The sequence below is a fragment of the Hymenobacter sp. genome, from assembly GCF_031398885.1.
GTDB lineage: Bacteria > Bacteroidota > Bacteroidia > Cytophagales > Hymenobacteraceae > Hymenobacter.
The window spans coordinates 1-56526 of record NZ_JANNOD010000051.1; the positions used below are offsets into that span (position 1 = coordinate 1).

The following is a 56526-nucleotide window of genomic DNA, read 5'->3' on the forward strand; positions in this document are numbered from 1 at the left end:
GGCCGAGTCGATCACGGGTTGCTGACCCGAAGGGGTTGGGGGGTTGCCTGCCGGGCGGGGTGGCAACCCCCTAACGCTTTTCATTTTCCCTCCCCCGCCCATGCTGCTCGACGACACGTACCAACTCGGCTACATCATCAAAACCCACGGCCTGCGCGGCCACGTCGTCGCCCACTTCGACGTGGACGATGCCGCCGCCTACACCAAGCTCAAAACCGTGTACCTCGCCCTGGCCGGCGCGCCCACCAAACTAGTGGCGCACCACGTGGAAAAGGTCCAGCCGCAGGCTGGCACCCGCGTGCTGCTCAAGCTGCGCGGCATCGAGCGCATCGAAGAAGCCGAGCCACTGCGCGGCGCTCAGTTGCACCTGCCCCTTACCGAGCTGCCCGCGCTGGACGAGGGCCAGTTTTATTTCCACGACGTCATCGGCTTCACCGTGGTCGATGAAAACCTGGGCGAGTTGGGCCTGGTGGAGAACTTCTACGAATTGCCCCAGCAGGACATGCTGGCCATGCGCTACCAGGGCCAGGAAGTACTGATTCCGGTGGTAGACGAGTTGGTGAGCCATGCCGACATGGTGAAAAAACAGATTTACGTGGCCCTTCCCGAAGGACTGCTCGACATTTACCTCAAGCCTTCTTCCCGCGAGCAGGACGAGGCGGAATGAATAGCTGGTAGCTTTTAGTCCTTTTCAGCCCTTTGCCCGTTTCGGAAATTCCTGAGAAAGCCGACAGCTAACAGCTACTGGCCAATAGCTTAAAAGAATGCGCATCGACATCCTGACCTGCCTGCCCGAACTATTGGTCAGTCCCTTCGCCCATTCCATCGTGAAGCGGGCGCAAGACAAGGGCCTGGCCGAGATTTACGTGCACGACCTGCGCGCCCACGCCATCAACAAGCACGGGCAGATTGACGACTACGTGTTTGGCGGCGGGGCCGGCATGGTGCTGCGGGTGGAACCCATCGCCGCGTGGGTGGACGCCTTGCAGGCCGAGCGACCCTACGATGCGGTTATCTTTCTCACGCCCGACGGCGAAACCCTGCGCCAGCCGCTCGCCAACCGGCTGTCGCTGTTCCAGAACATCATCCTGCTCTGCGGCCACTACAAGGGCATCGACGAGCGGATTCGCCAAACGTACATCACCCACGAAATCAGCGTGGGCGACTATGTGCTGAGCGGCGGCGAACTCGGCGCGGCCATCCTCGTCGATGCCGTGGTGCGGCTGCTGCCCGGGGTGCTGGGCAACGAGGAATCGGCGTTGTCCGACTCTTTCCAGGATGACTTGCTGGCCCCGCCCGTGTACACGCGCCCGGCGGAGTGGCGCGGGCAAGCCGTGCCCGCTGTTCTGCTGTCGGGCAATACGCCCAAAATTGAGGAATGGCGGCACGAGCAGGCCCTGGCCCGCACGCACGCCCGCCGGCCCGATTTGCTGGGGTAAACGGCCGGTACCGCTTTGCTTAGTAAACACTTGCTATCATCAGCCGAAAGCGCTATCTTTGCGCTCCGTTTCGTAAAATACTAATTCCCGACGGCGGCGCCGTCTTTCGCAATTTTCTCAGCCATGAGCGTACTACTTGACTTTATCCAGGCCGAATCGCAGGAGCGCCGCGCCAGCTTTCCCCAGTTCGCCGCCGGCGACACCATCAACGTGCACGTGAAAATCCGCGAGGGCAACAAGGAGCGCATTCAGCAGTTTCAGGGCGTGGTGCTGCAGCGCCGCAATCCGAGCTCGAACGGCGAAACCTTCACCGTGCGCAAGATTTCGAATCAAATCGGCACCGAGCGGATCTTCCCCCTGCTCTCGCCCAACATCGACAAAATTGAAGTGGTGCGCCGCGGCAAGGTGCGTCGCGCCCGCCTGTTCTACCTCCGCGGTCTGTCGGGCAAAGCGTCCCGCATCAAGGAGCGCCGCCTGAACGTGGCCCCCAAGGCCGATAAGGCCACGGCATAAGCTTGCCGGCAACTAACTGGTTGCCGTGATTACTAAAAAAGGCCGGCCCCGCGTGTGGGGCCGGCCTTTTTTTCAGGGAAGTCGGGAAGGGTTCCTTCGGTTGCTGGCAGCGCGCCTAGCTGTGCGAGGAGAAATCCTGGGGCAGGTTGCCGTCCACTTCCACCGACCCGCCTTGCAGCTGCTGCGCTACGGCCGTCAGTACCTCGCCCAGCTTGGCGACGCGGGTAGCGGTATTCACGTTTTCGGGAAAGTTGGCGGCCAGGGTGGTTTGCGCGCCCAGGCGGGCCAGCAGCGGGGCAATCACGCTCACGTCGAGGGTGCCGCCGCCGAAGTGCGCCTTCAGGGCCTGCATGTCCACCACCAGCTGGTGGAAGGCCGGGTTGTTGGCCGCTTTCAGGTCTTCAATCCAGCGCTGCAACTGGTTGTCGAGGCCGGCGCGGTCGGTTACCTGCGAAAGGTCGCCGGCGAGCAGGTGAATGGCGCCGTCTAGATGTACTTGGTGTTGAACTTCGGTCTTTTCCATGGGTAATGAAGCTTGGGGTAAACGGCAGCTACTGGTGCTGCCGTTGTTGCCAACGTAGTTCCGCCCTGCGGGGTTGGCACTGTTCCCCAAACAAGAAAGCCCCGCCGGTACCGGCGGGGCTTTATCATTAGTTGGGCAGCACCTAGCGAAGCCTACTCAATCTTGTTCATGCGGTCTTTCACGGCTTCCAGGGCCACGCGCATGTTCACAATGTCCCCCCGGGCAGCCTCTTGCTCTTTCAGGTTCAGGTCGATAAGGTTGTTGAACTGCTGGAGTTCGGCGGCGTTGGCGGCCAGCAACTGCTGAATTTCCACTTTGCGCAGCTTATTCTTTTCGATGTCCTTTTTGATGGTGTTCGACTTTTCAATCACGGCCATGTGGTTGTTCTGCGAGGATACCAGCGCGCGCTCGGCTTCGGCAATCTGCGACACCAGGTCTTCGCGGTACATCATGCGGGCAAAGTCCTTGAGGTACTTCTCGGCCGACTTCCACTGCACCGGCGTGGCGTCTTTCCCAAGATACGCATTGCCCAGGTCGATGCTCCACCACACGGTGGTGCCGGTGGGCGTGGCGTCGACCTTGCTGATGACCCGAACAGGGTTGGGCGCAATTTCTTCAATTACCACGTTGTCCAGCGACAGCACCCCTTTATTGTTCTTCAACTTGCTGCCAAACTTGTCGCCGAGCTGCTTGAGCCAGGCGGCCTCCACGCGGCGATTGTCGAGCTGCATGCTCACGCGCTGGCCTTTGCGAGGAATGTTGTTAATCGACATATCGGCTTCGTCCACGGGGGATTTCTGGGCATAGCCGCTCAGCGTAGCCAAGCATAGGAAGAGCAGAATGAGTAGGCTTCGTTTCATGAAAATAACGACTTAAGAGAGCAGTAAAATTGGTCAAATAGATGGCTGCTGCCAAGGGCACCGTTGTCTGGCTTTTCAAATTTAGGTCCTTTCTGTGATGCAAATTCTCATGCTGCCCAATTTTTTATGAATAAAGCCTTTTTTATTGATTTAATCAAATTAACACTCGATTAAATTCTACTAAACCCGCGCCTGGGTTAACCTCCTCCAGGGCGAGTGCAACAAAGCCGCCGCGCACGGGTTGTAGGCCCCTATGCAAGTCACCATCTGCCGCAACGAGCACTTCAATGCTGCTCACCGCCTGCACAATCCCGCCTGGAGCGCCGAGCAAAACCAACGCGTGTTCGGCAAATGCAACAACCCCAACTACCACGGCCACAACTATAACCTGACCGTGCGCCTGACCGGGCCCGTAGACCCGGAAACCGGCTATGTATACGACACCAAGCGCTTGAGCGACCTCATCAAGCGCGAAGTGCTGGACCGCTACGATCACCGCAACCTAAACCTGGACACGGAAGAATTCCGTACCTTAAACCCCACGGCCGAAAACATCGCCGTGGCAATCTGGCAGCGCCTGCGCCCGCTTTTGGACGCCAGCCTTGCCCTTTCGGTCACGCTCTACGAGACGGACCGCAACTTTGTAGAATACCATGGATAACCCTTCCGGGCCGCCCCCGGCAACCGACGCGCACTTGCCCGCGGGCCTGCGCACCCCGCTTCGCGCCGACGCTTTTGCACAAGCCGACGAAGCCAAAATCACCGCCATCAGCGGCCACTTTGAGGGCATCATGCGCGAACTTGGCCTTGACCTGACCGACGACAGCCTGGCCGGCACGCCCCGCCGCGTGGCCAAAATGTACGTGCAGGAGTGGTTCAAGGGCCTCGACCCCAGGAATCGGCCAGAGGTGCGCATGTTTGAAAACCGCTACGATTACCACCAACTGCTGGTGGAGCGCGACATCACCCTGTTTTCGTGCTGCGAGCACCACTTCGTTCCCATCATCGGCAAGGCGCACGTGGCCTACCTGCCGGGCAGCCACGTGGTGGGCCTGAGCAAGCTCAACCGCGTGGTACAATACTACGCCCGCCGCCCGCAGGTGCAGGAGCGCCTCACCCGCCAGGTCTTCGAGGAGCTGAAGCTAAGCCTGGGCACCGACGACGTGGCCGTGCTCGTGGAAGCCGACCACCTGTGCGTGATGAGCCGCGGCGTGAACGACACGAGCAGCTCGACGCTGACCAGCGAATACGGCGGCCGCTTTGCCACCGACGAAGCCCTGCGCACGGAGTTTCTGCGGCAAATTGGCAAGTAGCGGCCACGAGTTGTCAGTAATTCGTTGTTAGTTGTCTGGCCGTTTGCTAAGCTGACGACTGACAACGAACAACTGACAACGAACAACGAATCACCATGACCGAAAACTCCCCCCGCAAAGTCCTCATCACCGGTGGCACCGGGCTCATCGGCACCCGCCTCGCCGAAATGCTGATTGACAGCGGCTACGAAGTGGCCCTGCTGAGCCGGGAACCGGCCAAAAGCAGCCACTTCCGCAGCTTTCGGTGGGACCCGCGGGCCGGCACCATCGACGAAGCGGCCGTGCCCTACGCCGACTACATCGTGAACCTAGCCGGGGCCAGCGTAAGCGACGGCAAGTGGACCGATGAGCGCAAGCGCGACATCATGACCAGCCGGCTGGGCGGCCTGGCCCTGCTCAGCCGCGAGCTGGCCAAGCCTGGCCATCACGTGCAGGCCTTCATTTCGGCCTCGGCCATCGGCCTCTACGGCGACGCGGGCGACCGGCTGGTGGACGAGGGCACCCCGCCCGCCGTGCCCACGCACGACTTCCTGGCCGACGTATCGCACCAGTGGGAGTTGGCCGCCGCGCCCATCGCGGCGTTGGGTATCCGCACGGTCATCCCCCGCATCGGCATCGTGCTGAGCACCGAGGGCGGCGCGCTGCCCCAGATTGCGCGGCCCGTGAAGCTGGGCGCGGGTGCCGCGCTGGGCAACGGGCGGCAGTTCATGTCCTGGATTCACCTCGACGACCTCTGCCGCCTGTTCATGGCCATGCTGGACGACCCCACCTGGCGGGGCACTTACAACGCGGTGGCTCCCAACCCCGTCACCAACCAGCAGTTCACCGAGACGCTGGCCCACGTGCTGCACCGGCCGCTGGTGCTACCCAAAGTGCCTGCCTTCGGCCTGAAGCTGGCCATGGGCGAGATGAGCGACATCGTGCTGGCCTCGCAAAACGTGAGCGCCCGCAAGGTGCTGGCCCACGGGTTCACGTTCGAGTACCCGGAACTGGAAGGGGCGCTGGAGGCGCTGTACGGAGGGGAATAAGCGCCTATGGTGATTTGAAATCTGCAACTGCGAACCTGACAAGGTTGCAATTTGTACCTTAGCCTGGAGCCAGGGTGATTTTATCACGAAGCGCGGTTAGCACAATGATAAGCCAAGAGCAAATCTCCGTAATCTTGAAGGACTTACCCCGTGAGTTCTCGATTGACGAGCTGGTTGACAAGCTGATTCTGGTCGAAAAAATCGAGGAGGCCATCGGACAAGGCGAACGCGGCGAAACTTATTCGACGCAAGAAGCAAAAGACTTGCTGCGGCAATGGTCCAAATAAGATGGTCGCGGCGCATTATCTCCGAAATCCACGAAGCGCGGGAATATCTTCAACCGTTTTCGCCAGCTTCTGCCGAACGCCTCACAAGTGCCGTTTTTGCAAAGGGTGCGCTTCTGGAAAGCCAGCCGCTATTAGGACGCATCGTGCCAGAGGCTGAGCGCCCGGACGTGCGCGAGTTGTTCTACAAGAAGTACCGGCTGATTTACCGGATTGTAAGCGAAACCGAAATCCTGATGCTTACGCTGCACCCGGCGTTGCGCCCCCTGGAGCCCAACTCTATTTTTGAGTAAGCTGCCTGTTCACAAGCTGTCCGGTACCCCGGCCGCGCTGTTCATCTGCTCCAGGAGGTTATCGGCCGCGATGGTGTCCACCGCCTCGGCGCGGCGGCGGGGCTCGCTGGGCGTGACGCAGTTGTACCTCTTCACAATTTTGACGGAAGCTTTGGGGAAGTGACCGTAGGTGTAGCCCAGCTCCTTGTCGCGGTACACTTTTTCCATGAACTTGCCGAAGATGGGCAGGGCCGTGCGGCCGCCTTCGCCCTGCTGCGAGCCGGTGAAGTGGATGCTGCGGTCCTCGCCGCCCACCCACACGCCGGTCATCAGGTCCTTGGTCATGCCCATGTACCAGCCGTCGGAGTAGTTGGAGGTGGTGCCGGTTTTGCCGCCGATTTGGTTGTCGTTGTGCCAGAGGTCGAAGTCCCACAGGGCCTGGGACGTGCCGCCGGGCTCGTCCATGCCGCCGCGCAGCATGTAGGTCATTAGCCACGCGGTTTCGGGCGAGATGGCGCGCTTTTGCACCGGGTCGAACTGCTTGATGACGTTGCCGTTGCGGTCCTCGATGCGGGTTACCAAGCGGGGCTCGGAGCGGAAACCGGTGTTCAGGAACGTGCTGTAGGCGTCCACCATTTCGTACACGCTCACGTCGCCGCCTGAGCCCAGGCCGATGCTGGGCACCGCGAGCAGCGGGCTGGTGATGCCCACTTTGTGGGCGTACTTGGCCACGTTCGCCCAGCCTACTTTCTCGGTTAGCTGGGCCGTGACGGAGTTCACGGAGCGGGCCATGGCGTGGCGCAGCGTCATGTTGTTGCCGGTGTACTCGCGGGTCACGTTGTCGGGCCTCCACTCCATGGGCTGGCCGTTTTCAACGTAATTAATGGTCACGCGCTCGTCGCGGATGCGGTCGCAGGGCGAGTAGCCGTTGTCGAGGGCGGTGAGGTAAACGAAGGGCTTGAACGTGGAGCCGGCCTGGCGGCGGCCCTGCTTCACGTGGTCGTACTGAAAGAAGCGGTAATCGAGCCCGCCCACCCAGGCCTTAATCTGGCCGGTGAAGGGGTCCATGGTCATCATGCCGGCCCGCAGAAAGTGCTTGTAGTAAGCCAGCGAGTCGAGCGGCGACAGGACGAGCGTGGTGTCGCCGTCGTCCTTTTTCCAGGTAAATACCTTCATCGGCCGCTTGGCGTGCAGGGCCGAATCGAGGCGCTGGGGCTGGTTGCGGTAGCGGTTGGCCAGGGTTTTGTAGCTCTGGGTGCGCTTCATCTGGGTGGCGATGAAGTCGGGAATTTCGTTGCCCTCGTCGTCCACCCACGGGTCCTGGCCCCGGTTACGCCAGAACCGGTCGAAGCTGCGCTGCAGGGTTTTCATCCGCTCGTGCAGCGCCTCTTCGGCGTGGGCCTGCATCCGCGAGTCGATGGTGGTGTAAATCTTCAGGCCGTCACGGTACATGTCGTGGCCGGTGCTGTCGCACCACTGGCTCACAAACTGACCGATGGCGCCGCGGAAGTAGGTATCGGGCCCGTCGATGTGGCGGTCGACGTGGTAATCGAGCACGACGGGCGTGGCCTTGAGAGCCGCGATTTCGGCCGGGGGCAGCACGCCGGCCTGGCCCATGCGGTCGAGCACCACGTTGCGGCGGCGCCGGGCGGCGGCCGGGTGGAAGCGTGGGTTGTAAGCCGTGGGGTTGTTAAGCACGCCCACCAGCATGGCGGCCTGCTCGGGCCGGAGGCTGTCGGGCGAGGTGTTGAAAAAGGTCTTGGCCGCCACCTTGATGCCGAAAGCGCTGGAGCCGTACTCCACCGTGTTGAGGTACATCCGCAGGATTTCCTCTTTGGTGTAGCGCCGCTCCAGCTCCACGGCGGTGAGCCACTCCTTGGTTTTGGCCACGATGGTGCTCACCACCGGAATGTAGCCCAGGCCCCCGCGGCTCTGCTGGCGGCGGATTTTGTAGAGGTTTTTGGCCAGCTGCTGGGTGATGGTGGAGCCCCCGCGCTTCTCGCCCCGCAGCGAGGCGTAGAAGCCGCCGAGCACGGCCGTGAGGTCGATGCCCGCGTGCTCGTAGTAGCGCACGTCTTCGGTCGCAATCAGGGCTTTGACGAGCACGGGCGCCATTTGGCTGAGCGGCACCGGCGAGCGGTTTTCGCGGAAGTACTTACCAATCAGCACCCCGTCCGACGTGTACAGCGCCGAGGCCTGCTCCACTTTGGGATTCTCTAAATCGGCCAGGCTCGGCGACTTACCGAAGAGAAACATGAAGTTGGTGCTCACCAAAACCGGGTAGACCAAAAACAAAATCAGCACCAAGCCAAACAGCACCCAGGCCCAACTGGCCAGCCGCCGGGGCCAATAAGGGCGCGGCGCTTGCGCTTGTAACCCGGAAAGAGGGGCAGAAAGTGGCGTTTTGGGGTCGGCCATGCGGGGCAACGGGTGGAAGGCAGGGCCGCAGCCCTACCGCGAGGAAGGGCAAATATACCAGCCCCTCGCCCCAAAAGGCCGCGCCCGCCTGCGGGGGTCAAAATTACGCACCGGCCCCGGCGGCGCCATTAGCCGCGCTAGCGGCGCTGCCGGGCCGACAGCATGGCGTGGTGGTGCACATTGCGCCGGGCCCGGACGCGGCGAAGCTGCCAGCGCCAGCCCAGCTCGCCCAAGGCCAGCAGAATAAAGCCCAGGCCCAAGAAGTAGCTCCAGTGCAGCATGCGGATTTGCGCCCGTGTGGGCGAGTCCAGCTCCTCGAATAAGAACAAGCCCCAGAGTTCATCCAGCAGCGTAAACGCCCAGACCACCGCGGCGAATACCCGCCCCACGCGGCCCAGCGCCAGGTTCCAGTGCAGCACGTACAGCACCACGCCGGGCAGCGCCGAGAGCAGCACCAGCGGCGCCTCCTTCACGAGCGGCAACCCCAGGAATAAAACGCTCAGGGTTTCCTTCAGCACCTGGGCCCCGGCCAGGCCCCGGCCAACGCGCGAGAGTTTCGGAACCGTGGGCAGCGGATGCAGGTGGGAAGTGGGCATAGCGCGGGCAATGACGGTGGAGCCAAGGAACCGCCAAGATACTGAGCCGCCGCTAGTAACGGCGCGTCATCATGCGGGTGGCCTGGCAGCGCCAAGTGAGTATTACAATCAGGAACCCTTTTACGGAATCCAGCAGCAAATTATCGGGCTTGCCAAAGACGTAATAAATCCCAACGCCGATTCCTATCCACCACAGCCCCAGCAGGTAGCACCACGTGGCGTAGCTGGGCCGGCGCTGCCACACCTGCCCCACGGCCACCAGCGCAATCAACGACACGAAGAGCAGCAACCACGCCACGATGTACGCCAGAAACTTGGTGTCAGGGCCGTATTTTACGCCAAACTGGGCTAGGGTGAAAGCCGGAGCGAAAAACGAGCCTCCGGATAGCGCCAGCTCCAGGAACAGGGCAATGAAAAGGACAACCAAAAGCAGCGTACGAGCCATGAAGCAGCGGCAAGCGTGAAGTCGTCACGGGCCTTTCTCAGTCTGGGAAGCCCAACGGGCCGCCAAGCTACCGAATAAACTTGGATAAGTCATTATTTCAAGTTTACTCATCTCTGCCTATGCCTGGTTTTATTCATTGACAGCACGTCGATTATAGTTTTTTTTGCTCAGCTTTTCATTGTAATCCTCCTGCTTTATGTCTACTTTTCTATGTGCCACGGGCCCGCCAATAGCACGGTGTTTGCTTGGCACCGGTCCAGCCGCAGCCCACCGCCTGGCTTCGCAAGCCCCACAGCAGTCAGCCTCCTAACAAGCAGGCCAGCAGCGGCGCGGCTGTTCCGAGACTGATTACGAGCACCGCGCCGCGCCGCAACAGCCGCACCCAGCCCGGGCCGAGACAAGCCGCGGCCCGGGCCCACGGCCGCGCGCTTTGCGCGCCGCTCGCCAGCGCCGACAGTACCAGCAATACCCAGCGCCAGGCCGCTGCCCGCGGGTGATTGGGTCACGGTTCTTGCTTGAAAACCCGGCTGCGCACCGGCACGCCGATGCTCGCCCCGGTTGAGTCACAGCCGCGGCGAAACCACCGACCACAAGGGCCACACCGGCACCCATTTGCTCCGCAACGCGGAAGCTTTCGGGGCGGGCTTCACTGGCCCGACCACAGCAGCATGGTTTGCACGGCAACCAGCAGCAGCAGCGCCCCCAGCACTGCGGCCCCCGGCAGCACCACGCGCACCAGCCGGCGCAGGCGCAAGCCCGGCGAAGCGGCCCGGGCGCGCCATTCCAACAACAAGCCCATCGCGGCCACATCGGCGAAGCAAAACAGTAGGCCCAGCAAGGTCAGGGCGAATTGAGGAAGCAAGGTCATAAGTAGTCGTCCAGAAGGAAACGAGTTGTCAGTTGTCAGTTGCTCGTTGTTCGTCAGATGTTTATCAAAGGGCTGACAACTGATAACTAATGCCTGAAAACTTAAAAGGAAAGCTGAAGTAGAAGAATAGGGGCCGTTACGGCAGGGTCCGGTAAGCGTGCCAGTCGGCGTAGGTGCGTCCTTGCCAGTCAGCCTGCGCGGCGTAGCGGCTTTTCCAGGTTGCCACGGCGGCATCGAGCCGGGCCTGCGCTTTGGCAGCGGACACGGTTACGACGGTGCCGTACTCGTCCTCGCCGGTCAGGGGCACGCGGGCCAGCAGGGCGCGCTGGGCAACCAGAGTGGGCAGCACCCGGGCCGGCATGGCCAGCAAGAAGCCGATGTCGATGCGCCGAAAGCGCGGCTGCAGGTTGTAGCGGGCAATCCAGACTTCCCAGTTGCCGGCCGCCAGCAGCAGCAGCACGGCGTACACGGCCAGCGAATTCAGGCGCACCAGGCCGTAGGCTGAGCGGCGCTGCCAGATTTTGAGCAGCACCGTGACCAGCCCAAAAAAAGTAAGCAGCAGGAAGAAACACACCCCGATGCGCTTGTAAGCCAAGCCGCTGTGCAGGATGTAATAGTAATTGCGCAGCCCCACCGAAACCGCCAGCACGGCGTTTTGCAGCACCCACACCGTGGCGCCCCCGCGCAGCCAGGGCAGGCCGGGCGCGTAAAAGTTCAGGTTGCGCCGGAAGAACCACAGCACAATGCCCATGGCCAGCAGGATGCTGAGGATGAGCACGTAAGTTCCCTCGTGCACGAATTGCGCGAGGTCGAACCCCGGCGCCGGCTCGAAGCCAAACCACAGCCAGTGCACGTCAATGGCGTTGACTACCAGCAGCAGCAGGTTCACCAGCCCAAACACCGCGGCGGCGGCGATGAACTCCTTGCGCAGGTCGAGCGCCCGCACGGATTTCCAGCGGAAATCGGGCCGGCGCACGCCAAACGAAGCCACCCGGTCGCGTTGCCGCCGGACGAATTCGCCGAAGCGCGACTCGTGGTCGGCAAACAGGTGGACCGGCACCGCCACCACTACCCCGGCCGTGACTACAAAACCCAGCATAAAAAACAGCAGGTGCCCCAGCGAGACATCGGGCAGCAGCTGCGCCAGCCAGTTGCCCAGCACCGCCAGCGCGCGGCTGCTCAGCGCCTCGTAGCGCGGGTTGGCCACCGCAAACAGCAGGTGAAAGGCCCCCAGCACACCCAGCGGCGCCAAAAACAGCCGGCCATAAAACCAGCCCCGGCGCACGCCAGCGCCGGCGGGGCGCGGGGCGCGCACGCCGCGCAGCACCCGCACGCCGGCGTGCGCCACGCTGTGGGCGGCCGTCAGCCCGGCGTACAGCACCAGCTTCAGATGGGGCTGATTCACGTAGCCCAGCAGCATCAGCACCGACGCCGCGCAGGCCAGCGCGGCCGCCCCGGAGCCGTACACGGCCATCATGGCGCCACCGAACAGGCTGCCGGCCACGGCCAGCCAGAAGTAGCCCGAGCGCCGCACCGCGGCGTGGCGCGGCAGCATACACAATTGGGCCCCCACGACGAAAATGGTAAATACCAACGTGTTCACCCCCGCGTTTTCGCGCCAGAAAAGCCAGTCGAACAGCACCACACCCAGCAGCAGCAGCAGTTTTTGGAGGGCCGTGAGCGGGGCGAGGGCCGGTTGGGCAAACGCCGCGCTAGCCGCCGCACCACCGTTGCCCGCAGGCCAGATTTCTGAAGATTCCGCAAGGGTTGTCATGGTTACTTATTTAAAGTTCTTTGAATTGCAAAGTGTATGTTCAAAAAAAGAGACATGCTTTTTTCCGAATAAAATCAAGGCCGCAGCAGCTTTTCCAGCGTGGCCAGATGCTGCTGAAAGGCGACCTTGCCGGCGGCGGTGGCCGAATAAGTCGTATTCGGCTTTTTACCAACAAATTGCTTGCTCACGAGTACGTATTCGGCTTTTTCGAGGGCGGCCACGTGGCTGGCCAGGTTGCCGTCGGTTAGGTTCAATACTTCTTTCAGGTCGTTGAAACTCACCGATTCGTTGGCCAGCAGCACGGCCATTACGCCCAGCCGCACGCGGTGGTCAAATGCCTTATTAAGCGTGTGAATGAGGTGCTTCACCGGGCCACTGCGGGGTTGGCCGCCACGCCGGCCGCGCCCGGCCGCTCGTAGCGGTTGTACATCACCAAGCCGTAGCCGATGTGCCCCAGGCCAAAGCCCAGCGCGAAGAAAACCAGCCCCCAGCCGGGCAGCAACAGGCACACCAGGCCCAGCCCAATCTGGGTGAGGCCCAGCCAGCGGATTTCGTCCAGGGTGTACTTGCTGGCGTTGAGCAGGGCGAGGCCGTAGAACACCAGCAGGCCCGGCACCACCGTGGCGGCGTCACCGCCCAGGTACAGACGCAGGCAAAACAGGCCGCCCGCCACCAGCGGCACCGCCAGCGCGGCCACCAGGCGCCGGGCGGGGGCGGTCCACAGCGGCTGCCCGTCGTGCCGGGTGCGGCGCTGGGTGAAGTAGTACGCCACCAGCAGCGCCGCGGCAATCATGCCGCCCGCCAGCAGCACCAGAAACGGCAGCGCCGCGCGCCGCTCCACGGCCGAGCTTTGCATGAGGCGCAGGTAGCCGTTGGGGTACTGGCTTTGCAGGTAGAAGTGGCCCACCGCCGCGCCCACCAGCGCCACCACGCCCGCCCCCACCCCGCTCAGGCCGGACAGCGACAAGAAGCGCGAGCTGCGCTCCATGATGGCGCGGATTTCGGTGAGCTGGGCAAGCGGGTCGGGGGCAGCGGCGGGCTTCATAAGTATCGAAGTGCTTTGTGCTGCAAAGTTAGAGTTGTTTTTACTTTGCACAAGAGATTTTTAACACCCGCTCTCAATTATGTCAACCCTTGGCCCCCCATCGCGCCGGCTATCACAACTGCTTTGGCATCACTACCGCTGGCATTTATGGGTAGGTTTGGCCATTGGGGCGGGGGCAGCGCTGCCGTATGCGCTGCTCGATTATCTACGTGAAAGACGCCTTGTGCCCTCCGACTCTTCTGCCTTCGACCCGGCTGCCATAAGCAGCCTGAACGGAAAGTACGCGTCGCTCGCGTTTTATTGCTTGCTCTTCGGCCTAATTTTCGCGGCTGTTGGGGGCCTTGTCAGGCATCCTCTGCTGGTTTTGGTAAGCCGCCGGGCCGCCACGCGCAGTGAATTGGTGTGGAAATCACTGCTTGTGTTCGGGGCGTCCGTGGCCCTGCTGGCGTTCATCCCCTGGCCAATTGCCTACAACCAGTTCAGCATGTCCATGGTAGGACGCCAATTCCTGGCTAGCTCGCTGTTCAGCTTGCCGTGGCTCATTGCTACCGGATTGGCTTCGCGCAAGCTGGCGGCGGAGTTAGGCTTACCCCTAATCCCTACCACTGAATGAGCATTTCCGCTACTTTGCGGCGTGAAGCTTCGCCTCCGCCTGTTTGAGTTTGAAGACCTGCCCTGGTTCCCCGCCGTCATCCGGGCGGGGATGATGGACTACCTGCGGTTCATGATTTCGGCCCTGGGCATCTACCGGCTCATTGTGCCGCTGCTGGCCGAGGGCCTGCGCCGCACCGGCCAAACCGCCCTGCTGGAGCTGGGCGCCGGGGCCGGCGGCGGCACCGAAACCGTGCTGGCCGCCCTGCGCGCCCACGGGCACCCGGCTGCCACCGTCACCCTCACCGACCTCTACCCCCAGCCCGCGGCCTGGGTCGACATTGCCCACCGCACTGGCGGAGCCATCGGCTTCGAGCCGGCGCCCGTGAATGCCCTGGCCGTGCCCGCTCATTTGGCCGGCTTCCGCACCATGTTTTCGGCCTTCCACCACTTCCCGCCCGCCGCGGCCCGGGCCTTGCTGCGCGATGCCGTACGCGCCGGCACGGGCGTGGGCGTGTTCGAGGGCGCGGGCAAGCACTGGGGGGAGTTGCTGCTGGCCTGCACGGTGCTGCCGGTGGCGCAGCTGCTGCTCACGCCGTTTTTTCGGCCCTTTCGCCTCAGCCGGCTGGTGTTCACCTACCTGGTTCCCGTCATTCCGCTCTGCACCATCTGGGACGGGTCGGTGTCGTTGCTGCGCATGTATTCGCCCACCGAGCTGCTGGCCTTGGCCCACGCCGCCGACCCGGCGGGTGAGTTTGCCTGGCAGGCCGGCAAAAAGCGGCTCTGGTGGGGGCCGCAGGTGACGTACCTGGTGGGCTGGCCGGACGCTGCGCTTAATGAGGAATGAGGAATGAAGAATGAGGAATCACCAGAACGACCTTTGTAGCAATTCTTCATTTCTCATTTCTCATTCTTCATTTTTCCTTGATAGTCCAGAATTACCGCCGCGCGCTGCCGCTGCTGCGCATTCCGTTTTCCGTTTACCTCATGCCGGTGTTTTGGTTTGGGCTGAGCGCCTTGCGGGGGCCGTGGAGCGGGTGGCGGGCCGTGGGCGTATTTGTGGTGCTGCACCTGCTGGCCTACCCGGCCTCCAACGGCTACAATTCTTATTACGACCGGGACGAGGGCAGCATTGGCGGGTTGAAAGCGCCCCCCGCAGTCACGCCCGAGCTGCTGCACCTGGTGTGGCTGTTCGATGCGCTGGCCGTGGCGGGCGCGGCGCTGCTTTCGGGGCTGTTTGCCGGGCTGGTGGTGGTGTATTTATTGATTTCAAAAGCCTACAGCTACGAGGGCATCCGGCTAAAAAAGTACCCGCTGCTGAGCACGCTGGTGGTGGTGGTGTTTCAGGGCGCTTTCACCCTGCTGATGGTACAAGTGGGCGTGGGGGCTGCCCCCGCCCAGCTTTTCGAGAAAACCAACCTGCTGCTGGCGCTGGTCAGCACCTTGTTCTTGTGCGGCTCCTACCCGCTCACCCAAGTGTACCAGCACGCGGAAGACGCCCGGCGCGGCGACCGCACCCTGAGCCTGCGGCTGGGCATCCGGGGGACGTTTATTTTTGCGGCCCTGGGCCTGCTGGCCGGCGCCGCCGCGCTGGCGCTGGCCTACTGGCTACGGCAGGAATGGCGCCCGCTGCTGCTATTTTTAGTGGCCACGGGGCCGGTGGTGGCGCTGTTTGGCCACTGGGCCCGGGCCGTGTGGCACGACGAAGCCGCGGCCGACTTCGAGCACACCATGCGCATGAACCAGGTGTCGTCATTGTGCCTGAGCGCGGCCTTCGTGGCCACGTTGCTGTGGCGGTAAAGTAGCCTGGCGGCCGCGCGCGGCAACTTTTGGTGGCGGTGGTTCCGTATGCAGGCTGGCCGGAACCCCGGATTCGCCTCACCGTTTCATCATTCCCTGCGTTATGCGCTTCGTCTGGCTCGCCTGGTTGCCGTTGCTGGCCGCCTGCAACTCCACTCCTTCGGCGGTGCAAGAAGGCACCGTCGCCCGCATTACCGACCGCCCGGCCCGGGACACCGCCGCCCGCCCCGCCCCCGACACGGCCCGCGCCAAGGCGGCCTCCGCCCTCGGCGACACGCTACGCGTGGTGGCGCAACAGCGCAACTTCAGCCGCCCCGCCGGCCCGCCCGACGTATTTCGGCTGGTATTTCGCGGCCCGTCCATCCTGGAAGGCACCGGCGAATTCACCATCACCGACGCCGACGGGCAGGTCATCTTCCGCGAAATGCTGACCGAGCCCGACCTGGAAGCGGCGCTGGTGTACGAGATGAAAAGCCCCACGGCTTCCCGCGCCGAGCGCGAAACGTTTGTGCTGCGTCGCATCGACCGTCTTTTTCTGCCCGCCCAGTTTCACGCACCCGCCGTTGCGCCAAAAGCCGCATTCCCCGCCGGGGTTGACAACCTGGACCGCCCCACCTGGAACGACTTGCGCCAGCGCCCCGATGCCGTGCGATTTGAGTACCTGAAGGGCAAAGAGGACCGGCGGGGCATTGCGTGGTCGCCCCTGAAAAAGCAGACCGTGCGGTTGCAATAAGGGCTGAACCTACGCCACTTCCTCCCGCAACAGCTGCTCCAGGCCCTGGCGTAGTTGCTCGTGGGGCTGGTAGCCGCGGGCCAGCACGTAGCCCTGCTCGCCCAGCCGCAGCACCGCGGTGGGAAAGCCCTGCACCCCGATGCGGGCCACGGCCGCAAACTCCTGCTGGATGGCCCGGGCGGCTTCGGGCGACTCGAAGCGGCGCTGAAACTCGGTTCCGTCCACTTCAAAGGGGACCAGTAGGGCCTCGTAGGTGGCGGGGCGGTTCAGGTCCTGCCCACCGTGAAATAACGCGGCCTGCACGGCGTGCGCAAACGCCACTGTGCGGGCGGGGTCCTGCGTGAGGTGGCGGAAAGCGGCAATGGCCCGGCTCGGCGGCTCGGAGTCGTACACGTAGCTCCCGGCGGCGCCCAAAGCCTTAAATGCCGCGCCAAATTGCACGCCGGTGGCTTTTTCCACGTCGCCCAAGGCGTGCTCAATGTACCCCCAGCGGACGGAAATGGGCTCTACTTCATTCCCCTTCACCATACCGCCGCACAGCACCGACACGTCTACGCGGCCCGCGAAATCCTGCTGAATGCGGTTGATGACCGGGCTCATGCCGTAGCACCAGCCGCACAGCGGGTCGTGGATGTATAGCAGTTCGGGCAGGTTGGCGGGCGTGGGTTCGGGAGCCATCGGCTGAAATTTATCCGCGGCAAAATTAGTCTCTACCAAGCTGCCAGGTGATAACCGGAGCAACATTGGCAATCCCACTGCCTTCGCTGAAGGTACTGATGAGTTTATTTTCCGGCCGGCCGGTTTATAAAGCGCTATACTATCGATTCCAATTCACTAGATTTTTAAAACAAAAAATCCCACTGCAATGCTGCAGCGGGCTTTTTTGTGTGTAATAATTTTAGCGCTAGCCGTTCATGGAAATGAGGAATTCCTCGTTGTCCTTGGTGCCTTTGATGCGGTCCTTGAGGAATTCCATGGCCTCGGTGGCCGTCATGTCGGCCATGAACTTGCGGAGCACCCACACGCGGCTCAGCTCGTCCTTGCTCATGAGCAAGTCCTCGCGGCGCGTGCCGGAAGCCGGGATGTCGATGGCCGGGAACACGCGCTTGTTGGCCAGCTTGCGGTCCAGTTGCAGCTCCATGTTGCCGGTGCCCTTGAATTCCTCGAAAATCACCTCGTCCATCTTCGAGCCCGTCTCAATCAGCGCGGTGGCGATGATGGTGAGCGAGCCGCCGCCCTCCACGTTGCGGGCCGCGCCGAAGAAGCGCTTGGGTTTTTGCAGCGCACCCGCGTCGATGCCACCCGAGAGGATGCGCGAGGAGCTGGGCTGCACCGTGTTGTAAGCCCGCGCCAGACGGGTGATGGAGTCGAGCAAAATCACCACGTCGTGGCCGCACTCCACCAGGCGCCGGGCCTTGTCGAGGGCCATTTCGGCTATTTTCACGTGGCGGTCGGCCGTTTCGTCGAAAGTCGAGCTGAGCACTTCGGCCTTCACGGTGCGGGCCATGTCGGTTACTTCCTCGGGCCGCTCGTCGATGAGCAGAATCATCAAATACACCTCGGGGTGATTTTCCGAAATGGCGTTGGCCACTTCCTGCAGCAGCACCGTTTTACCGGTTTTGGGCTGGGCCACAATCAATCCCCGCTGGCCCTTGCCGATGGGCGCGAACAGGTCCAGCACGCGGGTGCTAATTTGGCTGCTCTTGGTACTCAGCTTCATGCGCTGGTCGGCGAAGAGCGGGGTGAGGTGGCTGAACGGCACCCGGTCGCGGACTTCCTCCACGGTGCGGCCGTTCATGCTGTCCACGCCCACCAAAGCAAAGTATTTCTCGCCCTCGCGCGGCGGCCGGATGGTGGCCACCACCGTGTCGCCGGGCTTCATGGCGTACTGCTTCACCTGCTGCGGCGACACGTACACGTCGTCGGGCGAAGTCAAGTAATTGTAGTAGGGCGAGCGCAGGAAGCCGTAGCCGCCGTCGGGCATCAGCTCAAACGTGCCGCCGCCGGGCACCACCAGGTCCAGGTCCTGGCGGGTGGGGCGCTGGGGCTCGCGTTGCGGCTGAAGCTGCCCTTCGGGGCGGGGCGCGCCTTCGGGATTTTGGTGGCGTTGCGCACGTTCCAGGCCGCGCTGGGCGTAGCGTTCCTCGCGGGTCTGGGTGCGGCCGTCGCGGTTGTCGCGCTCGGGGCGGTCCTGGCCGTTGCGGGGCTGGTCCTGGCGCGGCTCCCGGGCTTCGCGGGGCTGGTCCTGGCGCGGCTCGCGCGGCTGGTCGTTGCGGGGTTCCCGCATTTCCCGGGGCTCCCGGTTTTCGCGCGGCTGGTCTTGACGGGCCGGGCGCTGGTCGCGGGTATCGCGGCCTTCCCGGTTGTCGCGCTCGAACCGGTCGGCGCGGTTTTCGCGGCGGTCGGCAAAGCCGTTGCCGCCGAATTCGCGGCGGTTTTCGCGGCCGCCTTCGCGGGTCTCGGCCCCGTTTTCGGTGGTGCTGGCGGCTTCGGCCGCCGCCGTGGCTTCGGCGGCGGCTTTCTCGGCGGCGATTTCGGCGGCGCGCTGTTCCGTGATGGGGCGGCCGGCGCGGTCCACTCGCTCGCGGCGTTCCCGGCGCTCGGGGCGGGCGGCGCCGTTGTCGGCGTCGGCAACCGGCGCGGAAGCTTCTGCAGCTGCTTCCGACGTTGGTTCGTTGGCGAGCGCGGCGCCGGTGGCCTCGCCGGCCGGCACCAGGGCCAGGCCTTCGAGGGAGTCCAAAATCTCAACCGTAGGCGCGGGCACCTCGGCCAGGGCCACGGCCTCGCGGCGCGGCTCGCGCAGGGGGCGGGCGGCCGGGGCTTTCGCGGCCGGCGGGGCCACGTCCGAAAACGGTTGCTCGGCGGTGCTGGGCGCGGGCCGGCGCGGAGTTTTGGCGGGGCGGGGCGGCGCCACGGCAGCTTCGGCGGCCACGGCCACCGGGGCCAGCGCCGGCGCCGCGGGCACTGGGGCGGCGGGCGGCGCGGCCGCGCCGGGGATGAGGGCCTGCTGGTCGAGGATTTTGTATATCAAATCCTGCTTGCTGAGCCGTTTGAAGTTGCCGACGTTCATCTGCTCGGCAATTTCCTTGAGGTCGGACAGCAGCCGGTCCTTCAACTCGTTAATGGTATGCATAAAGGGAATAAGGGAGAAACATCACTGAAAGCGAGGGGGAGCGGGTGGCCCGCGGAGGTCCGGTGAGGGCTCAGAAAGCCCGCGGGGACCAGGAAGCGGCCGAGCCGCGGATAACAGTTGCAGGGTCCGCAGGCCAGGAAGTGGCACTACGCGGCGCGCAAGGAATAAGCAAGAAAAGTGGTGCAGGATGGGCCGCTGGGTGTTCAGCAAAAGACGGGCCGGAGGCGGGCGCTGCGGCCCGCTGGCCCAGCCGCGGCGGCCGGTTGCTCCCGCAATGTTAGCGCATTACGGGCAAACCGCCAAATCGGGTGCCGCGGCGCTGGGATTTAAACAAGCCGCGGCGGGCAATAAGTTGCGGCCCGCGCCACCGATTTACGCGGCTGGGACCATGGCGCCGGTCGGTTTTCCGTGCGACCTTTGCCCGCATTCCATTTCGCCCCATGCTGCAACTTTCCGTGCTCCGCGACCAAACCGACCTTGTGCTGGCCGGCCTCGCCAAAAAACACTACCCCACCGGCCCCGCCGACGTGGCCGCCATCCTGGACCTGGACCAGCGCCGCCGCGCCCTGCAAACCCGCCACGACGCCGCCCAGGCCGAAGCCAACGAGCTGGCCCGCCAAATCGGGGGCCTGATGAAGTCCGGCGACAAAACCGGCGCCGAGGCCCTGAAAATCCGCACCGCCGAGCTCAAGCAGCACACCCAGGCCGCCGCCGCCGAGCTGGCCCAGGTGGAAGAAGGCCAGAAGCAGTTGCTTTACAAGCTGCCCAACCTGCCCCACGCCAGCGTGCCCCAGGGCCGGCACGCGGCCGACAACGAAGTAGTGCGGGAGCACGGCGCCAAGCCCGAGCTGGGCCCCGCCGCGCAGCCGCACTGGGACCTGATTAAGCAGTACGACATCATCGATTTCGAGCTGGGCAATAAGATTACCGGCGCCGGCTTTCCGGTGTACAAGGGCTTGGGCGCGCGGCTGCAGCGGGGCCTTATCAACTTTTTCCTGGACGAGGCGCGGGCGGCGGGCTACGTCGAAATGCAGCCCCCGATTCTGGTGAATGAGGCCAGCGGCTACGGCACCGGCCAGCTGCCCGACAAGGAGGGCCAGATGTACCACGACGCCAAGGACGACCTCTACCTCATTCCCACGGCCGAGGTGCCGCTGACCAATATTTACCGCGACGAGATTATCCCGGTCGAAAAGCTGCCCGTGCGCCTGGCCGGCCACACGCCCTGCTTCCGCCGCGAGGCCGGCTCCTGGGGCGCCGACGTGCGCGGCCTCAACCGCCTGCACCAGTTCGACAAGGTGGAAATCGTGCAAATCACGGCGCCGGAGCACAGCTACGCGGCGCTCGACACGATGGTGGCCCACATCGAAGGGCTGCTGCAGAAGCTGGAGCTGCCCTACCGCGTGCTGCGCCTCTGCGGCGGCGACATGGGCTTCACCAGCGCCCTCACGTATGATTTGGAGGTGTGGAGCGCCGCCCAGGGCCGTTGGCTGGAAGTCAGCTCGGCCTCCAACTTCGAAACCTACCAGGCCAACCGCCTGAAGTGCCGCTACCGCGCCGAGGGCGGCAAAACCCAGCTGCTGCACACCCTGAACGGCTCGGCCCTGGCCCTGCCGCGCATCGTGGCCGCGCTGCTGGAAAATAACCAGACGGCGGACGGAATTCAGTTGCCGGCGGTGCTGCACAGCTACTGCGGCTTCGAGCGGATTGGGTAAAACTCCCGTTCACATAAAACGGCCCGCTCAGCATCTGTTGAGCGGACCGTTTTAGTTTTGGGGCTTAGGAAGCAAACTCGGTTAGAGGGGTTGTTGACGAAGTAATTTAAGGAGCAATTTATAGAGGTCTTCGTAGCGATGGTTAAAGCGGAATTCGGACTCTTTCAAGTGCAGCAAAAAGGTATGCTTGGGCAGGCCCTTGAACTGCTGGAGGCGGGCTTTGGCAAAGCTCCAGAAAGACTCGATGCCATTGATGTGCGAAGCCCCGCCCACAAATTCGTCCTGGCCGTGGCGGACGCGGAAGTGGCGGTCAAAGCCCACGTCCACCAGCCCGTCGTAGCCGCGCCAGCCGTCGGTGTTGACCATCGCGGCCACGTCGATTTTGCCGCGAACGGCGCCCTGCAAGGTCTTTTTCGAGCAGTCGGGGACGATTTCGGTGTACACCTGCCCGCCACGCTTAAACAAGCCGAAGACGATGGTTTTGCCACTCGCTCCGCGCCCGCGTTTGCCGCGCACCCGCCGCGGCCCGAAGTAGCTTTCGTCGAGTTCGACGGCCCCGCTCAGCTCGGCCGGCACCGGGCACCAGGCCAGCAAGCGCTGCCGCAACCGCAGATACAACGCGTTAACCGACCGCACGCTCAAGTTCGTGAGCCGGGCCGTATCGGAGGCCGTCAAATCCAGGGCAAACAGGCGCAACACGTAACGGAATTTGGCCTCTGAAATTTTTGCGCGATTGTAATAGCGGTTAGCCGGCTGCATAACAGAAAGTTACACCGCCTCTTGACATAGTTTGCTTCCTAAGCCCCTAGTTTTATACGAACAGCTCTGGACGACGCTGCGTCAATGGGAGGGAATCAGTTTCAACGTCCTCTTGCCCCAAACCACAAGCGGCACAGAAGCGCGCTTCTGGTGTTCGGAGCGGCTTCTGGCACCGCGGGCACGGGGGGCCGTACTGGTCCACCTCGTGGTGCCACACCGCGTTGGGGTTGGTCTCATCAAAGCCCGTGAGCAGCCGGTACATTTCCAGCATCGGTTGTTGGCGCCGGGCCACAAGGCTATCCAGCTGCATCGGGACAAATACGCGGCCCCGGCGCCGGGCCTCTGCTTCGACCACGGGCATTCCGCCCGAATAGGCCCGCTGAGCCAATGCCGCTTCCGCGGTTTCCAGCATGGGCATTTCTTGCCGGCAGCGCCAGCACCACAGCATTTTCATGGCTTAATACTCCGCCATTTCCTGGTCGGCAAAGCACCAGAGCCACCGCTCGCCCGGCTCGGCCGATGCCACCACGGGGTGGCTGCTGGCATGAAAATGCTTCGTGGCGTGCTGGTTTGGGGAAGAATCGCAGCAGCCCACGTGGCCGCATTCCTGGCACACGCGCAGGTGCACCCAGTCGTCGCCCAAGGCCACGCATTCGGGGCAGACGTATTCAGGGGCAGTTTTGAGCGTACTGAGGACGGCGAGGTGGGCACAGATTTCGGGCATAGTATAGTAGTGAGCAGGTTGCTGGTTGCAGGCCAATAATACTGGAAAACGAGCAACTAGCCACTAGCAACCGGCAACCTGCTCACCGCCCGTCGCGGGCCGGCGGCAAGCCCAGGTCCAACGCTTGTTCGCGCATGCACTTGAAATGGCCTTGGGGGCATTTGGCGAAGCCGATTTTGGAGCACGGCCGGCAGCTCAGGCCCGGCACTTCCAGCACCCGGAACTCGGTGCGATAGGGGTACATGCCGAAGGCGGGCACGGTGTTGCCCCACACGCTGAAAATTTCCTTACCGAAGGCGGCGGCAATGTGCATCAGGCCCGTGTCGTGGCTCACCACAAACTGCGCCTGCCGCAGCAGCGAGGCCGACTGGTGCAGCGAATAGCGCCCGCAGCCGTTGTGAATCGGGGACTCGGGGACTCGGGAGCTCGGGGGCTTGGTTGGGAAGTAGTACGGGCTATCGGGAATGGCGGCGGCGGGGATTTGCGCCGCCGCTTGCGTCTCAAATGCCTGCTCGATGACGTGGGCCACGCTTTCGTCCTCGGGGCCGCCGAGCAGCACGATGGGCCGCGCCAGCCGGGCGCAGAGCTCGATGAGCTTGTCGACGGGCAGGCGCTTGGTGGCGTGCTGCGCGCCGATGGCCACGGCCACGTAACCGCGCCGGAATGGCGCGGGCAGCGTGGTTAAGTCAACTTCCTGACTCGCGGGGATGAAATAGTCCAGGCCCCGCCCATCATCCTTGACGCCCAACGTGGCGGCGGCGGCCAGGTAGCGCTGCACGATGTGCACGCGCGGCATCTGGTCAATCTTGAAATTGACCAACAACCATTTTTGCCAGTTCAGTTTGTCGAAGCTCGACGACTTGACTCCCAGTTGCAGCTTAATAAGGAGGGTGCGCAGGTTGTGGTGCAAGTCAATGACGTGGTCGAACTGCTCGGCTTTCAACTGCTGCACCAGCGCGCCCAGGCTGCCGGTCAGGCTGTGCACCCTAGCCACGTGCGGGTTGGCTTCCAGCAAGCCGCGGTAGGCCGGCTTGGTGGCAAAATGTACTTCCGCGCCCGGAACTTGCTGCGCCAGCGCGCGCACCACGGGCGTGGTAAGCACGATGTCGCCGATGGAAGAAAAGCGAAGAACCAGAATTTTCACGCTACTCGAACAGCGACTTTTTGAAGGCCAGCGGCGGCTTAATATTCGCCTTGCGGCCGTCGAAATAGGCGGCGGCTTCAGCTGCCGATTTCGTATTGAACGTCATTTCCTTCGTCAGCAGCCCTTTCCGACCCATGAGCACGCCGTAGCGCATGTCGGCGTAGCCGTCGGTGTGGTGGGCGTCGGGGTTGATGCTGAGCTGCACGCCCTGGTCGAGGGCGTAGCGCACCCAGCGCCAGTCCAGGTCGAGGCGCCAGGGGTTGGCGTTGATTTCGATGATGACCTGGTGGCGGGCGCAGGCGTCGATAACGGTTTTGTAGTCGATGGGGTAGCCCGGACGACGCAGCAGCAGGCGGCCGGTGGGGTGGCCCAGCATGGTGCAATACGGGTTTTCGATGGCGCGCAGCAGCCGGTCGGTGGCCTTGCGCTCGTCCATCTTCAGGTTGGAATGAATGCTGGCCACGATGAAGTCGAAGCTGGCCAGCACGTCGGGCGCGTAGTCCAGCGCGCCATCGCTCAGGATGTCGCTTTCAATGCCCTTGAAAATGCGGAACGGGCCCAGCTCGGCGTTCAGCTGGTCGATTTCCTGGTGCTGCTGGCGCACCCGCTCGGCGCTGAGGCCGTTGGCGTAGTGGGCGGCCTGGCTGTGGTCGCAGATGCCGAGGTACTCGTAGCCGTGGTCGCGCAGCCAGGTGGCCATGTCGCGCAGGCTGTGGTTGCCGTCGGAGTAAGTGCTGTGGTTGTGCAGGGAGCCGCGCAGGTCGCCGTCTTCGAGCAGGCGCGGCATCTTTTTTTCGGCAGCCAGGGCAATTTCGCCCAGCCCTTCGCGCAGCTCGGGCACAATGAACTGCAGGCCGGCCTTTTCATACAAGGCTTCTTCCTGCTGAAATTTTTCGCGGCGGGCCCACTGGCGCAGGCTGGTGGGCGGGCCGTGGCTGTCGGCGCCCGGCAGGTCTTCGGTGAGGTGGTTTTCGGCGGCCGAGTTGAGAAATAGCTCGGTCACGAAGTCTTCGGCGGTGGTCAGCAGCACCTCCACTTGCACGCCCGAGGCGGTGGCGGTGCCCCGCCAGGCAAACGGCCCCGAGCGGCGCGGGTCGGCGGCGAGGCCGGCCAGGCCGCTGAGCACGGCGTGGGCGCGGGCCGGCGCGTTGGTGGCGGCCACGAGGCGCACGGTTTCCACGGTTTCGAGGCGACGGCGAACCTCGCCGGCCACGGCGACTTGCTCGGTTTTCAGGCCGGCGCGCAGGTGCTGGGCGAGGTCGTCGGCCAGCTTTTCGGCTTGCGGATACAGCAGCTTGCCTTTGCTTTGGCCGGCAAATTCCAGGGCTTCGAGGATGGCGTCCTGGGTCTTTTTGCCGAAGCCCTTGAGCTTGCTCACCTGGTCACCTTCGGCGGCTTCGCGGAGCTGGTCGGCGCTCTCAATGCCCAGCTCGCGCCACAGGCTGCGGATTTTCTTGGGGCCAATGCCTTTGATGCTGAGCATTTCGACCACGCCGGGCGGGGTGGCTTCCAGCAGGCGCTGGAGCTCCGCGAACGTGCCGGTGTCGAGCAGCTCGGCCACTTTGGCGGCGGCGGTTTTGCTCAGGCCGGTGCGGTCGGGCAGGCCGGAGCGCTCAATCTCCGAAACCGGAAAGCTCAAGGCGTCGAGGGCGTTGGCCGTGCCTTCGATGGCGCGGATTTTGAACGGGTTTTCGTCGTGCAGCTCCATCAGCTGGGCGGCCAGCTGGAAGGCGCGGGTCAGGGCGCGGTTATCCACAGAGAAGGTATTTTTGGGGCAACGAAGGTAGCGTACACCAGTGCTTACGCGGCTTGGGCACAACCGGCCACGCTGCTTGAAAACCCCGTGCCCGACCGATTGGCCCTACCTTGCCGCCCCACTCCCGATTTACCCCGCCCGCACCCATGTTGCACGTACTCACCCGGCTGCTGCCCCTCTCGCTGCTGCTGCTGTCCGCCACCTGCCAGCCGCGCGACCCCGCCGCCACCCCGCCCGCTTCGACCATGCAGCAGCTCGAAGGCACCTGGCTCAACTCGCGCGAGGAAGACCGCGGCGACACGCTGGTGTTTCGGCCCAACACCTACGCCTTTCCGCCCGCCCGGGGCCGGACGGGTTTCGCCATCAAGCCTTCCGGCCGCTTCGAGCAGTTCGACATTGCCCCGACCGACGGCCTGGCCACCCGCCCCGGCACCTGGACCGCCGACGGCAACACCCGCCTCCGCATCCACCTCACCGACGGCCAGGAGCCGGACTACACCCTGGAAATTCTTTCGCTGGACAAGCAGGTACTGAAGATGCGCCGGCTGTAAATCAGGTAATTTTAACCGAGAGCAAGCGGCGCCGAGCGCGCCGGCGACAGTCCCCGGCGGGTAGGTTTATGGCCGAAAGCATCCTCCTAAAGCCGTTTCCAGGTCAGTGTATACGTTCTGCTTTCCATTTCACCTCACCCCCAGCCCCTCTCCCGCGGAGAGGGGAGCCGCTCCCGACCTACGGTTGGCCCCCCTCTCCGCGGGAGAGGGGCTGGGGGTGAGGTGAAAGGTGTACACGAACCTGAAAACTGCGATAAATCCCGACTTTTTGATGAAGCATTGGCTTGTTAAATCCGAACCCGAAGCCTATTCCTGGGCCACGTTCGTGCGCGAGGACGGCACCGTCTGGACCGGCGTGCGCAACTACCAGGCCCGCAACAACCTGAACCTGATGCAGCCCGGCGACCTGGTGCTGTTCTACCACAGCGTGAGCGAAAAAGCCGTGGTGGGCGTGGCCGAAGTGGCCGCCCCGGCCGCGCCCGACGCCACCGCCGAAGCCGGCTCGCCCTGGGTGGCAGTGGCCCTGCGCCCAGTGCAGCCCCTGCCCCAGCCCGTGAGCCTGGCCCGGCTCAAGGCCGACGCCCGGCTGCGCGAGCTAGCCCTGCTGCGCCAGTCGCGCCTGTCGGTGCTGCACGTGCGGCCCGAGGAGTTCGACGCAGTGCTGGCCCTGGGAGCCAAATAAAGCACGTCGGCCCCGCGCAGAAACGCGGGGTTCGGTTGTAACTTTCGGGTAGGTACCGCTCGTTGGAGTAACTATTCCGGTTGCTTATTACGGCGCATGGACATGAAACTCCGCTACTTTCTCCCGTTGCTTTCGCTGTGGCTGCTGGCCGGGCCGCCAGCGCTGCGCGCGCAAAAGCGTGGCCCCGCCCCGCCGCCGCCCAACGCGCCGGTGCAAGCGGCCCGCACCGAGCTGCCCCTCGACCAGTCCGCGAGCGAGGTGCACGTGCAAACCCTGCCCGCCGACAGCACGGTGGTGCTGCTGGTGGGCCGCGAGCGGCCCCTTTCCAGCAAAACCGTCTTTGCTTTTCAGCAATACGACCACGCCCTGCGCCTGCGCCAGGAGTCGGCGCTGGAAGTGCCCGACGAGTTTGATTTCACGCGCATGTGCGCCGAGGGCAGCACGGTGTACGCCATGTTTTCGTCGCGCAGCACCACCGGGCGGCTCTGGGTGGCGGCCTACAACGGCCGGCTGGGGCAGGTGCGCACCCAGCAGTACGAAACCCGCTTGAGCCGGGAAGTGGTGGAACTCAAAGCCCTCGACGGCCGCCTGTTTGCCACGGTGCTGCTCACCGACAAGCTGCACGTGACGGCGCTGCTCCTCGACGTGGCCACCGGCCAGATGCAGTACCTCTCGTCCATCTACGAGCCGCTGCCCACCCAGCTCTCCTTCGTGGCCAATGCCGCCACCCGCCGCGCCGAGTACGTGCTAAGCCAAACCAACGGCCGCAAGAGTCGGCTGCTGCTCAAAAGCCTCACCGACCGCGGCCAGCTCGTGAGCTCCGAGTTTGTGCAGGCCGAGAGCGACCGGAGCCTCATCACGGCCCAGCTCACCCCGCCGCAGGACACCGCCGCCCGGCTGCTCATGGGCACCTATTCGCTGCGCGACCCCAACTACGCCCAGGGCCTCTTTGCCACCGACCTGCGGCCCGCGGCCCGCGGGGCCGGCGCCAAGCCGCCGCTGCGCTTCTACGATTTCCTGCGCCTCAAGCACTTTTTCGACTACCTCAAGCCCTCCCGTCAGGCCCGCCTGCGGCTGCGCACCGAGCGCCGCGTGGCCCGCGCCGTGCCGCCGCTGCGCTGGCACTACCGCCTGCTGCTGCACGAGCTGCTGCCCCAGGCCGACGGCGGCTACGTGCTGGTGGCCGAGGTGTACTACCCGCACTACCGCTACAACAGCTACGGCAGCTACTCGGGCCCGTTCAACAGCATCGGCAACCAATACGGGTCGAGCGCCTACGGCAATTCCCGCGTGTTCGACGGCTACCAGACCACCCACGCCCTGGTCTGCGGCTTCGACCGCGCCGGCACTCTGCTCTGGGACAACACCTTCGTGGTGGAAAACCTGCGCCGCTACGAGCTTGAAGAAGCCGTGCGCCTGCAAACCCTGCCCGACGGCCGCCTGGTGCTGGCTTACCTCGACGAAGAAAAGCTGCGCTACAAGCTCGTGAACCGCGCCGAGTCGTCGCCCAACGACCATCAGGTGCTCATCCAAACCGGCTCGGGCGCCACCGAAAGCGGGGCCGAGCGCATTGCCGACACTTCCCAGGCCGACTTGCTGCCCTGGTTCGGCAGCCGCTTCGTGGCCGTGGGCTACCAGCGCGTGCGCACCGAGCGCGGCAAAGACCGGGAAGTATTTTTTCTCAACTCAATAGTGTTTTAGGCAAAAACCGGGCGGCATTCAACTGGGCAAACTCCTTGCTTCACGGTCCGCAACATAACGGGCAGCGCGGGTCGCCAAAAAAACGCGGCGCGCGTACAAGGCCACCAGCTATTCCCCACCTTTGCCCCATGCTTGCAAGCCTTCGCTACCCCGCGTTCTTTCTGTTTTTGTTGCTGATGAGCTGCCGCGCCGGCGGGCCCGGGACTCCGGCCCGCACGGTGGCTTCCTTTTTCTCGAAGTACGAAGGCCGGGAGGGCTTCAAAACCACCGAGTGGTCGGCCGACTTGCTGCAACGCCTGGCGCTGGTAAAAGCCGCCAAGCTCCTCGGCGGCTCCGAGCTCACCAACGCCATTACCAGCATTCGGCAGGCGCGCTTCATCAGCTTCGCCCCCACCACCGACGCGGCCCGGACCCTGGCCCGCGAGGGCCTGCGCCAGGAAGCGGCCGGCATCCTGCAGGGCAATAAGTATGAGCCCATTTCCGTCGGTTCGGCCCTCGGCAACGACTACCAGGTATCGGTACGCGCCGCGGGCGACCGGGTTTCGGAGTTCGCCGCCACCGGCCAGCTCCCCGACGTCGCCGATTCGTTCGTGCTCGTGGCCGTCGACGGCAACTTCACCCGCTCGCAGGTGCAGGCGCTCGCCAAGTACCTGCCGCAAATCGTGCAGGCCACGAGTAAGTAGCGCGCAGCCTCTGCTGCGTGTCGTCCGTGCCACATGGGATGGCGTTAGCGGCGCGGACGACACGCAGCAAAGGCTGCGCGCTACTTCATCAAGCCCTCAATCTCGTCGGCCTGCAGCGGGATATTGGCCATCAAGTCCTCGTTACCGGTGGCGGTGAGCAGGATGTCATTCTCCAAGCGGATGCCCAGGCCTTCCTCGGGAATGTAAATGCCGGGCTCGCAGGTGTACACCATGCCGGCCTCGAAGGTGCGGTACTTGTAGCCCACGTCGTGCACGTCGAGGCCCAGGTAATGGCTGGTGCCGTGCATGAAGTACTTCTTGTAGAGCGGCGCGGCAGGGTCCTGATTCTTCACGTCGGCGGCGTTAAGCAGGTCGAGCTTGATAAGCTCCTGCTCCATGCGCTGGCCCACGGCCTGGTGGTAGGCTTCGATTTCGCCGCCGGGCACGAGCTGGGTTTTGGCGAAGCTCATCACGGCCAGCACGGCGTCGTACACCTGGCGCTGGCGCGGGCTGAATTGGCCGTTGACCGGAATACTGCGCGAGAGGTCGGCCGCGTAGTTGGCGTACTCGGCGCCGAAGTCCAGCAGCATCACGTCGCCGGCCTGGCACTGGTTGTCGTTGGTGGTGTAGTGCAGCACGCAAGCGTTTTTGCCGCTGGCCACGATGCTGCCGTAGGCCGGCCCGCGGCTGCGGTTGCGCATGAACTCGTGCACGATTTCAGCCTCAATCTCAAACTCCCACACGCCCGGCCGCACAAAGCCTAGTAGCCGCCGAAACGCCTTTTCGGTAATGGCGCACGCCTGGCGCATCACCCGGATTTCCTCGGGGCTTTTGATGGCGCGCAGGGCGTGCAGCAGCGGCGCGGCGCGGCGGTAGGTGTGCAGCGGGTACTGGCTTTGTAGCGCTTTGACGAAGCGGGCGTCGCGCGTTTCCACCTCCACCACGGCCCGGATGTGCTCGTTGGCGTTCAGGTACACGTTTTCGGCCTCGTTCATGAGCGCCGGCACCACGGCCCGGAAGCTGTCGAGCCACATGATGGTCGGGATGCCGGAATTCTGGCGGGCTTCGTCCTTGGTCAGCTTGTAGCCCTCCCAGACGAGGATGTGCTCGGAAGTTTCCTTCAGGAACAGGATTTCGCGGTGGTGGGCCAGCCGCGCGTCCGGGAAAATAACGAGGATGCTTTCCTCCTGGTCGACGCCGCTGAGGTAGAACAAGTCGTTGTTCTGCCGGAAGGCCATGGTGCCGTCGGCGTTGGCCGGCATCACGTCGTTGGACTGGAAAATGGCCAGCGAGGCCGGCGGCAGCAGCTCGCGGAAACGGCGGCGGTTTTCAACAAAAAGCTCGGGGGCCAACGGGGCGTAGCGCATGAACAGGGCGGGAAGTGAGAAGCCAGAATTACGGCTCGCAAGTTAGCGGGGAAGGGCCGCCCGAGGCTCTTAGTAATGCGCAACGCGCAAAAAGAACGTCATGCTGAGCCTGCCGAAGCATCTCGCGTGCAGCAGTAATCAATTTCGCTACACGATGATTACCAACCCAGGCGAGATGTCTCGGCAAGCTCGGCATGACGTTCTTTTTGTTCAGGGAGGAGTCCTTATGCGACCACCGGCGGCTGCACGGCCGGCCAGTCGATGGGCACGTCGGCAATGTGCTGCACGTAGTTATTGAAAGTATTTAGGGCCACGAAACCAATCAGCTCCACCAGGGCCGCCCGGCTGTAGCCGGCCACGAAAAACTGGTCGAGCAACTGCGGCGCGGGCCGGCCCTTGCTCTGCACAATGCCGATGGTGAGAGCCGCCAGGGCGTTGAGACTGGGGTCGGCGCTGCTGGCCGTGCGCACGGCGTGGGTTTCTTCTTCGGTGAGGCCCTGCAACTTGCCCACCGTGGTGTGGGCGGCCACGCAGTAGTCGCAATTATTGGCCTCGGAAGCGGCGAGGTAGATGGTTTCTATTTCGCGGCCGGTGAGCTCGCCCTGCGCCAGCGCCGAGCCGAAGCCAATCGAGCCGTTGAGGGCCGGGGCCGAGTGGGCGAACGTGGCGTAGAGGTTGGGCACGAAGCCGAGCTTGCCGTGCAAGCCGTCGAACGTGGGTTGGGCGGCGGCCGGGGCCTGCTCGCGGGTCAAAACTTCCAGAATGGTGCTCATAAAAAAGTAAGAAGTGGGTGAAAAGTTGAATTCGAAACACAATCCTGATTCCGCCTTCAGCGCACTGCTGGCTCCCCGCTTCTTCCCTCGCTGGTCTGGCGGCGGCAGGCAAACTGCCGGCCCAAGTCCAGTCGTGCCTGGCCACTAGCCGCCGCCAAACCCAAAAACCCAGAAAAGAAAGAGGCAAGGGCCCGCCGCCGAAGCGCCAGGCTGGCGCGGGAATCAGCGCATCCGCCGGGCCGGCGCGGCCTGGTCGAACCTGCGAGCCGACGAGAAATCGGCCCGATTACTGCGGAAAATGCCGGTGGTTAGTGGCCAGCCTCAACAACCCCGACCGGCCATGCAACAACACGGCCGCGGCGAAGCGGAAGTGTAGGAAATGGTTGCGCCGAAAGAGGGGGAAAAGGGGTGCATGGCAACTTGTTTTTATATACTCAGGACTTGGCACCTTGCCCGCGTTTGCGGATGGTTGCCGGCGTTTCGTCGAGCCTGTCTCTCCACGCCTCTGTATAAAAACAATCCTTTAGTCAGAAAGAACTGCTGCGCAAATATAATAATCAGCGTTTTACATTTCCAAGCTCAGTTGGTACGGCGCCCCGTCCGGGCACAAAAAAGCCTTCCCCAGAGCTGGAGAAGGCTTTTCATTTCCACAACTGCATTGCCTACAGCTTAGGTTTAGTGGACTTGGTGGTCGTCTTGTTGGTTTTGTAGCGCATGTCGGCGGTGCCGTCGGCTTTCACGGGGCCGGTGGTCTTGGTGCTTGTCTGGTTGGCCTTGTAGCGCATGTCGGGCGTGCCGTCGGCTTTCATCTTGGTGCTGGCCGATGGCTGGCTCGTCGTGGCCGTGCTTTTGGTGGTCGTGCCCGCGGGCTTGGCGGCGGCGCCCGGCTTGGTGGTGCTCATCGTGGACGAGGACGACGGGCTGGTGCGGACGGCACCCGTGGGCGGGGCCGTGGTGGCGGGGGCCGCCGGCGGAGTGGTCTGGGCGGTGGCCGCGGTGCCGCCCAGCAAAGCCAACGAAACGAGGAAACCGAGGATGCGCTTCATGCTGAAAATTTTAAAAGTGAAAGGATGCGCTTTTAACGGGCTTCGGGCCGCGCAGTTGGCGGAGCCCAGGGCAGCGGGTTTTTTTTCCTGCGTTCGGGCCAGGCAGAATTTCAATTCGCGGCGGTTAAACCCGGGCGGGCGGGCGCCCTCCAACCGGCATCATTTCACTCCTCACATACCCCCTCATCCCATGCAAAAGTCCCTGTTTTCGCTCCTCGCCGCCCTTGGCTGCTTCGCCGCCTCCCACGCAGCTGCGGCCCAAACGGCCACGCCCGGCATCACCACCCGCCAAGGCAATGAGCGCGCCCGCATCCAGCAAGGCGTAGCTTCCGGCGAACTCACCCGCACCGAAGCCGCCCGCCTCAAAGCCCGCCAGGCCGAAACCCGCCAGGATAAGCAGGCCGCCAAAGCCGACGGCGTGGTGACGCGCGACGAGCGCCAGGACATCCGCAAGGACCAGGCGCGAACGAGCAAAGCCATCTACCGCCAGAAGCACGACGCCCAGGACCGTCCCCGCGCGGACCGGTAGCCCGGCGGCGATTTTACCGCACCAAAAAAGCCCCACACCGCAATGGCGTGGGGCTTTTTTGGTGTTCAATAACGCTGTGCTTAAGCCGTTACCTGAGCTTCAAGCTTTTGGGCGAGCACGTGCTTGGGCACGGCGCCTACTTGTTTGTCCACGATTTGACCGTTTTTGAAGACCAGCAGCGTCGGAATGCTGCGGATGCCGAATTTCATCGAGGTCTGGGGGTTGGCGTCCACGTCGACTTTGCCCACGACGACCTTGCCTTCGTACTCGCCGGCCAGCTCCTCGACTACGGGCCCCACCATGCGGCAGGGGCCGCACCATTCGGCCCAGAAATCGACCAGTACGGGCTTATCGCCGCTGATGATTTCGTCAAAGTTGGCGTCGGTTATTTCAATTGCTTTGTGTCCCATTGTGTTTGGGTTGGGGGTTAAAGATTGTTCTGGCGTGTACGGCCAACGGGGTCGCAAGGTAGCAGATTGGTTGGGTAAACATTCGGGGTTGGGGAAAGTTCAGCCGGGTGGTTCAGGCACCGTAAAGGACCATAAATCCCATCCGAACGTCATGCTTCGCTGCGCTCTGCATGACGTTCAGGCTTTTCGGACAGCGCCCTAAATCAGCGTGCACACCTCCATTTCCAGCTCCCGCATTTTCTCAATGAAGACCTTGGGCTCAATCTGGAAGCGGCGCGAAAACATGTCCACGGCCAGGTGCTCGTGGGGCTCCACGAACTGAATTTCGAGGCGCTTGGTACCCGGCGCGTGCTCGATGGCTTCCTCCAGGCGGTCGAGCATGGGGCCGGTCACGGTGCGCAGGTCGAGGCGCACGCGCACGCCTTTGCTCATCTTTTCGGCCACCTCGGCCAGCGGCTGCATCGAGAGGATGCGCAGGTCCCACTGGTCCTGGGTGTGGCGGCGCAGCTCCTGCTTGAGGCGCACGTACATGGGCGGCACCTGCTCGTTGGGGTAGTTGCGCGGGTTGATGAGCGGCGCGAATTTGGTGTAGTCGTCGCGGAACAGCGCCGGGCTGATGCTCGTCTCGTAGTCTTCCAGGGTAAAGGTGCAGAAGGGCTGGCCGGTTTTGGTGGTCTTGAACAGGACGTTGTTGATGAGCCCGGCCACGGCAATTTCCTTGTTTTTGATTTCGTCCACCTTCTCCAGGCCGCAGGTGCAGTAGGCGTCCAGCTCCAGCTTGTAGGAGTCGAGCGGGTGGCCCGAGAGGTAGAAGCCCACCACTTCCTTTTCGCGGCGCAGCTGCTCGGTTTTGCTCCAGGGCTCCATCTCGTGCATCTTGGGCAGGGGCGCGGCCACGGCGCCAAACGCCGAGGCCCCGAACAGGCTGTGCTGGCTGCTTTCCTTAGCGGCGGCGGCCTGCTGGCCCAGCCGCATGGCCTTTTCAATGAGCGGCTGGTCGCCGGCCGGGGCGTCGAGGTACAAGCGGCGGTGCTTGCCGAAGTCGTCGAAGGCGCCGGCCTGGGCCAGGCTTTCGAAGGTTTTCTTGTTCACGGTGCGCAGGTTCACGCGCTTGGCAAAGTCGAAGATGTCGGCGTACGGGCCGCCTTTCTCGCGCTCCTCCACCATGCTTTCCACGGCCAGCTCGCCGGCGCCCTTCACGGCCGCCATGCCGAAGCGGATGGCGCCCTCCTGGTTCACGTTGAACTTCATCAGGCTCTCGTTCACGTCGGGCCCGAGCACGGCCACGCCCTGCTTGCGGGCCTCCTCGATGAAGAACGTCACCTTCTTGATGTCGCCCATGTTGTTGGTGAGCACGGCGGCCATGTACTCGGCCGGGTAGTTGGCCTTGAGGTAGCCGGTCTGATAGGCCACCACGGAGTAAGCGGCCGAGTGGGAGCGGTTGAAGCCGTACTCGGCAAATTTCTCCATCACGTCGAAGACTTCGTTGGCCTTCTTGGCGGGGATGCTGTGGATGGTTTTGGCGCCCTCGATGAACTTCTCGCGCTCCATGGCCATCTTCTTCATGTCCTTCTTGCCCATGGCGCGGCGCAGCAGGTCGGCGCCACCCAGCGAGTAGCCCGCCAGAATCTGGGCCGTCTGCATAATCTGCTCCTGGTACACCATAATCCCTTGAGAGTAAGCGAGTATGGGCTCCAGCAGCTCGTGCGGGTACACCACTTCCTCGCGGCCGTGCTTGCGGTTGATGAAGTTCGGGATGAACTGCATCGGGCCCGGGCGGTACAGCGCGTTCATCGCAATCAGGTCCTCGATGTTGGTGGGCTTGAGGTCCTTGAGGTACTGGCGCATGCCTTCGCTTTCAAACTGAAAGGTGCCGATGGTGTCGCCGCGCTGGTAGAGCTGGTAGGTTTTTTCGTCGTCGAGCGGGATGTCGTCGATGTCGATTTTCAGGCCGTGGTTGCGCTCAATCAGGCGCAGGGCGTCCACGATGATGGTCAGGGTTTTCAGGCCCAGGAAGTCCATCTTCAGCATTCCGGCGCTCTCAATCACCTTGCCGTCGAACTGGGTGATGAGCAGGTCCGACTCTTTGGAGGTGGCGACCGGGATGTACTTCGTGATGTCGTCCGGGGCGATGATGATGCCCGCGGCGTGGATGCCCGTGTTGCGCACCGAGCCTTCGAGCTGGGTGGCCAGGCGCAGAATCTGGCCCTTGAGGTTGTCGGGGCTCTCGTCGCGCCGGATGCTGTCCAGCTCCTGGCTTTCGGCGAAGGCACCGGCCAGGGTGGTCCCGGGCTTGTCGGGCACCATCTTGGTGAGGTCGTTGGTCTGGGGCAGGGCCAGCTCCATGGCCCGCGCCACGTCCTTGATGCTCGACTTGGCGGCCATGGTGCCGAAGGTGATAATGGCCGCCACCTGCGTTTTGCCGTACTTCTGCACCACGTAGTCGATGACTTTCTGGCGGTTCACGTCGTCGAAGTCAATGTCGATGTCGGGCATCGACACCCGCTCCGGGTTCAGAAACCGCTCAAACAGCAGCGAATACTTGATGGGATCGATGTTGGTGATGCCCACGCAGTAGGCCACCGCCGAGCCCGCCGCCGAGCCCCGGCCCGGCCCCACGGCCACGCCCACTGAGCGGCCGTGGTTGATGAAGTCCTGCGTAATCAGGAAGTAGCCCGCGAAGCCCATCGTCTGAATGATGCGCAGCTCGTAGTCGAGCCGCTCCTCGATTTCGGGCGTGCGCACCGAGTAGCGCGGCTTGGCACCCTCAAACGCGCCCCGGTAGGTGAGGTCGCGCAGGTAGTCGTCGGCGTTGGCGAACTGGGCGGGCAGCGGGAAGTTGGGCAGCAGGATGTCGCGCTGGAGCTTGGGCGGCGTGATTTTGTCGACAATCTCGTTGGTGTTGTCCAGGCTTTCGGGCACGTCGGCGAACAGCTCGTTCATCTGGGCCTGGGTCTTGAAGAAGAACTGGTCGTTGGCGAAGCCGAAGCGGGTGTGGGGCTTGGGTTTCTGCAGCTCCTCGTCGATGCGGCGCAGTTGGCGCTGGGCTTTTTCGTCGCGTGAGTGGTCGCGGCGCAGGTTGTCGAGCAGGTCGTACTTCACCTCGCCCCAGCCGGTCATCAGGGTGTAGTAGTTGGTGCGCACGTCGCCCACCGGGATGCTGTGCTCCTCGCCGGTGTTCACGCACAGCAGCAGGTCGTGGGCCGCGTAGTCGGCCTGGTTCACGTAGTGCGAGTCGTTGGTGCAGATGACCTTCACGCCATGCTTCTGGGCGAAGCCGAGCAGTACCTGGTTCACATCCTCCTGGCTTTTGCCGGTGCCGTCGAAGTTCATCAGCCCGTGCCGCTGGATTTCGATGTAGTAGTCGTCGCCGAACATACCCAGCCACCACTTCAGCTTTTCCTCGGCCTCAGCCTCGGAGCGGAACAGGATGGTTTGCGGAATCTCGGCGCCGATGCAGCAGCTGGTGGCAATCAGGCCCTCGTGGTACTGCGCCAGCAGCTCCCGGTCGATGCGCGGAAACTTCGAGTACACGCCCTCGATGAAGCTCATCGAGCAGAGCTTGCTCAGGTTGTGGTAGCCGGCCTGGTCCTTGGCCAGCAGCAACTGGTGGAAGCGGGTGTCTTTCTCCCCTTTCTCGCGGCTAAACGCCTTTTTGTGGCGGTCCTCCACCAGGTAAAACTCGCAGCCCACGATGGGCTTCACGTTGTACTTATTGGCTTCGGCCACGAAGTTGAACGCCCCGAACATGTTGCCGTGGTCCGTCAGCGCCACGGCGGGCATGCCATCAGCCTGCGCCTTCTTCATCAGGGCCGCGATGCTGGCCTGGCCGTCGAGCAGCGAGTATTGAGTGTGGCAGTGGAGGTGCGAGAAAACGGGCATTACGCTGCGCTTAATGGGGAATGAAGAATGAGGAATGAAGAATTACAGCTTGAGAATTCTTCATTCCTCATTAGTAAAGGTACCCCCGGCCGGGGAGCCTTGCCAAAAAACGACCTGAGCACCAAAGCCCGACGCCTGGGACGGCGGGCGCAAAAACGGCCCGGCCCCCGGCCCCGCGGGCCGCGCCAACGCCCACCGCCAACAGGGCTCTCCGACGGCTTGTGCCGGCGGCCGCACCACCCACTACCCGTTGGGGGGCAGCCCGGCCCGCTTGACGAATGCGCTCATTCTCAGCGGCGGGGCGGCCAGTGCCGGCGACTAGGCGCGGGCCGACCGGTCAACCCGGCAACTCGACCCACCATAGGCTAACGGGGCGCCGGCCAGTGCCGGCAAGCCCGCGCTTGTCCTAATTCTTTTTCTCTCACCCGCTTACTTATGATGCGCCTTCTTCATTGTTCGTTCCACCACGTGGCCTGCGGCGCGACTTTGCTGACCTTGTTGCTTGGCGGCTGCGGCGGCTCTTCTTCCCAATCGAAATCGGCCACCGACGCCGCCAGCCAGCCGGCCACTGCCGAGGACCTGAACAAGCACTCGGCCAACATCGGCAAGTCAAAGGACCAGGCTCCGGCCACTGGCGCCACCTCGACCGCCGCCGAGGCTCTGGCCGCCGCTGCCGGGAGCGACCTCGTGGCGGGCTTGTCGGGACCCATCGCCGAGCCAGGGCCCGCGGCGCCCGGTCCGCTGCCCGCCACCTCGGCCGAAGCGAAAGCCAACGTGGCCAAAGCCCTGCGCGTGGCCGGCTTCATGGCCACCTACCCCCTTTCGGCCGCCGACCAGCACAACCTACAGGCCAACCTGCTGCGCGACTACGAAGAGGACAAACCCAACTACGCCCCGGTGCTGGACCTGTACAAGGGCATCATGCGTACTTCCCGCGACCCCATTGCCTCGGCCGAGCTGCGCGTGAGCTACTTCCGCTGGTTCGGGCCGGTTGTGGCGGCCAACCCCCGGCAGTACCGCACCGGGCTCTGGGGCATGGTTCAGAAGTATAACCCCGTGCTGCTGGTGCACAACGGGCGAGTGGTAACCAAACTGGGCGTCCACGACCGCCTGGCGACGGCCAGCCTGTTGGCGCGTACGGCCAACGTGCCGATGCGCGACCAGCGGCCCGAGGCGGCTGTTGTAGCCGATGGCTGCCGGGCGGCCGTGCGCGACTTTGCCTCCTTGCCCGACAGCGAACAAATGGCCCTGGTACGCGGCGAGAGCGAGTATTGCGGCATCAGAAAGATGGTTGAGGCCAAAAGCGTGGGCGGCCGCAGTGCCGTGGCCTGGCTCAAGGTCAACCTGCGCCGCGAAGACGACCTGATGCGCTTGCACCCGCAGGTGCTGGCCCGGGCCGTGGCCTTCGACAAAGGCCAGACCAGCGCCGAAATGGCGTCCTTCAGGGCCGAGATGCGCGGCATGATGAAGGCCAGCAACGACATCACCCGCATGAGCATTCTGGCCAACGAAAACACCCAGCTGCAAAGCCGGCCTTCGGCCACAAAGTAGGGACCGTGGCACCCAGCAGCCGTTACTTGGCGTTCGCTTGCACGCGCAGCACCTCCCCTATCCGCACGTTGCCGTCCAGCTTGCCATTCCAGGCTTGCAGGTCGGCTACCGTTACCTGGTAGCGCTTGGCAATGCTGTACAGGGTTTCGCCCTTGGCCACGATGTGCTGGGCAACTGCCCTGCCCGCCGGCACCGAGCCGGATGCCACGACAGCTTTCGGCGAGTAGAGGACGGAGGAAGTAGTGCGGCCACCCGGACGGACGGGGGCCGCCGGAGTAGCGGCGGAACCCGGTGCTTCGGGCGCTTTCAGCAGCAGTACCTGCCCCACGGCCAAATTGGCCGGGAGCGCCAGCTTATTGATGGCCATGAGCGCGCCCGGGGACATTTGGTAGAGTCGGCTGATGGAGTAAATCGTTTCCTTTGGCTCAACGCGGTGGGTAGCGGCCTCGGCCGTAACGGGGGCCGGGACAGATGCCATTTTGGGTGCGGCGGGCGCGGGGCGCGGGGCGGGCGGCACCACCGGGTAGACCGGGGCCGGCACCACCCGGGGCACGGACGCGGGCGCGGCAACCGGGCGGCTCTCCGCACCCTCCGACCCAGTCTCGGCAGGGGTGGGCTCATCGGCCAACGGCGTGGACTCCGGCAGCGCAACCGGCGCCGGCAACCGGCCTACTTCTCCCGCGGGCGCCACTGGAGGAACTGGGGCCGGGGGCGGCGTTGGCGCCGCGGCCGCAGTGGCGGTCGACAGGGCTTCCCCCCAACCATCTTTCTCGTCGGCGGCCGCGCCTTGGCGCTTTCCGGTGCGGCCCTTAGTGGACTCAATAGCAGCCTCCCGGCTGGATACGATGGTTTCCAGTGCTTCGGCGGCGGGGGCGCTGCTGGTAGCGGCACGCTCCAACGCCACGCCTTCGGGCAGGGTGCGGAACTCGACGGGCACTTCGCGCGGCCGCGTGTGCTGAAGCCACAGCACCCGGCCCGTCGCCAGCGCATCGGTGGGCGCAAGGCGATTTTTGGTCAGAATGGCTTTTTTGCGCAAACCGTATTTCTGGGCCACGTCGAACACGGTTTCGCCGGGCTGCACCACGTGGTACTCCACGGCGCCCGCGTCACGCTTGCTTTCCAGGTAATACGGCCGGCCGGGAGTAGCCACGTCGAAGGCCGTTAGCTCGTTGTGGTGCAGGAACTCGCCGAGGCGCTGGCCGCCGCGCTGGGCCAGGTCGGCGGTGGTTTCGCCGGGCAGGGCGATGAGGGCGCGCAGGTCGTTGAGGCGCACTTCGGCGGCGTTGGCGGCCACGGCGGGCATGGTGATGAGCTGCGGGCTGCTTTGCAGGCGCTGGTTGGCCACGGTGCCCGCGGCCTGGGTTGCGTCGCCGACGGGCACAAGAAGCGTGTAGGTCCGGCCGGCGGGCACGGCGGCGGCCAGCAGCCAACGGTTGTGAGCGGCCAGCGCGGCCGGCTCCACGCGCAGCGTCTGGGCCTGGGCTTCGAGGGTGCGGCCGGTCACGGCGGGGAACTCGCGCAGGCGCAGCGGCGGCCGAGGGTTTTGGCCGCAGGCGGGCTCGAAGGCTAGCTTCTGGGCCAGAAACATCAGCACGTAGGGCGACGTGGCCCCGGTGACGGCCATCTCGGTGGCGCCGGCGTCGGTGGGCAGGGTGTAGGGCCGAACGCCGGTCAGGCCGGTGTTGTAGCTGAGCAGGGCGTTGAGCCAGTTGCGCAGGCCGGCGTTGTTGCGGACCAGGTAGCGGGCGGCGGCGCGGGTGCTGGCCGTGAGGTGCTTGCGCTCGTCCACGGCGTCGTTCACCACCAGGCCCAGGCCGGTGGCGGTTTCGCGCTTGAGCTGCCAGTAGCCCACGGCCTGGTGGGTGCTCTCGGCATCGCCAATCAGGGCGCTTTCCTGCAACACCAGGTAGTGAAAATCCAGCGGCACGCCTTCCTCCTTCAGCACCCGGTCGATGAGCGGAAACGCGGCATCAGCCCGGTCCACCCGGGCCTGGAAAGAGGGCTGGTGGCGGCGCAGGCCATCGGCTTTTTGCTGCACCAGGCGCTGGGCTTCATCATTCAGCACGAGGTGCAGGCCGGCCACGTCGAAGGCGGCGGGCACTTGCAGGCGCGGGAGCGGCGCCGTGGCTTGGGCCGCCACGGGGCCGCCCAGGGCCAGGCTCAGCAGCAGTATCGCAGTAGGATTTCGCATAAGCAGGGCGGGCAGGCGGCGGCCATTGCGGCCGCCACCTGCCCAGAGATTGCAAAGAACCTGAATTTTGGGCAAAACGAGGTGCCTGCCGATGAAACCGCACGAGACCCGGCCTCGCCCCGCGCTTCCTCTCTACGGAGGGCCACCGGCGCCATCCCGCCGGCCGCCGCTGTCGGGACGGCCGGCGCCCCGCTCGCCCCGCGGCGCATCCCGGGATTCGGCAGGCGCTATCACGTTGCCGCTGCGGATGTTGTAGGTGAACATCAGCATGAAGTAGCGCTGCAGGATGGTGGTTTGCACGTCCTCGTAGTAGGCCTCGGTCACGTTGCGCTGGATGGCGCGGTTCTGGCCCAGCAGGTCGAAGGCGTAGACGCGAATTTCGCCCCGCTGCCCGGGGAATATTTTCTTGCCCAGGCTGGCGTTCCACAGGACGTACTGCTGGTTGTAGCCGGCCGCCAGGCCCGCGTAGGCCTGGTGTACGAGGTCGGTTTGGAAGTTGATGCCCGGGCCCACAATCCAGCCCAGGCGCAGGCGCGAGACCTGCGCGAAGTAGTTGGTATTGAGGTTGGCCCGCAGGGTGTTGCGCACGAAATTCTGGCTCGACGTGCTGGACACCGTGAAATCGAAGTTGGGGCTGATGTTGGAGCTGAGCGTGAGGCCGGCCCCCAGCGCTGGCACGCGGGCGTAGTTCAGGCCGTCGTTCACCAGGCCCGGCGTTTGGGTGAAGCTGGCGTTCAGGCTCAGGTTCACGTTGGTTTTGAGCGGCTTGATGGGCCGCCCGTAGCTCACCAGCGAGCGCGCCGCGTACTGCTGGCTCAGGTTGGTGGGCTGGGTGAGCTGGGCGCCGGCGGGCAGGCGCACGTCCGGCGCGCCCGCCAGCGTCACGGTGGTTTCGCGCACGGCCACGACGGTGCGGTTGGCGATGGGGTTTTGGGTGTAAGAGCCCGAGAGCACGGCGAAGAAACTGCTCGACGCTTCGGGGTTCGAGGCCGAGTAACGCAGGTTGGCCGCGTGCTGGAACTCCTGGCGCAGCGTGGGGTTGCCGATGGTGAGCTGCTGCGGGTTGGCGTTGTTCACCACGGCCTGCAGCTGGTTCACACTGGGCGGGTTGGTGGTGGTGCGGTAGTTCAGGCGTAGGTTTTTCTGGCGCGTGAAGCGGTAGTTGAGGTTGGCGTTGGGCAGCAGGTTCACGAAGGTGTAGCGCCCGGTGCCGGGCCGCGGAAACTGCGCGTCGCTGTACAGCTCGGCGTATTGTCCGGCCAGGCCCAGGCTGGCCTGATACTTGGGCGTGATGTGCCGGTAGGTAAGGCCGCCCGACTGCGTGAGGTAGTAGTTCTCGAACACGTTGCTCAGGCCCTCGTTCAGTTGGCGGGTGTCGCCGGCCAGCAGGTCGAAGGTCCGCTTGTCCGAATTGTTGGGCGCGTAGTTGATGGCGTAGGTGCCCTGCAGCACGTCGGTGCGCGTGAGGGCTTCGGTCAGCGACAAGTTGGCGTTGAGGCTGCCGCCGCGCTGCCGGAGCCGGCTGTCCTGGTTCAGGTTGGTGAAGGCCGAGTCCGTGCTTTGCGACTGCAGGGCGGTGGCGGCGGCGCGCCGGCCGTAGCTGCCGCCGACGCTCAGGCTGGCGGTGCGCCCGGGCTTGGGAAAGCGGTGGCGCAATAGCAAGTCGCCGCCGGTGTTCAGGCCGTTGTTGTCGGCGTTGTAGTCGCTGTTGATGCGGCTCTGCTCCCGGTCGCCGCGGCGCGTGAAGCCCGCAATGGTGCTGGCCGCCTCGTTCTGCTGGTAGCTGAAACGCGGCCGAAACAGAACGGAATTGGCCGAGTCCAGCTTGTGCTCCAGGCGCAGGTTGAAGCGCTGGTTGGTGTTGCGGCTGGTGGTGTTGGCGCCCTGCGCGTACTGCGTGCGGGCCGAGTCGGCGAACTGCCGCTGGGTGTTGCTCAGCAGCGTGTTGTCGGCCCGATTGAAGAAGTAGCTGGCCGCGAGGTCGGTTTTCTTGTTCCAGGAATCGGAGTAGTTCAGGCCCACGGCCGTGGTTTTGGTGAGGCCACCGCTCTGGTTCACCAGAAAATCGCCCGCGTTGCCGCCGTTGCCGGCGCCCCCGGGGCTGCCGCCGCCCCGGCCGCCGCGCCCGCCGCCGCCCTGGTTGGCGTTGCCCACCACGCCCAGCAGGTCCTCGGTGCCGAAGTTCTGCTCGTTCACATTGTTGGCCTGCGCCAGCACCGACAGCCGCCGGGCGCCCTTGAAGGTGTTCACATTGCCGCTGGCCCGGTAGCGCTCCGGCCCCGCCCCGGCCACCACCCGCCCGAAGGTGCCGTTGCGAAACTCCACCTTGGTCACGATGTTAATAGTCCTGGTGGTATTGCCGTCGTCGAAGCCCGAAAATCGGCTCTGCTCGCTGCGTTGGTCGAATACTTCCACCTTGTCCACTATTTCAGCGGGCAGGTTTTTGAGCACCGCGTCGGGGTCGTTGCCGAAAAACTCCTTGCCGTCGACCAGCACGCGCTGCACGTTTTCGCCCTGGGCCTGCACCTTGCCGTCGGGGCCCACGCTCACGCCCGGCATCTTCGTAATCAGGTCCTGGGCGTTGGCGTCGGGGTTGGTTTTGAAAGCGCGGGCGTTGAACTGGGTGGTGTCGCCCTTCTGCACCGACTGCACGGCCGCGCCCGTCACCACCACGCCCTTGAGCTGCACGCCGCCGGCCTGCAGCGCGAGTGCGCCCAGCTGCACGGGCTGGCCACTCACCGTCACGACCTGACGCAACTTGGCGTAGCCCACGAAAGAAGCGTCGAGCAGGTAGCGCCCGGCGGCCACATTATCGAATTGAAACCGGCCTTCGGCGTCAGCCGCGGCGCCGGTTTTGACCGAGTCCGGCAGGCGAATGAGCAGCACGTTGGCCCCGATGAGCGGCGCCTGGTCCTTGCCGTCGGTCACGCGCCCGCTCACCGTGGTGGGCGCCTGGGCCCGGGCCGCCCCCGCGGTCATCAGCAAGAAAAATAGGGTAACAAGGCGCCGCATAGAACCGGGGAAAGCAACGGAAAGTCGTCAGACAGCATTCGCCTGCCCGGGGTTTAGCAACCGGCCCGGCCGGCGCAGCAGCTACTTTTTGCGCAGCAGCAGCAGGCCGTCGCGCAGGGGCAGGAAGACCGGCTCTACCCGCGGGTCCCGGGCCGCCTGGTCGTTGAAGGCCCGCACCAGCGGCGTGTCCTTGTCACCGGCTTTCAGCGCGTGCGCGGGCAGCACCTTACCGCTCCACAGCACGTTATCCACGACAAGCAACCCGCCGGGCCGCACCTGTTCAATGACGGCGTCAAAGTAAGCGCCGTTGTTACGCTTGTCGGCGTCAATAAAGACCAGGTCCCACACTTCACCGACCAGGCCCGGCAAAACGTCGAGCGCCGCGCCGATGTGCAGCCGCACCCGCTCGGCCACGCCGGCCGCCGCCACGTAGCGCCGGATCCGCGCCTCCCGCTCGGGGTCGATTTCAATGGTGTGCAGAACTCCGTCAGCGGCCAGCCCCTCGGCCAGGCACAGTGTGGCGTACCCGCAAAACGTGCCAATTTCCAGCACGCGCCGCGGCCGCATCAGGTGGCTGAGCAGGCTCAGGAAGCGCCCTTGCACGTGGCCGCTGCTCATGCGCGGCAGCAGGGTTTGCAGGTGCGTTTCGCGGGTAAGCTGGGCCAGCAGCGGCGGCTCGGGCGCGGTGTGTAGTTCGGCGTAGGTTTCGGTGGGGTCGGTCATTAGTTCTGGCAGCATTTAGCCCGCAGAGGACGCTGAAGTTTTACGCTGATGACGCAGAACGTTCTGCGACTTCTGCGCAATCCTCTGCGCCCTCTGCGGGCTAAAAATCGAATGGCCGCAGCCGGAACACGTAGACCCGAAAGCCCGACTTGCCCGGCCCATAGCTGGAGCCCACTACCCGGTACAGTCCCTCGTACCGGTACACATCCGGCCCACCGTCCTCGGCCGGCACCTTGCGCAACACGCGCACCGGCCGGCCGGTTTCCGCACTTTTTAGCAAGGCCAAGTTAGCGCCGCTGGCCACCTGGTCGGTGATTTGGCGGCCCGTTTTGGGGTCGCGCCCGCCGTTGCCGGCGTAGCGGATTTCCTCCTCCCCAAACTCGTCGTCCTCGTACTGCCCGGCCAGCACGATGCTCTCCGCCCCGAGCTGCTGGGTGCCGCACACGCCCGCCCGCCGCGGCCGGTGCACGCCGCTGGCGGCCAGCGTCAGCCGGTCGCGGAACGTGTCGCCCGGCCGGTAGCTGCCCACGTGGCCGAATGCGGGCTGGCTCATTACTTCCCTTCCGGCACGTATTGCAGCACGCTCAGGTGCTCGTCGGTCAGCACTTCGTTGGCCATGTCGCGCAGCTCGGCTGCCGAAATCCGCTCGATTTTCTCGAAAATCTCGCTCAGCGGCTCCACGCGGCCTAGGTCCAGGGTGCTCTTGCCGAGCAGCTGCATCAGGCCGCTGTTGCTTTCCTCGCTCATCGCCAGCTGGCCCATGAGCTGGTGCTTGGCGGTGTGCAGCTGGTTGGTGGTGAGGGTTTTTTCACGCAGCAGCTTTAGCTCCTTCTGCACCAGGCCCAGGGTGCGCTTCACCTGCTTGCCCTCGGTGCCGAAGTAAATGCCGAACAGGCCCGTGTCGGTGTAGGGCGAATACGTGCTGTCGATGGTGTACACGAGACCGTATTTCTCCCGCACCGCCAGGTTGAGGCGCGAGTTCATGCCGGGGCCGCCGAGGATGTTATTGAGCATGAAGAACGGGATGCGGCGCGGGTCGCTCAGCGGGTAGGCCGGGCCGCCCAGCAGGCAGTGCGCCTGCGAGATGGGGCGGGTTTCAACCTGGCTTTTGCGCGCGTACCCGCCCACGGGCCGGCGCACCCGCGGACCCCGCCGGGCTGGCAGCGGCGCCAGAAACTTGTCGGCCAGTCGCTTCACCTCGGCAAACGACAGGTTGCTCACCGAGCTGAACACCAGCCGGTCGGTGCGCAGCTGCTCTTGCAAAAAAGCGTGAAAGTCGGCCGTTTGGAAGCGGCTCACACTCTCGCGGGTACCCAGAATGTTCACGCCCAGCGGGTGCTCACCGAACACCACGGTGTCAAAATCGTCGATAATGGCATCTTCCGGGGCGTCCTGGTACATGCTCATTTCTTCCAGAATCACGCCCCGCTCCTTCTCCACCTCGCGGCCCGGGAACACGGAGTTGAATGTGAGGTCGGTGAGCAGCTCGAACGCGCGCTCGAAATGGGTGCTGAGCAGCGCGGCATAAAAGCAGATTTTCTCTTTGGTGGTGTAGGCGTTCAGCTCGCCGCCCACGGTTTCAAGGCGGTTGAGGATGTGGAACGACTTGCGCTTCTGGGTGCCCTTGAAGGCCATGTGCTCCCAGAAGTGGGCCAGCCCTTGCTGGTGCGGGGCCTCGTCGCGCGAGCCAATGTCGAGCAAAAAACCGCAGTGTGCGATTTTAGTGTGCGGTACCTGCTTGTGTAGGAGGCGGATGCCGTTGGGATACTCGTGGATATGGTAATCAAGCATAAGTAATACAAAGGTACAGTGGCACGCACGTAGCATGGCGCGTCCGTGGCACGCAGCCTTTGCTGCGTACGCGAGCGAAGCGAGCATCCGACGAATGGCACAACACCACCTGCTCGCTGTGCTCGCGTACGCAGCGAGGGCTGCGTGCTACAAAACCGGCAGCGTCGCCAGTAGTTGCCCCACCGCAATGCCGTGAGCGCAGCGGAAGTGCCCCAGCGGGCAGGCGCCGTGCCCGTGCAGTCCGCAGGGTCGGCACGCCAGCGGCTCCCGGGTTTCCACCACAAACGACACCGGCGCCAGCGGCCCGAACCCAAACGCGGGCACCGTGCTGCAAAACACCGCCGTGACCGGCGCGTCCACGGCCGAGCACAGGTGCAGGGGCGCCGAGTCGTTCACGTAGTTCATCACGGCCCCGCGCATGAGCGCAGCCGAGGCCAGCAACCCGATTTCACCGGCCAGGTTGGCCACGTTTGGGCGGCCGCTGGCGGCCGCCAGCCGGGCGCACGCGGCCACGTCGGGCGGGCCGCCCAGCAAGTACACCCGCAGGCCAGCGGGCAGGGCCGCCAGCAGTTCCCGCCACTTTTCCTCCGGGTACTGCTTCGTAAACCACACCGAAGTGGGCGCCAGGCACACGTAGGGCCCGGCCGCCGCCCAAGGGGCCGCCGCGGCTTCGTCGGCCGCCGAGGGATAAAGCCGGGGCCTGGACGCTGCGCTTAATGAGGAATTAAGAATGAGGAATGAGGAATTGCTCGACGACAATTTTTCATTCCTCATTCTTAATTCCTCGTTGCTGCGCAGCAGCCGCAAGTTGCGTTCTACCTCGTGGGTACCGTCGCCGATGGCGTGCGGCACGCGGCGGGTGAAGAAGCGGCTGAGTGGGTTTTCAGCGAAGCCCACCCGTTCGGGCGCCCGGGAAAATGCCGTGAGCAACCCCGTGCTGGCAAAGCGCTGCAGCGTGACTACGCGCCCGTAGCCCGTGGCCCGGATTTGGCGTAGCAGCTGCCACAGCGCGGCGTATTTGCGGTGCTTTTTGTCCCAAATCAGCACGTGGCGCACGTGGGGGTGGCCGGCCAGCAGGGCTTCGTTGCCGCGCCGCACCAGCACGTCCACCGGCGTGGCGGGCTCGTGCCGGGCCAGGTATTCCAGCAGCGCCGTCATCAGAATCACGTCGCCGATGAAAGCGGTTTGGATGAGCAGCGTGGGCATACGGGCTGGTTCCTGGTTTTTGGTTGCTTGTTTCCTGTCGCGAATTTGTCAGATGTAACCATGACCGGCTGGCCTGACGGGGAAGCGCGGCATCGGGGCTGCCAGCAACCAGAAACAAGCAACTAGAAACCAGAGACTTTCTTAAGTCAGATTGGCCGTGCGGTTGACGACCTCCTCCAATGATATCAGCGTTTCGGTGCGCTCGATGCCGTCGATGGGCTGGATTCGGTCGTGCAGAACGTCGCGCAGGTGCTGGGTATCGCGGCACAGCAAGCGGGCAAATACTCCGTAGGCGCCGGTGGTGAAATGGATGCTCACTACCTCCGGAATGTCGCGCAGCTGGTTCACCACGCTGGTGTACACCGAGCTTTTGAGCAGGTAGATGCCCAGGAAGGCATTCACCCCGTATCCCAGCTTCTGGTAATCAATGCGAAGCGTCGCGCCCTGGACAATACCAATTTCTTCGAGCCGGGCCATGCGCACGTGCACCGTGCCGCCCGACACGTTGACCTTGCGGGCAATTTCGGTGTACGGCATTTTAGCATCCTGAATGAGCAGGTTCAGAATGTTCCGGTCGGTGTCATCGAGTTCGTAGTTTCGAGCCATTTTTCGCAGAAAAGAAAGTAAAGTCGTTGTAAAATTAAGTGGTGAAAATTAAATTTATTGTAAATAATATCTAAAATATCAAAAGTATTTGTATCCATTGAGTTGACATCTTACATTTGTTGTAATCCACGGCAAAAAAGGCCACGGCAACTAACGCAACAGGCAAAAGCGGGCAACAAACGCTGGATATCCGGCCATGTTGTGCGCGGTAGTGCTCCGTTGCGGCGGTGGTTGAGCACGGCGGAGAAGAGGGGAAAACGGGGCGGCGCATCTGGGCGGATGCTCGCCTCACACCAATGAGAGGCGGCCCCTGGGTGGGGGTCGCCTCTTCGCGTTCAGGGCCCACCCCAAGCTGGGCGGCGCCCCGCAAGGCGTTGCCAAAAACCCAAAGTACCGCCTCATCGCGCAGCCACGGGCGCGCGCTGGCCGCGGAACTGCTTCAACCCCGCTTGCAGGAAAGCGCTGAACTGGGCCACGTCGGGTTCGTAGGCAATGGGCGCCACCAGCGGTTTGTTGCTCGCATCATCGGGGTCGAGCAGCACGTAGTAGGGCTGGGCGTTGAAGCCGTAGCGGGTCACCTGCAAGTCGGCGTTTTGCTTGCCCAGCGTGGTTTTCAGCTGCCGGTCGCGGGGCGAGGTGTACCACTCGTTCTCCGGCAGCTCGGTTTTGTCGTCCACGTACAGGGCTACCACCACGTAGTCGTTGCGCAGGCGCTCCAGCACTTGCGGGTCGTTCCACACGGTCGCTTCCATCTTCCGGCAGTTCACGCAAGCGTGGCCGGTGAAGTCAATAAAGATGGGCTTGTTCTGCTCCCGGGCGCAGCGCCGGGCCTGCTCCAGGTCGAAGTAGCCGCTTAGGTTGTGGGGCAGCTCCAGAAAATCGCCAAAGCGGGGCGCCTCGCAGAGTGGGGTGGCGCCGGGGGCGCTGGCCGCCACGGCCGGGCTGCCGCCGCTGCCAACCGTAGCCAGCGAAAAGTCGCGCTTGGTTTGGGGCGGCAGGTAGCCGGCCAGCAGCGGCAGCGGCGCCCCAAACAGGCCCGGCACCAAGTACACGGTGAAGGCAAAAGCGGCCACGGCCATCAGCAGGCGGCCCACGCTGAGGTGGTCGAGCGGGGAGTCGTGCGAGAGGCGAAACTTGCCCAGCAAGTAAAAGCCCAGCAGCGCCGAGAGCACAATCCAGAGCACGAGGTACACGTCGCGGTCGAGCAGGTGCCAGTGGTAGGCCAGGTCGGCGGTGCTCAGGAATTTCAAGGCCAGCATCAGCTCCACGAAGCCCAGCACCACCTTCACGGTGTTCAGCCAGCCGCCGGAGCGGGGCAGGCTTTTGAGCCACGACGGGAAAATGGCGAACAGCGTGAACGGCAGCGCAAACGCCAGCGAGAAGCCCAGCATACCCACGATGGGCGTGATGCGCTCGCCGCGGGCGGCCAGGCTCAAAATGCTGCCCACGATGGGTGCGGTGCACGAAAACGACACCACCACCAGCGTGAGGGCCATGAAAAAGATGCCGGCCCAGCCCCCTTTGTCGGCCTGGGTGTCCACGGTGTTCACAATCTGGTGGGGCAGCGTGATTTCAAACAAGCCCAGAAACGAGAGGCCGAACACCACGAACACGGCGAAGAAAACAACGTTGGGCAGCCAGTGCGTGCTGATGAGGTTGGGGCCGTCCTCGCCCAACAGCGCCGACACGAGCACGCCCACCAGCACGTAAATGCCAATGATGCTGCCCCCGTACACCAGGGCCTTGAAGATGCCGCGCTGCCGGCTGTCGTTGCCGCTGGTGAAGAGCGACACCGTCATGGGCACCATCGGGAACACGCAGGGCGTAACCAGCGCGGCCAGCCCGAAAGTAAAGGCCAGCAGGGCGAAGCCCCACAAGCCGCCGGCCTGGTTCACGGGGTCTTCGAGCGCGGAAGCTGTGGCGGGGGCAGCAGCGGCAACTGCGGCCTGAGCGGCCTGAGCGGCCTGAGCGGCGCTGGCTGCCGGTTTGGCCGACCCGGTGGCGGGGGCCTGGGGCAACGGCGCAACGGCCCCGGGTAGCGCCGCAGGAGTCGCAGCCGTAGCGGCCGGCGCGGGTGCTGCGGCTGCGGCCACTGCAGGTTTGGCAGCAGGGGCGGCGGGCGCCACGGCGCCGGTGGCCCTGGCCGGGGCGGCCGCGCCCGTGGCCGTCAGCGGGCCGAAGCGCAGGGTTTCGGCGCCGGGCACGCAGCGGCCGTCCACGGTGGTGCAGCTTTGGTACTCGGCTTCGGCCGTGATGGTGAGCGGGCCGGGCTGCAGCACCTTAACGCGCTGGCGCAATTGGCCGGTTTTCTCCCAAAAGGCCACTTCGCCTTTGAATACTTCGTCCTGCTCGTGGTGCGACTTGACGGATTGCAGCTTGCCCACCAGCGCATAGGCCGGGCTGGGCTTGAACTTCAGCGTGAACACCACGGGGCCCACTTCGTCGCTGAAGTCGGAGGCGTACAGGTGCCACTTGTCGTCGATGCGGGCGTTTATCACCAGCTCCACCTCCTCGCCCACCTTGGCGGCGGGGCGGCTCAGGGCCGTGCTTAGGTGGGTGGGCGTGAGAATTTGGGCCGCAACGGGCGCGGCCAGGCCCAGCCAAAGCAACAAAAGCTTAATCATCCAGAAATTCTTCATCTCGATTAGGGGGTGGCACGCGTCTTCGATTCCCACGGCCTTTCCCTACAACAGAGAAAGGCTGGCCCTCGTTGCGAAAACCGCCCCCGCGCCGGTGGCGGGGTAGTCGCCCGGGGCGGCGTTTGCTTACACGCGCTCTGGCCCGCAAAATTAGGCGGTGGGGGCCACAAACTGCCGGCCCCACAAGCCGGGCCCCAACCACCCGCGCCAAACTGCGTACTTTTGAGTAACAAAGGCCCCCAGACCGACCGCGTCGCGGGGGCCGCCGACATGGGTTTAAAAATACTATTCACCGTTTTACTGGTCCTGGTAAACGGTTTTTTCGTGGCCGCCGAGTTCGCGCTGGTCAAGGTGCGCTTATCGCAAATCGAGCTGCGCGCCAAAGAAGGCAACCGCCTGGCCAAGCTCACCCTCAGCATGCTGCAAGACCTGGAGGCCTACCTTTCGGCTTCGCAGCTGGGCATCACGCTGGCCTCGCTGGGCCTGGGCTGGATAGGCGAGAGCGTGGTGGCCTCCATCATTCTGGCGGCTGTATCGGCCCTCAACCTGGACATGACGCCCACGCTGGCCCACCAGATTGCGCTGCCCGTCTCGTTTGCCACCATCACGGTGCTGCACATCGTCATCGGCGAGCAAGCCCCCAAGATGCTGGCCATTCAGCGGCCCGAGGCGCTGAGCATGGCCATTGCCCTGCCGCTGCGCGTGTTCTACATCGTCAGCTTTCCCTTCATCTGGGTGCTCAACAAGCTCTCGAACCTGGTGCTGCGCCTGATTGGCGCCGAAGGCTCGCACGGCAACGACGCCCACACCTCCGACGAGCTGCGCATGTTGCTCGACCAGAGCAAGGAGAGCGGCGAAATCCAGGACTCCGAGCACGAGCTGATTGAGAACGTGTTTCAGTTCAACGACCGGATGGTGAAGCAGATTATGGTGCCCCGCACCAAGCTCTCGGCCCTCGACGTGAACGCGCCCGCCGAGGAGCTGCTCGACGTGGTGTTCAACGAGGGCTTCTCGCGCATGCCGGTCTACGAGGGCAACATCGACAACATCGTGGGCGTGCTCAACGTGAAGGACCTGCTGCCCATCATCCGGCGCGGCGAGCCCGTGGAGCTGGCCCGCATCATGCGCCCGCCCTACTTCGTGCCCGAAACCAAGAAAATTAACCGCCTGCTGCGCCAGTTCCAGCGCAAGCACATCGTGATGGCCATCGTGAGCGACGAGTTCGGCGGCGTGTCGGGCATCGTCACCATCGAGGACATCATGGAGGAGCTGGTGGGCGAAATCCAGGACGAGTACGACAACGAGGTGCCCGTGGTGGAGAAGGTAGCCGAGGACGAGTACCGCGTGAACCCCGCCACGCCCATCCCCGACGCCAACGAGTACCTGCCCTTCCCACTGCCCGAGGGCGAGGACTACGAAACCGTGGGCGGCCTGCTCAACGTCATCTACGGCAGCATCCCGGAAGTGGGCGACGTGGCCGTGCTCGACCCCTACGAATTCCGCGTCCTCCAGCGCTCACGCCGCGCCGTGGAGCTGGTGCAGCTGCGCGTGACCACCGTGGCCGAGCGCGCCGAGCCCCGCGGCGACCTGGGCGGCGAGGGGTAACGAGAACGACAGCAGTTACCAACGAAAAAAGCCCCGGCTCTGTTTGCGCCGGGGCTTTTTTCGTGCAACAATATTATTTCAATGCGTAATTTGAATATGTTCTCTAATGGTTTCTTTGCCTCTGCCTGTACGCAAAATATACAGGCCATTGGGCAGGGCGCGCACATCCAGCAAAGCTTTGCCGCCGGTGCTGCGTTGGGCTTTGACTTGCCGCCCAAACCCATCAAATAACTCCACGTCGAACGGTTCGCTGGAAGCCGCGGTCACGCCGCTGGAAGACCTTCCCAACGTTGAGTAGGGTTCGCCAAGCCTCGTTATGGTTAGCTCATCGCTGACTGGATTGGGCCCGGATACGAAGCGGCGTCCAAAGGTTGAAAAAACAAATGTACCGGATAGGCGGCCGCAGGGCGCATTGGTCGAAACGACGTTAATGCTCAAACCGCTCGACGCTCCTAGGTAAAAGCTAGCGAATCGACTTCCCTGCTTTGTCACCGGAATAGACGGCGAGCTTGAGGTAAAGGTGAAGTCGTAGGGCTCGTTCATGGTCATGTTGTAGGTGTAGCCCGGGGTCACGAACTGCACCGTTTGCAGCGGCAGTGAACCCACGCCCAAGGCGGAAAAGGTGCCGGTGGGCTCGCCGCCCCCCACGGGCACCGTCAACGATACTGGCGTCTGGCACGCCCCCACGGTCGCGGTAACGGTGCTATTGCCGCTGGCGCTTGAAGACGCCGCAGTCGTGAACGTGGGGCCCGCCCCGGTGGCCACCGTGAAGTTGCCAGCCGGCACGGTCGACCAGGTTACTACCGCACCGGCCGGCAAGTTGGGCAGAGAAAACGTCACCGAGGTGTTCTGGCAAAGGCGTTGCCCCGGCGGCAGGGTGCTGGCAATGGCGAGGGGAGTGGCGCATTCCGCGATGCAGCCCGCCGTGTTGGCAGCCCCGGTAAAGGGTTGCTGCATCTCATTGAAAAGCCACTGGGCCTGCCGACCAGGGAAGCGCGGATGCTCAAAGTTGAAGCTCGTCTGCCCTGTTTCTGGGTCATTGTACTGCCCCTGCGCAATGAACTTGCTAGCTAAGGGTCGGCTGGGACCCGAGGTCAGGTCGTTTATGTAGCGGGACCGCGTCGTGATGTTGTCAATTACCGGCACATCGAGCGCGCTGGCCGTGGGCACAAAACAAAAACTATTGACTAGCTGCAAATTGTAATTGTAACCAAACACGGCAAATGCAAATTGCCACCCGAAGCCAGTGCCGGGAGTCAGGTCAATTTGTCCATTTATCCGCTGTGTGCCGCCTGGCAAGCCATCCCAGGCAACGGGGTTGCTGGCCGGCGAGTGATAATCGAATCGGGTCAGGTAAATCTTCGTTCTGAAAAACAACACCCGTACTTCCTGCCAAACACGCAGGCTGCTGAGCCGCTCCACCTGCCCGCCGTTAGGCAGGGCGTTGACAATAATTTCAGTGTGCAAGCCCGTGCTGGCCAAAAATGTGGTAATGTAGCCCTCCCCTTCTATCCTGACCAATTCGCTATGCGGTGCAAAGAGGCCTGACGCGCACTGCGACCCCAGGCTCGTAGCCTTAAACTCATAGGGGAAAGGCTGGCCGGGACTCGGTGTAATCATGGTGCGGTACTCACCGTCTACAAACGAATTATACTCGTGGCCAAACTGGGAGAAAGCCCCCACGAACTGGCGGGTGGCGCGCACCAGCAGCAACTGCCTGGTAGCAGGCGCGTCCAGCAGGTCATCCGCCTGCTGCAACACCGGAAATAGCGCCAGCTTGGGAAAGAAACGCGGGATGCCGTTATTATAAATTCGGATGGTTTGACCAGCCAAGCTACCCGCCGCTTGGCGCGTAAGGGCCTGAATGCCGAGCGGGGTATTGGCCCCGCGGTGGGGCGAGTCGTGGGTGAGCAGCAGGCGGGTATCGGTGGGGTCGTTGCCGCGCTTCTCCATCTCGGCTAGGCCGTAGCGGGCCACCAGCCCGCCCATCGAAATGCCCAGCACCACGTTGCGCTGCTTGGCGCCAATGGCGGGGTCTACCACTTTTTGGTTATTCACCCAGCGCACCACTTCCTCAAATAGCGCGGCGTTGCGGCGAATGTCGTCCGTGCCGTTGTTGTAGTCGATGTAGATGATATCGTAGCCATTCTGACCGAACTGGTCTTGCAAGGCATTGAATAAGTTGGTTCCAGTGGAAAAAGAGTTGGTGGCGATATCTGCTAAGAAATCTCGGATTTCAATATTACTCTGCACCTCTGGCGCAATGGACGATGGGTCATAGCCCTCCGCTACAATCAGCGGCTTGGTAATCTGGGTGCGGGCGTTTAATGCTCCTCCAAGGCGCACGGACACCAATGCACCTGAATGCAGGCCTGGTCGGGGAGGAATGGAATAAGTGAAACCATCGTTTGCGTAGCGCGCCGCGCCGCCGTTGGTAGCCGGGGCCAACACCTCCAAATCGAAATGGCTTTCGTAAGTGGCGTATGGGTTATTGGGCGCGGGCGCGGCCTGCGTGACCGCCCCGCCCGCTTTGGTGCTGCTGCTGGAAACCACAAGCGGGATGGTATAGGTGACGCGCACCTTTACGCGCTTGGTGCCGGCGGTGCTGTAGCTGGCCGCGAGGGGCTGGTTCCAGGCAGTTGCCAGGTAGCCGCGGCCGTCGCCGAAGTCGAGGCTGAGGCTGCGCAGCCCTCCCCCGCCGCTCTGCACGTGCAGGGCCTGCGTGAAGACGAATGATACGTCGCCGGTGGGCACGGTGCTGCGGGCCGGCGCGGCCGCAAACAGGGTGCGTACCTGGTAGGGGCTCTGGGGGCGGCCGGGCACGTCGAAGAGCTGCTCGTTTTGGCCGGTCAGCAGCCCGGCCGAAACGGCATCGGGCCGCAGCGTGGCGTAGTCGAGGCGCTGCACCAAGAGCGGAATGGCCGGCGAGGCAGTCGTTTGGGTCCGCAGCGCCGTATTAAGGTCGGGCAGCATGGGCAGGGCGCACGGGCCGTTGATGTTCCCGCTGAGCACCGTGCCGTACAGCAGCCGCCACAGGGTAGCCGTGGTGCGGTTCGAATCCTGCAAGGTGCCGGCAAACAGGCGCAGGGGCGCGAAGCGAAAGCCGTACTCTTCGAGGTACGGCGTGGGCACTTGGGTCTTGTCCAGGTTGGCAAACATGTTATCCAGGTACAGCCGCACCGAATCGCTGGGCGGAGTGCTAGGCGGTGAACTGAGCGGAGTGCTGAGTGGAAAACTTTGGGCGGCTACGCGGCCCAAAGCCAGCAACCAGCAGAAGAGCAAAAGCAGGGTAGTCTTTTTCATGCGCTTGGGAGTAGATGGTGAGGAAAAGATTAAAGTTTGGCGTCAAAGCGCCCTTGCGTGACTTTGAGCGTATCGCAGCCGGCTTGCAAGAGCTTGAAGCTGAATGTCCCGGAAACAATCCGGTTGCGGGTATCGAATTTAGTTATCGCCAATTGCCCGCTGCGGTAGGCCACGTCCTGGTCGGAGTAGATGAGGTTGCAGCCATTTGCCACCCCTGGGGTGTCGGCATAATTAGCTGTACAGATGCCAGCCGGTCTTGCAAAAGAGTATATGCCTGTCGTTGTTACCGGTGCCATGTCAATACTTAAGTACTGACGGCGGTTTCCATCTATCCGATAGGTTTGTATTCCTAATGCTCCTCCTCGAAAACCCGCGTCGTACAGGATGTATAGGTTACTAGTGCCATTATTACCCTTGGGCGTGTAGGGTTGCCCATTGACCAGACAGCCGAAGGTGTTGGCGCCGGTCTGGGTGGCGGGGGGCAGGGCGGCGGCCGGGTCACGGGGCCGGGGGTCGTTCTTGCACTTGCTGCACTGGGTGAG

The 56526-nt window shown here is 63.8% G+C and carries 51 protein-coding genes and 1 riboswitch (1 of these 52 only partly in view); of the genes, 20 read left to right on the forward strand and 31 right to left on the reverse strand.

All coding sequences use genetic code 11. The features are described from left to right. Positions 1-100 precede the first annotated feature (100 nt). The 3 genes from rimM (at position 101) to rplS (ending at position 1952) form a co-directional block, all read left to right on the forward strand. Positions 101-667 carry a ribosome maturation factor RimM gene (gene rimM, locus RMO51_RS09115; RefSeq protein ID WP_310393994.1) on the forward strand — a complete coding sequence of 189 codons (567 nt, stop codon included), beginning with the start codon at positions 101-103 and terminating at the stop codon, positions 665-667. Between the two features lie 97 nt (positions 668-764). Next, positions 765-1439, forward strand: coding sequence for a tRNA (guanosine(37)-N1)-methyltransferase TrmD (trmD, locus tag RMO51_RS09120; protein ID WP_310393997.1), 675 nt, complete (start codon positions 765-767; stop codon positions 1437-1439). 123 nt (positions 1440-1562) lie between these two features. After that, positions 1563-1952 (forward strand): 50S ribosomal protein L19, encoded by a 390-nt coding sequence (gene rplS / locus RMO51_RS09125; RefSeq protein ID WP_310393999.1) that lies wholly within the window; start codon positions 1563-1565, stop codon positions 1950-1952. A gap of 115 nt (positions 1953-2067) precedes the next feature. Here the strand turns inward: rplS and RMO51_RS09130 are convergent, their stop codons facing one another. Both RMO51_RS09130 and RMO51_RS09135 read right to left on the reverse strand, forming a co-directional pair. Next, complete coding sequence (locus RMO51_RS09130) at positions 2068-2475, reverse strand: hypothetical protein (protein WP_310394001.1); 408 nt, start codon at positions 2473-2475, stop codon at positions 2068-2070. A gap of 152 nt (positions 2476-2627) precedes the next feature. Next, on the reverse strand, positions 2628-3335 hold the full coding sequence (locus tag RMO51_RS09135; protein WP_310394002.1) for a hypothetical protein: 708 nt from the start codon (positions 3333-3335) through the stop codon (positions 2628-2630). 253 nt (positions 3336-3588) lie between these two features. Here RMO51_RS09135 and RMO51_RS09140 point away from each other — a divergent pair, with 253 nt between their 5' ends. The 5 genes from RMO51_RS09140 (at position 3589) to RMO51_RS09160 (ending at position 6253) form a co-directional block, all read left to right on the forward strand. Next, positions 3589-3996: a 6-carboxytetrahydropterin synthase gene (locus RMO51_RS09140; RefSeq protein ID WP_310394003.1), complete on the forward strand. Its 408-nt coding sequence runs from the start codon at positions 3589-3591 to the stop codon at positions 3994-3996. Next, positions 3989-4648 carry a GTP cyclohydrolase I FolE gene (folE, locus tag RMO51_RS09145; RefSeq protein WP_310394004.1) on the forward strand — a complete coding sequence of 220 codons (660 nt, stop codon included), beginning with the start codon at positions 3989-3991 and terminating at the stop codon, positions 4646-4648. Before RMO51_RS09140 ends, folE begins: the two co-directional genes overlap by 8 nt. A gap of 95 nt (positions 4649-4743) precedes the next feature. After that, positions 4744-5676 (forward strand): TIGR01777 family oxidoreductase, encoded by a 933-nt coding sequence (locus RMO51_RS09150; RefSeq protein ID WP_310394006.1) that lies wholly within the window; start codon positions 4744-4746, stop codon positions 5674-5676. Positions 5677-5810: 134 nt separating this feature from the next. Next, entirely contained in the window at positions 5811-5963 is a 153-nt protein-coding gene (locus RMO51_RS09155) for a hypothetical protein (protein ID WP_310394007.1), read from the forward strand. Beyond that, positions 5951-6253 carry a type II toxin-antitoxin system RelE/ParE family toxin gene (locus RMO51_RS09160; protein WP_310394009.1) on the forward strand — a complete coding sequence of 101 codons (303 nt, stop codon included), beginning with the start codon at positions 5951-5953 and terminating at the stop codon, positions 6251-6253. The genes RMO51_RS09155 and RMO51_RS09160 overlap by 13 nt, the downstream gene beginning before the upstream one ends. 9 nt (positions 6254-6262) lie before the next feature. Here the strand turns inward: RMO51_RS09160 and RMO51_RS09165 are convergent, their stop codons facing one another. From RMO51_RS09165 to RMO51_RS09195, 7 genes are all read right to left on the reverse strand, one after another. Then, positions 6263-8650, reverse strand: coding sequence for a transglycosylase domain-containing protein (locus RMO51_RS09165; RefSeq protein WP_310394011.1), 2388 nt, complete (start codon positions 8648-8650; stop codon positions 6263-6265). 137 nt (positions 8651-8787) lie between these two features. Then, positions 8788-9246 carry a hypothetical protein gene (locus RMO51_RS09170; RefSeq protein ID WP_310394013.1) on the reverse strand — a complete coding sequence of 153 codons (459 nt, stop codon included), beginning with the start codon at positions 9244-9246 and terminating at the stop codon, positions 8788-8790. Positions 9247-9298: 52 nt separating this feature from the next. Continuing rightward, complete coding sequence (locus RMO51_RS09175; RefSeq protein ID WP_310394014.1) at positions 9299-9691, reverse strand: hypothetical protein; 393 nt, start codon at positions 9689-9691, stop codon at positions 9299-9301. A gap of 646 nt (positions 9692-10337) precedes the next feature. After that, the gene (locus RMO51_RS09180; protein ID WP_310394017.1) at positions 10338-10559 is read right to left on the reverse strand and encodes a hypothetical protein; all 222 of its coding nucleotides are present in this window, start codon (positions 10557-10559) and stop codon (positions 10338-10340) included. 136 nt (positions 10560-10695) lie between these two features. Beyond that, entirely contained in the window at positions 10696-12333 is a 1638-nt protein-coding gene (locus tag RMO51_RS09185) for a DUF4173 domain-containing protein (protein ID WP_310394019.1), read from the reverse strand. Positions 12334-12407: 74 nt separating this feature from the next. Continuing rightward, positions 12408-12701 (reverse strand): transcriptional regulator, encoded by a 294-nt coding sequence (locus RMO51_RS09190; protein ID WP_310394021.1) that lies wholly within the window; start codon positions 12699-12701, stop codon positions 12408-12410. Continuing rightward, complete coding sequence (locus tag RMO51_RS09195; RefSeq protein WP_310394022.1) at positions 12698-13378, reverse strand: hypothetical protein; 681 nt, start codon at positions 13376-13378, stop codon at positions 12698-12700. Before RMO51_RS09195 ends, RMO51_RS09190 begins: the two co-directional genes overlap by 4 nt. Positions 13379-13457: 79 nt before the next feature. Here RMO51_RS09195 and RMO51_RS09200 point away from each other — a divergent pair, with 79 nt between their 5' ends. The 4 genes from RMO51_RS09200 to RMO51_RS09215 all read left to right on the forward strand — a co-directional run bounded on the left by RMO51_RS09200 (position 13458) and on the right by RMO51_RS09215 (position 16502). After that, positions 13458-13991 (forward strand): hypothetical protein, encoded by a 534-nt coding sequence (locus tag RMO51_RS09200; RefSeq protein ID WP_310394024.1) that lies wholly within the window; start codon positions 13458-13460, stop codon positions 13989-13991. A 21-nt stretch (positions 13992-14012) separates the two neighbouring features. Then, on the forward strand, positions 14013-14816 hold the full coding sequence (locus RMO51_RS09205) for a class I SAM-dependent methyltransferase (protein WP_310394026.1): 804 nt from the start codon (positions 14013-14015) through the stop codon (positions 14814-14816). A gap of 77 nt (positions 14817-14893) precedes the next feature. Further along, a complete protein-coding gene (locus tag RMO51_RS09210; protein ID WP_310394027.1) occupies positions 14894-15769 on the forward strand; it encodes a UbiA family prenyltransferase in 876 nt (291 codons plus the stop codon). Between the two features lie 103 nt (positions 15770-15872). After that, positions 15873-16502, forward strand: coding sequence for a hypothetical protein (locus RMO51_RS09215; RefSeq protein ID WP_310394029.1), 630 nt, complete (start codon positions 15873-15875; stop codon positions 16500-16502). A gap of 9 nt (positions 16503-16511) precedes the next feature. Here RMO51_RS09215 and RMO51_RS09220 read toward each other — a convergent pair whose 3' ends face one another. Together RMO51_RS09220 and rho are read right to left on the reverse strand one after the other, a co-directional pair. Next, a complete protein-coding gene (locus RMO51_RS09220; RefSeq protein ID WP_310394030.1) occupies positions 16512-17180 on the reverse strand; it encodes a DsbA family protein in 669 nt (222 codons plus the stop codon). Positions 17181-17406: 226 nt separating this feature from the next. Continuing rightward, positions 17407-19635 carry a transcription termination factor Rho gene (gene rho / locus RMO51_RS09225; RefSeq protein ID WP_310394032.1) on the reverse strand — a complete coding sequence of 743 codons (2229 nt, stop codon included), beginning with the start codon at positions 19633-19635 and terminating at the stop codon, positions 17407-17409. Positions 19636-20075: 440 nt separating this feature from the next. Between rho and serS the strand changes: the two genes are divergently transcribed. Then, a complete protein-coding gene (serS, locus tag RMO51_RS09230; protein WP_310394034.1) occupies positions 20076-21350 on the forward strand; it encodes a serine--tRNA ligase in 1275 nt (424 codons plus the stop codon). A gap of 81 nt (positions 21351-21431) precedes the next feature. On the opposite strand, the gene RMO51_RS09235 is transcribed toward serS, so the two are convergent. The 5 genes from RMO51_RS09235 to RMO51_RS09255 all read right to left on the reverse strand — a co-directional run bounded on the left by RMO51_RS09235 (position 21432) and on the right by RMO51_RS09255 (position 25733). Next, complete coding sequence (locus RMO51_RS09235; protein WP_310394036.1) at positions 21432-22109, reverse strand: IS1595 family transposase; 678 nt, start codon at positions 22107-22109, stop codon at positions 21432-21434. A gap of 52 nt (positions 22110-22161) precedes the next feature. Next, positions 22162-22563, reverse strand: a complete 402-nt coding sequence (locus RMO51_RS09240) for a hypothetical protein (protein WP_310394038.1) — start codon at positions 22561-22563, stop codon at positions 22162-22164. Positions 22564-22566: 3 nt separating this feature from the next. Further along, the gene (locus RMO51_RS09245; RefSeq protein ID WP_310394039.1) at positions 22567-22833 is read right to left on the reverse strand and encodes a UBP-type zinc finger domain-containing protein; all 267 of its coding nucleotides are present in this window, start codon (positions 22831-22833) and stop codon (positions 22567-22569) included. An 82-nt stretch (positions 22834-22915) separates the two neighbouring features. Next, on the reverse strand, positions 22916-23977 hold the full coding sequence (locus RMO51_RS09250; protein WP_310394040.1) for a glycosyltransferase family 9 protein: 1062 nt from the start codon (positions 23975-23977) through the stop codon (positions 22916-22918). 1 nt (position 23978) lies between these two features. Further along, positions 23979-25733, reverse strand: a complete 1755-nt coding sequence (locus tag RMO51_RS09255) for a helix-hairpin-helix domain-containing protein (protein WP_310394042.1) — start codon at positions 25731-25733, stop codon at positions 23979-23981. Positions 25734-25879: 146 nt separating this feature from the next. Between RMO51_RS09255 and RMO51_RS09260 the strand changes: the two genes are divergently transcribed. From RMO51_RS09260 to RMO51_RS09275, 4 genes are all read left to right on the forward strand, one after another. Continuing rightward, positions 25880-26284 (forward strand): lipocalin family protein, encoded by a 405-nt coding sequence (locus RMO51_RS09260; RefSeq protein ID WP_310394043.1) that lies wholly within the window; start codon positions 25880-25882, stop codon positions 26282-26284. A gap of 271 nt (positions 26285-26555) precedes the next feature. Beyond that, positions 26556-26966 (forward strand): EVE domain-containing protein, encoded by a 411-nt coding sequence (locus tag RMO51_RS09265; protein ID WP_310394045.1) that lies wholly within the window; start codon positions 26556-26558, stop codon positions 26964-26966. Between the two features lie 96 nt (positions 26967-27062). Continuing rightward, complete coding sequence (locus tag RMO51_RS09270) at positions 27063-28667, forward strand: hypothetical protein (protein WP_310394047.1); 1605 nt, start codon at positions 27063-27065, stop codon at positions 28665-28667. A gap of 128 nt (positions 28668-28795) precedes the next feature. Continuing rightward, positions 28796-29350: a DUF4252 domain-containing protein gene (locus RMO51_RS09275; RefSeq protein ID WP_310394049.1), complete on the forward strand. Its 555-nt coding sequence runs from the start codon at positions 28796-28798 to the stop codon at positions 29348-29350. A gap of 80 nt (positions 29351-29430) precedes the next feature. Here the strand turns inward: RMO51_RS09275 and RMO51_RS09280 are convergent, their stop codons facing one another. From RMO51_RS09280 to RMO51_RS09290, 3 genes are all read right to left on the reverse strand, one after another. Continuing rightward, positions 29431-30717: an aminopeptidase P N-terminal domain-containing protein gene (locus RMO51_RS09280; RefSeq protein ID WP_310394050.1), complete on the reverse strand. Its 1287-nt coding sequence runs from the start codon at positions 30715-30717 to the stop codon at positions 29431-29433. Between the two features lie 224 nt (positions 30718-30941). Further along, positions 30942-31490 (reverse strand): carboxymuconolactone decarboxylase family protein, encoded by a 549-nt coding sequence (locus tag RMO51_RS09285; RefSeq protein ID WP_310394052.1) that lies wholly within the window; start codon positions 31488-31490, stop codon positions 30942-30944. A gap of 423 nt (positions 31491-31913) precedes the next feature. Next, positions 31914-32006: riboswitch (SAM riboswitch) on the reverse strand. A gap of 146 nt (positions 32007-32152) precedes the next feature. Beyond that, on the reverse strand, positions 32153-32536 hold the full coding sequence (locus RMO51_RS09290; RefSeq protein ID WP_310394053.1) for a hypothetical protein: 384 nt from the start codon (positions 32534-32536) through the stop codon (positions 32153-32155). A 190-nt stretch (positions 32537-32726) separates the two neighbouring features. Here RMO51_RS09290 and RMO51_RS09295 point away from each other — a divergent pair, with 190 nt between their 5' ends. Then, on the forward strand, positions 32727-33065 hold the full coding sequence (locus RMO51_RS09295; protein ID WP_310394054.1) for a hypothetical protein: 339 nt from the start codon (positions 32727-32729) through the stop codon (positions 33063-33065). An 80-nt stretch (positions 33066-33145) separates the two neighbouring features. Here RMO51_RS09295 and trxA read toward each other — a convergent pair whose 3' ends face one another. Both trxA and dnaE read right to left on the reverse strand, forming a co-directional pair. After that, positions 33146-33475: a thioredoxin gene (gene trxA, locus RMO51_RS09300; protein ID WP_227785613.1), complete on the reverse strand. Its 330-nt coding sequence runs from the start codon at positions 33473-33475 to the stop codon at positions 33146-33148. Positions 33476-33673: 198 nt separating this feature from the next. Then, on the reverse strand, positions 33674-37357 hold the full coding sequence (gene dnaE, locus RMO51_RS09305) for a DNA polymerase III subunit alpha (protein WP_310394057.1): 3684 nt from the start codon (positions 37355-37357) through the stop codon (positions 33674-33676). Positions 37358-37792: 435 nt separating this feature from the next. Between dnaE and RMO51_RS09310 the strand changes: the two genes are divergently transcribed. Next, positions 37793-38908: a hypothetical protein gene (locus tag RMO51_RS09310; RefSeq protein ID WP_310394059.1), complete on the forward strand. Its 1116-nt coding sequence runs from the start codon at positions 37793-37795 to the stop codon at positions 38906-38908. Between the two features lie 22 nt (positions 38909-38930). On the opposite strand, the gene RMO51_RS09315 is transcribed toward RMO51_RS09310, so the two are convergent. The 8 genes from RMO51_RS09315 to RMO51_RS09350 all read right to left on the reverse strand — a co-directional run bounded on the left by RMO51_RS09315 (position 38931) and on the right by RMO51_RS09350 (position 51076). Continuing rightward, complete coding sequence (locus RMO51_RS09315) at positions 38931-41099, reverse strand: LysM peptidoglycan-binding domain-containing protein (protein WP_310394060.1); 2169 nt, start codon at positions 41097-41099, stop codon at positions 38931-38933. A 132-nt stretch (positions 41100-41231) separates the two neighbouring features. Continuing rightward, on the reverse strand, positions 41232-44111 hold the full coding sequence (locus tag RMO51_RS09320; protein WP_310394062.1) for an outer membrane beta-barrel protein: 2880 nt from the start codon (positions 44109-44111) through the stop codon (positions 41232-41234). 81 nt (positions 44112-44192) lie between these two features. Continuing rightward, positions 44193-44849: an O-methyltransferase gene (locus RMO51_RS09325; protein ID WP_310394064.1), complete on the reverse strand. Its 657-nt coding sequence runs from the start codon at positions 44847-44849 to the stop codon at positions 44193-44195. 85 nt (positions 44850-44934) lie between these two features. Beyond that, complete coding sequence (locus RMO51_RS09330) at positions 44935-45387, reverse strand: YDG/SRA domain-containing protein (protein WP_310394066.1); 453 nt, start codon at positions 45385-45387, stop codon at positions 44935-44937. After that, positions 45387-46625, reverse strand: a complete 1239-nt coding sequence (locus RMO51_RS09335; protein WP_310394067.1) for a pitrilysin family protein — start codon at positions 46623-46625, stop codon at positions 45387-45389. Before RMO51_RS09335 ends, RMO51_RS09330 begins: the two co-directional genes overlap by 1 nt. A gap of 147 nt (positions 46626-46772) precedes the next feature. Further along, positions 46773-47831 carry a glycosyltransferase family 9 protein gene (locus RMO51_RS09340; RefSeq protein ID WP_310394069.1) on the reverse strand — a complete coding sequence of 353 codons (1059 nt, stop codon included), beginning with the start codon at positions 47829-47831 and terminating at the stop codon, positions 46773-46775. 141 nt (positions 47832-47972) lie between these two features. Next, on the reverse strand, positions 47973-48437 hold the full coding sequence (locus RMO51_RS09345) for an Lrp/AsnC ligand binding domain-containing protein (protein WP_310394071.1): 465 nt from the start codon (positions 48435-48437) through the stop codon (positions 47973-47975). A 398-nt stretch (positions 48438-48835) separates the two neighbouring features. Continuing rightward, on the reverse strand, positions 48836-51076 hold the full coding sequence (locus tag RMO51_RS09350) for a cytochrome c biogenesis protein CcdA (protein WP_310394074.1): 2241 nt from the start codon (positions 51074-51076) through the stop codon (positions 48836-48838). 222 nt (positions 51077-51298) lie between these two features. Here RMO51_RS09350 and RMO51_RS09355 point away from each other — a divergent pair, with 222 nt between their 5' ends. Next, positions 51299-52681, forward strand: coding sequence for a hemolysin family protein (locus RMO51_RS09355; RefSeq protein ID WP_310394076.1), 1383 nt, complete (start codon positions 51299-51301; stop codon positions 52679-52681). Positions 52682-52759: 78 nt separating this feature from the next. Here the strand turns inward: RMO51_RS09355 and RMO51_RS09360 are convergent, their stop codons facing one another. Beyond that, a complete protein-coding gene (locus RMO51_RS09360) occupies positions 52760-55984 on the reverse strand; it encodes a T9SS type A sorting domain-containing protein (protein WP_310394078.1) in 3225 nt (1074 codons plus the stop codon). Positions 55985-56013: 29 nt separating this feature from the next. Then, positions 56014-56526: the 3' portion of a DUF6252 family protein gene (locus tag RMO51_RS09365; RefSeq protein WP_310394080.1), read on the reverse strand. The gene runs 39 nt beyond the window's last position; the window shows 513 of its 552 coding nt (coding positions 40-552); the start codon falls outside the window, past its right edge; the stop codon is at positions 56014-56016.

What these genes read in the sequence shown, in the direction of transcription:
- rimM (WP_310393994.1), top strand. Translation starts at nt 101, where the DNA reads ATGCTGCTCGACGACACGTACCAACTCGGCTACATCATCAAAACCCAC.
- trmD (WP_310393997.1), top strand. Translation starts at nt 765, where the DNA reads ATGCGCATCGACATCCTGACCTGCCTGCCCGAACTATTGGTCAGTCCC.
- rplS (WP_310393999.1), top strand. Translation starts at nt 1,563, where the DNA reads ATGAGCGTACTACTTGACTTTATCCAGGCCGAATCGCAGGAGCGCCGC.
- RMO51_RS09130 (WP_310394001.1), bottom strand. Translation starts at nt 2,475, where the DNA reads ATGGAAAAGACCGAAGTTCAACACCAAGTACATCTAGACGGCGCCATT.
- RMO51_RS09135 (WP_310394002.1), bottom strand. Translation starts at nt 3,335, where the DNA reads ATGAAACGAAGCCTACTCATTCTGCTCTTCCTATGCTTGGCTACGCTG.
- RMO51_RS09140 (WP_310394003.1), top strand. Translation starts at nt 3,589, where the DNA reads ATGCAAGTCACCATCTGCCGCAACGAGCACTTCAATGCTGCTCACCGC.
- folE (WP_310394004.1), top strand. Translation starts at nt 3,989, where the DNA reads ATGGATAACCCTTCCGGGCCGCCCCCGGCAACCGACGCGCACTTGCCC.
- RMO51_RS09150 (WP_310394006.1), top strand. Translation starts at nt 4,744, where the DNA reads ATGACCGAAAACTCCCCCCGCAAAGTCCTCATCACCGGTGGCACCGGG.
- RMO51_RS09160 (WP_310394009.1), top strand. Translation starts at nt 5,951, where the DNA reads ATGGTCCAAATAAGATGGTCGCGGCGCATTATCTCCGAAATCCACGAA.
- RMO51_RS09165 (WP_310394011.1), bottom strand. Translation starts at nt 8,650, where the DNA reads ATGGCCGACCCCAAAACGCCACTTTCTGCCCCTCTTTCCGGGTTACAA.
- RMO51_RS09170 (WP_310394013.1), bottom strand. Translation starts at nt 9,246, where the DNA reads ATGCCCACTTCCCACCTGCATCCGCTGCCCACGGTTCCGAAACTCTCG.
- RMO51_RS09175 (WP_310394014.1), bottom strand. Translation starts at nt 9,691, where the DNA reads ATGGCTCGTACGCTGCTTTTGGTTGTCCTTTTCATTGCCCTGTTCCTG.
- RMO51_RS09180 (WP_310394017.1), bottom strand. Translation starts at nt 10,559, where the DNA reads ATGACCTTGCTTCCTCAATTCGCCCTGACCTTGCTGGGCCTACTGTTT.
- RMO51_RS09185 (WP_310394019.1), bottom strand. Translation starts at nt 12,333, where the DNA reads ATGACAACCCTTGCGGAATCTTCAGAAATCTGGCCTGCGGGCAACGGT.
- RMO51_RS09195 (WP_310394022.1), bottom strand. Translation starts at nt 13,378, where the DNA reads ATGAAGCCCGCCGCTGCCCCCGACCCGCTTGCCCAGCTCACCGAAATC.
- RMO51_RS09200 (WP_310394024.1), top strand. Translation starts at nt 13,458, where the DNA reads ATGTCAACCCTTGGCCCCCCATCGCGCCGGCTATCACAACTGCTTTGG.
- RMO51_RS09215 (WP_310394029.1), top strand. Translation starts at nt 15,873, where the DNA reads ATGCGCTTCGTCTGGCTCGCCTGGTTGCCGTTGCTGGCCGCCTGCAAC.
- RMO51_RS09220 (WP_310394030.1), bottom strand. Translation starts at nt 17,180, where the DNA reads ATGGCTCCCGAACCCACGCCCGCCAACCTGCCCGAACTGCTATACATC.
- rho (WP_310394032.1), bottom strand. Translation starts at nt 19,635, where the DNA reads ATGCATACCATTAACGAGTTGAAGGACCGGCTGCTGTCCGACCTCAAG.
- serS (WP_310394034.1), top strand. Translation starts at nt 20,076, where the DNA reads ATGCTGCAACTTTCCGTGCTCCGCGACCAAACCGACCTTGTGCTGGCC.
- RMO51_RS09235 (WP_310394036.1), bottom strand. Translation starts at nt 22,109, where the DNA reads ATGCAGCCGGCTAACCGCTATTACAATCGCGCAAAAATTTCAGAGGCC.
- RMO51_RS09240 (WP_310394038.1), bottom strand. Translation starts at nt 22,563, where the DNA reads ATGAAAATGCTGTGGTGCTGGCGCTGCCGGCAAGAAATGCCCATGCTG.
- RMO51_RS09245 (WP_310394039.1), bottom strand. Translation starts at nt 22,833, where the DNA reads ATGCCCGAAATCTGTGCCCACCTCGCCGTCCTCAGTACGCTCAAAACT.
- RMO51_RS09260 (WP_310394043.1), top strand. Translation starts at nt 25,880, where the DNA reads ATGTTGCACGTACTCACCCGGCTGCTGCCCCTCTCGCTGCTGCTGCTG.
- RMO51_RS09265 (WP_310394045.1), top strand. Translation starts at nt 26,556, where the DNA reads ATGAAGCATTGGCTTGTTAAATCCGAACCCGAAGCCTATTCCTGGGCC.
- RMO51_RS09270 (WP_310394047.1), top strand. Translation starts at nt 27,063, where the DNA reads ATGGACATGAAACTCCGCTACTTTCTCCCGTTGCTTTCGCTGTGGCTG.
- RMO51_RS09275 (WP_310394049.1), top strand. Translation starts at nt 28,796, where the DNA reads ATGCTTGCAAGCCTTCGCTACCCCGCGTTCTTTCTGTTTTTGTTGCTG.
- RMO51_RS09280 (WP_310394050.1), bottom strand. Translation starts at nt 30,717, where the DNA reads ATGCGCTACGCCCCGTTGGCCCCCGAGCTTTTTGTTGAAAACCGCCGC.
- RMO51_RS09285 (WP_310394052.1), bottom strand. Translation starts at nt 31,490, where the DNA reads ATGAGCACCATTCTGGAAGTTTTGACCCGCGAGCAGGCCCCGGCCGCC.
- RMO51_RS09290 (WP_310394053.1), bottom strand. Translation starts at nt 32,536, where the DNA reads ATGAAGCGCATCCTCGGTTTCCTCGTTTCGTTGGCTTTGCTGGGCGGC.
- RMO51_RS09295 (WP_310394054.1), top strand. Translation starts at nt 32,727, where the DNA reads ATGCAAAAGTCCCTGTTTTCGCTCCTCGCCGCCCTTGGCTGCTTCGCC.
- trxA (WP_227785613.1), bottom strand. Translation starts at nt 33,475, where the DNA reads ATGGGACACAAAGCAATTGAAATAACCGACGCCAACTTTGACGAAATC.
- dnaE (WP_310394057.1), bottom strand. Translation starts at nt 37,357, where the DNA reads ATGCCCGTTTTCTCGCACCTCCACTGCCACACTCAATACTCGCTGCTC.
- RMO51_RS09310 (WP_310394059.1), top strand. Translation starts at nt 37,793, where the DNA reads ATGATGCGCCTTCTTCATTGTTCGTTCCACCACGTGGCCTGCGGCGCG.
- RMO51_RS09315 (WP_310394060.1), bottom strand. Translation starts at nt 41,099, where the DNA reads ATGCGAAATCCTACTGCGATACTGCTGCTGAGCCTGGCCCTGGGCGGC.
- RMO51_RS09320 (WP_310394062.1), bottom strand. Translation starts at nt 44,111, where the DNA reads ATGCGGCGCCTTGTTACCCTATTTTTCTTGCTGATGACCGCGGGGGCG.
- RMO51_RS09325 (WP_310394064.1), bottom strand. Translation starts at nt 44,849, where the DNA reads ATGCTGCCAGAACTAATGACCGACCCCACCGAAACCTACGCCGAACTA.
- RMO51_RS09330 (WP_310394066.1), bottom strand. Translation starts at nt 45,387, where the DNA reads ATGAGCCAGCCCGCATTCGGCCACGTGGGCAGCTACCGGCCGGGCGAC.
- RMO51_RS09335 (WP_310394067.1), bottom strand. Translation starts at nt 46,625, where the DNA reads ATGCTTGATTACCATATCCACGAGTATCCCAACGGCATCCGCCTCCTA.
- RMO51_RS09340 (WP_310394069.1), bottom strand. Translation starts at nt 47,831, where the DNA reads ATGCCCACGCTGCTCATCCAAACCGCTTTCATCGGCGACGTGATTCTG.
- RMO51_RS09345 (WP_310394071.1), bottom strand. Translation starts at nt 48,437, where the DNA reads ATGGCTCGAAACTACGAACTCGATGACACCGACCGGAACATTCTGAAC.
- RMO51_RS09350 (WP_310394074.1), bottom strand. Translation starts at nt 51,076, where the DNA reads ATGAAGAATTTCTGGATGATTAAGCTTTTGTTGCTTTGGCTGGGCCTG.
- RMO51_RS09360 (WP_310394078.1), bottom strand. Translation starts at nt 55,984, where the DNA reads ATGAAAAAGACTACCCTGCTTTTGCTCTTCTGCTGGTTGCTGGCTTTG.